This is a genomic window from Flavobacterium limicola, assembly GCF_003634755.1.
Taxonomy (GTDB): Bacteria; Bacteroidota; Bacteroidia; order Flavobacteriales; family Flavobacteriaceae; genus Flavobacterium; species Flavobacterium limicola.
This window is the reverse complement of record NZ_RBXA01000002.1, coordinates 519,045-576,715: the sequence shown is the minus strand read 5'-3', so window position 1 is coordinate 576,715 and position 57,671 is coordinate 519,045. Positions and strand designations below refer to the sequence as shown.

Annotated in this window: 46 protein-coding genes and 1 pseudogene (2 of these 47 cut by a window edge); 31 read left to right on the top strand and 16 right to left on the bottom strand. The window is 33.4% G+C overall.

What is annotated here, in order from left to right; translation table 11 throughout:
• The 9 genes from lon to BC952_RS09895 form a co-directional block, all read left to right on the top strand.
• Window positions 1–1,137: the end of an endopeptidase La gene (gene lon, locus BC952_RS09935; protein WP_121365504.1), read on the top strand. The gene continues 1,314 nt to the left of window position 1, outside the view; 1,137 of the gene's 2,451 nt are visible here — the last part of the coding sequence; its start codon lies off the left edge, out of view; the stop codon is at window positions 1,135–1,137.
• A gap of 169 nt (window positions 1,138–1,306) precedes the next feature.
• Window positions 1,307–2,326 (top strand): type IX secretion system protein PorQ, encoded by a 1,020-nt coding sequence (gene porQ, locus BC952_RS09930; RefSeq protein ID WP_121365503.1) that lies wholly within the window; start codon window positions 1,307–1,309, stop codon window positions 2,324–2,326.
• 37 nt (window positions 2,327–2,363) lie between these two features.
• On the top strand, window positions 2,364–3,059 hold the full coding sequence (cmk, locus tag BC952_RS09925; RefSeq protein ID WP_121365502.1) for a (d)CMP kinase: 696 nt from the start codon (window positions 2,364–2,366) through the stop codon (window positions 3,057–3,059).
• A gap of 74 nt (window positions 3,060–3,133) precedes the next feature.
• Window positions 3,134–4,510 carry a nucleoside permease gene (locus BC952_RS09920; RefSeq protein WP_121365501.1) on the top strand — a complete coding sequence of 459 codons (1,377 nt, stop codon included), beginning with the start codon at window positions 3,134–3,136 and terminating at the stop codon, window positions 4,508–4,510.
• A gap of 359 nt (window positions 4,511–4,869) precedes the next feature.
• Window positions 4,870–6,651 (top strand): 30S ribosomal protein S1, encoded by a 1,782-nt coding sequence (gene rpsA / locus BC952_RS09915; protein WP_121365500.1) that lies wholly within the window; start codon window positions 4,870–4,872, stop codon window positions 6,649–6,651.
• A gap of 300 nt (window positions 6,652–6,951) precedes the next feature.
• The gene (locus BC952_RS09910; protein ID WP_121365499.1) at window positions 6,952–7,506 is read left to right on the top strand and encodes a fasciclin domain-containing protein; all 555 of its coding nucleotides are present in this window, start codon (window positions 6,952–6,954) and stop codon (window positions 7,504–7,506) included.
• Window positions 7,507–7,713: 207 nt separating this feature from the next.
• Entirely contained in the window at window positions 7,714–10,368 is a 2,655-nt protein-coding gene (locus BC952_RS09905; RefSeq protein WP_121365498.1) for a T9SS type B sorting domain-containing protein, read from the top strand.
• 31 nt (window positions 10,369–10,399) lie between these two features.
• Window positions 10,400–11,335: a PorP/SprF family type IX secretion system membrane protein gene (locus tag BC952_RS09900; protein WP_121365497.1), complete on the top strand. Its 936-nt coding sequence runs from the start codon at window positions 10,400–10,402 to the stop codon at window positions 11,333–11,335.
• A gap of 10 nt (window positions 11,336–11,345) precedes the next feature.
• Window positions 11,346–13,475, top strand: a complete 2,130-nt coding sequence (locus BC952_RS09895; RefSeq protein WP_121365496.1) for an OmpA family protein — start codon at window positions 11,346–11,348, stop codon at window positions 13,473–13,475.
• A gap of 59 nt (window positions 13,476–13,534) precedes the next feature.
• Here the strand turns inward: BC952_RS09895 and pheT are convergent, their stop codons facing one another.
• Window positions 13,535–15,955, bottom strand: coding sequence for a phenylalanine--tRNA ligase subunit beta (pheT, locus tag BC952_RS09890; protein WP_121365495.1), 2,421 nt, complete (start codon window positions 15,953–15,955; stop codon window positions 13,535–13,537).
• Window positions 15,956–16,218: 263 nt separating this feature from the next.
• Here pheT and BC952_RS09885 point away from each other — a divergent pair, with 263 nt between their 5' ends.
• The 3 genes from BC952_RS09885 (at window position 16,219) to BC952_RS09875 (ending at window position 19,311) form a co-directional block, all read left to right on the top strand.
• The gene (locus BC952_RS09885; protein WP_121365494.1) at window positions 16,219–17,724 is read left to right on the top strand and encodes an aldehyde dehydrogenase family protein; all 1,506 of its coding nucleotides are present in this window, start codon (window positions 16,219–16,221) and stop codon (window positions 17,722–17,724) included.
• Window positions 17,725–17,787: 63 nt separating this feature from the next.
• A complete protein-coding gene (locus BC952_RS09880; RefSeq protein ID WP_121365493.1) occupies window positions 17,788–18,855 on the top strand; it encodes a 2,3-butanediol dehydrogenase in 1,068 nt (355 codons plus the stop codon).
• 81 nt (window positions 18,856–18,936) lie between these two features.
• Window positions 18,937–19,311 carry a DUF779 domain-containing protein gene (locus BC952_RS09875; protein WP_121365492.1) on the top strand — a complete coding sequence of 125 codons (375 nt, stop codon included), beginning with the start codon at window positions 18,937–18,939 and terminating at the stop codon, window positions 19,309–19,311.
• Between the two features lie 2 nt (window positions 19,312–19,313).
• Here BC952_RS09875 and BC952_RS09870 read toward each other — a convergent pair whose 3' ends face one another.
• The 6 genes from BC952_RS09870 to recG form a co-directional block, all read right to left on the bottom strand.
• Window positions 19,314–20,240, bottom strand: coding sequence for an AraC family transcriptional regulator (locus BC952_RS09870; RefSeq protein ID WP_121365491.1), 927 nt, complete (start codon window positions 20,238–20,240; stop codon window positions 19,314–19,316).
• 73 nt (window positions 20,241–20,313) lie between these two features.
• Window positions 20,314–21,177 carry a bestrophin family protein gene (locus BC952_RS09865; RefSeq protein ID WP_121365490.1) on the bottom strand — a complete coding sequence of 288 codons (864 nt, stop codon included), beginning with the start codon at window positions 21,175–21,177 and terminating at the stop codon, window positions 20,314–20,316.
• 28 nt (window positions 21,178–21,205) lie between these two features.
• On the bottom strand, window positions 21,206–22,519 hold the full coding sequence (locus BC952_RS09860; protein ID WP_121365489.1) for a TolC family protein: 1,314 nt from the start codon (window positions 22,517–22,519) through the stop codon (window positions 21,206–21,208).
• A 75-nt stretch (window positions 22,520–22,594) separates the two neighbouring features.
• Window positions 22,595–25,690 (bottom strand): efflux RND transporter permease subunit, encoded by a 3,096-nt coding sequence (locus BC952_RS09855; RefSeq protein WP_121365488.1) that lies wholly within the window; start codon window positions 25,688–25,690, stop codon window positions 22,595–22,597.
• A 79-nt stretch (window positions 25,691–25,769) separates the two neighbouring features.
• A complete protein-coding gene (locus BC952_RS09850) occupies window positions 25,770–26,828 on the bottom strand; it encodes an efflux RND transporter periplasmic adaptor subunit (protein ID WP_121365487.1) in 1,059 nt (352 codons plus the stop codon).
• 435 nt (window positions 26,829–27,263) lie between these two features.
• Window positions 27,264–29,369 (bottom strand): ATP-dependent DNA helicase RecG, encoded by a 2,106-nt coding sequence (gene recG / locus BC952_RS09845; protein ID WP_121365486.1) that lies wholly within the window; start codon window positions 29,367–29,369, stop codon window positions 27,264–27,266.
• A 347-nt stretch (window positions 29,370–29,716) separates the two neighbouring features.
• Between recG and BC952_RS09840 the strand changes: the two genes are divergently transcribed.
• The 5 genes and pseudogenes from BC952_RS09840 (at window position 29,717) to BC952_RS09820 (ending at window position 34,775) form a co-directional block, all read left to right on the top strand.
• On the top strand, window positions 29,717–30,301 hold the full coding sequence (locus BC952_RS09840) for a hypothetical protein (RefSeq protein WP_121365485.1): 585 nt from the start codon (window positions 29,717–29,719) through the stop codon (window positions 30,299–30,301).
• Window positions 30,302–30,337: 36 nt separating this feature from the next.
• Window positions 30,338–30,883, top strand: a complete 546-nt coding sequence (locus BC952_RS09835; protein WP_121365484.1) for a DUF1697 domain-containing protein — start codon at window positions 30,338–30,340, stop codon at window positions 30,881–30,883.
• A 207-nt stretch (window positions 30,884–31,090) separates the two neighbouring features.
• The gene (locus BC952_RS09830) at window positions 31,091–31,516 is read left to right on the top strand and encodes a hypothetical protein (protein ID WP_121365483.1); all 426 of its coding nucleotides are present in this window, start codon (window positions 31,091–31,093) and stop codon (window positions 31,514–31,516) included.
• 249 nt (window positions 31,517–31,765) lie between these two features.
• Window positions 31,766–33,251, top strand: a pseudogene (locus tag BC952_RS09825) (aminopeptidase P N-terminal domain-containing protein).
• A 303-nt stretch (window positions 33,252–33,554) separates the two neighbouring features.
• Window positions 33,555–34,775: a sensor histidine kinase gene (locus BC952_RS09820; RefSeq protein WP_121365482.1), complete on the top strand. Its 1,221-nt coding sequence runs from the start codon at window positions 33,555–33,557 to the stop codon at window positions 34,773–34,775.
• A 20-nt stretch (window positions 34,776–34,795) separates the two neighbouring features.
• Here BC952_RS09820 and BC952_RS09815 read toward each other — a convergent pair whose 3' ends face one another.
• Window positions 34,796–35,533 carry a Dph6-related ATP pyrophosphatase gene (locus tag BC952_RS09815; RefSeq protein ID WP_121365481.1) on the bottom strand — a complete coding sequence of 246 codons (738 nt, stop codon included), beginning with the start codon at window positions 35,531–35,533 and terminating at the stop codon, window positions 34,796–34,798.
• A gap of 102 nt (window positions 35,534–35,635) precedes the next feature.
• Between BC952_RS09815 and BC952_RS09810 the strand changes: the two genes are divergently transcribed.
• The gene (locus BC952_RS09810) at window positions 35,636–37,699 is read left to right on the top strand and encodes a M1 family metallopeptidase (RefSeq protein WP_121365480.1); all 2,064 of its coding nucleotides are present in this window, start codon (window positions 35,636–35,638) and stop codon (window positions 37,697–37,699) included.
• 36 nt (window positions 37,700–37,735) lie between these two features.
• Here BC952_RS09810 and BC952_RS09805 read toward each other — a convergent pair whose 3' ends face one another.
• Window positions 37,736–38,257: a DUF7935 family protein gene (locus BC952_RS09805; RefSeq protein WP_121365479.1), complete on the bottom strand. Its 522-nt coding sequence runs from the start codon at window positions 38,255–38,257 to the stop codon at window positions 37,736–37,738.
• Window positions 38,258–38,388: 131 nt separating this feature from the next.
• On the opposite strand from BC952_RS09805, the gene BC952_RS09800 reads away from it, so the two are divergent.
• The 4 genes from BC952_RS09800 (at window position 38,389) to BC952_RS09785 (ending at window position 43,386) form a co-directional block, all read left to right on the top strand.
• Window positions 38,389–39,156, top strand: a complete 768-nt coding sequence (locus tag BC952_RS09800) for a sulfite exporter TauE/SafE family protein (RefSeq protein WP_121365478.1) — start codon at window positions 38,389–38,391, stop codon at window positions 39,154–39,156.
• A 339-nt stretch (window positions 39,157–39,495) separates the two neighbouring features.
• Window positions 39,496–41,832 (top strand): ATP-dependent helicase, encoded by a 2,337-nt coding sequence (locus BC952_RS09795; protein WP_121365549.1) that lies wholly within the window; start codon window positions 39,496–39,498, stop codon window positions 41,830–41,832.
• A gap of 84 nt (window positions 41,833–41,916) precedes the next feature.
• The gene (locus BC952_RS09790) at window positions 41,917–42,537 is read left to right on the top strand and encodes an L-threonylcarbamoyladenylate synthase (RefSeq protein ID WP_121365477.1); all 621 of its coding nucleotides are present in this window, start codon (window positions 41,917–41,919) and stop codon (window positions 42,535–42,537) included.
• A 258-nt stretch (window positions 42,538–42,795) separates the two neighbouring features.
• A complete protein-coding gene (locus BC952_RS09785) occupies window positions 42,796–43,386 on the top strand; it encodes a hypothetical protein (RefSeq protein WP_244200131.1) in 591 nt (196 codons plus the stop codon).
• 76 nt (window positions 43,387–43,462) lie between these two features.
• Here the strand turns inward: BC952_RS09785 and BC952_RS09780 are convergent, their stop codons facing one another.
• Together BC952_RS09780 and BC952_RS09775 are read right to left on the bottom strand one after the other, a co-directional pair.
• Entirely contained in the window at window positions 43,463–44,059 is a 597-nt protein-coding gene (locus BC952_RS09780) for an RsmD family RNA methyltransferase (protein ID WP_121365476.1), read from the bottom strand.
• Window positions 44,056–44,862 carry a DUF3822 family protein gene (locus BC952_RS09775; protein WP_121365475.1) on the bottom strand — a complete coding sequence of 269 codons (807 nt, stop codon included), beginning with the start codon at window positions 44,860–44,862 and terminating at the stop codon, window positions 44,056–44,058. The genes BC952_RS09780 and BC952_RS09775 overlap by 4 nt, the downstream gene beginning before the upstream one ends.
• A gap of 168 nt (window positions 44,863–45,030) precedes the next feature.
• On the opposite strand from BC952_RS09775, the gene BC952_RS09770 reads away from it, so the two are divergent.
• The 4 genes from BC952_RS09770 (at window position 45,031) to kdsB (ending at window position 49,229) form a co-directional block, all read left to right on the top strand.
• Window positions 45,031–46,452 carry an ATP-dependent DNA helicase gene (locus BC952_RS09770; protein ID WP_099715613.1) on the top strand — a complete coding sequence of 474 codons (1,422 nt, stop codon included), beginning with the start codon at window positions 45,031–45,033 and terminating at the stop codon, window positions 46,450–46,452.
• 98 nt (window positions 46,453–46,550) lie between these two features.
• Window positions 46,551–47,381 carry a 4,5-DOPA-extradiol-dioxygenase gene (gene ygiD, locus BC952_RS09765; RefSeq protein ID WP_121365474.1) on the top strand — a complete coding sequence of 277 codons (831 nt, stop codon included), beginning with the start codon at window positions 46,551–46,553 and terminating at the stop codon, window positions 47,379–47,381.
• A 71-nt stretch (window positions 47,382–47,452) separates the two neighbouring features.
• Window positions 47,453–48,400 carry a DUF4062 domain-containing protein gene (locus tag BC952_RS09760; protein WP_121365473.1) on the top strand — a complete coding sequence of 316 codons (948 nt, stop codon included), beginning with the start codon at window positions 47,453–47,455 and terminating at the stop codon, window positions 48,398–48,400.
• Between the two features lie 103 nt (window positions 48,401–48,503).
• Window positions 48,504–49,229 (top strand): 3-deoxy-manno-octulosonate cytidylyltransferase, encoded by a 726-nt coding sequence (kdsB, locus tag BC952_RS09755; RefSeq protein WP_121365472.1) that lies wholly within the window; start codon window positions 48,504–48,506, stop codon window positions 49,227–49,229.
• Here kdsB and BC952_RS09750 read toward each other — a convergent pair whose 3' ends face one another.
• Window positions 49,230–49,940, bottom strand: a complete 711-nt coding sequence (locus tag BC952_RS09750) for a potassium channel family protein (RefSeq protein ID WP_121365471.1) — start codon at window positions 49,938–49,940, stop codon at window positions 49,230–49,232.
• 97 nt (window positions 49,941–50,037) lie between these two features.
• Window positions 50,038–50,703 (bottom strand): spermidine synthase, encoded by a 666-nt coding sequence (locus tag BC952_RS09745; protein ID WP_121365470.1) that lies wholly within the window; start codon window positions 50,701–50,703, stop codon window positions 50,038–50,040.
• A 61-nt stretch (window positions 50,704–50,764) separates the two neighbouring features.
• Between BC952_RS09745 and BC952_RS09740 the strand changes: the two genes are divergently transcribed.
• Window positions 50,765–51,319 carry a 1-acyl-sn-glycerol-3-phosphate acyltransferase gene (locus tag BC952_RS09740; RefSeq protein WP_121365469.1) on the top strand — a complete coding sequence of 185 codons (555 nt, stop codon included), beginning with the start codon at window positions 50,765–50,767 and terminating at the stop codon, window positions 51,317–51,319.
• Window positions 51,320–51,420: 101 nt separating this feature from the next.
• Here BC952_RS09740 and BC952_RS09735 read toward each other — a convergent pair whose 3' ends face one another.
• Window positions 51,421–51,897, bottom strand: a complete 477-nt coding sequence (locus tag BC952_RS09735) for a helix-turn-helix domain-containing protein (RefSeq protein WP_121365468.1) — start codon at window positions 51,895–51,897, stop codon at window positions 51,421–51,423.
• A 311-nt stretch (window positions 51,898–52,208) separates the two neighbouring features.
• Here BC952_RS09735 and BC952_RS09730 point away from each other — a divergent pair, with 311 nt between their 5' ends.
• The 4 genes from BC952_RS09730 to BC952_RS09715 all read left to right on the top strand — a co-directional run bounded on the left by BC952_RS09730 (window position 52,209) and on the right by BC952_RS09715 (window position 57,125).
• Window positions 52,209–53,363 (top strand): M14 family metallopeptidase, encoded by a 1,155-nt coding sequence (locus BC952_RS09730; RefSeq protein WP_121365467.1) that lies wholly within the window; start codon window positions 52,209–52,211, stop codon window positions 53,361–53,363.
• Between the two features lie 76 nt (window positions 53,364–53,439).
• Complete coding sequence (locus BC952_RS09725) at window positions 53,440–53,919, top strand: Lrp/AsnC family transcriptional regulator (protein WP_072943262.1); 480 nt, start codon at window positions 53,440–53,442, stop codon at window positions 53,917–53,919.
• 92 nt (window positions 53,920–54,011) lie between these two features.
• Window positions 54,012–56,597, top strand: a complete 2,586-nt coding sequence (locus BC952_RS09720; RefSeq protein WP_121365466.1) for a phosphoenolpyruvate carboxylase — start codon at window positions 54,012–54,014, stop codon at window positions 56,595–56,597.
• A 12-nt stretch (window positions 56,598–56,609) separates the two neighbouring features.
• Window positions 56,610–57,125: a DinB family protein gene (locus BC952_RS09715; protein ID WP_121365465.1), complete on the top strand. Its 516-nt coding sequence runs from the start codon at window positions 56,610–56,612 to the stop codon at window positions 57,123–57,125.
• A gap of 1 nt (window position 57,126) precedes the next feature.
• On the opposite strand, the gene BC952_RS09710 is transcribed toward BC952_RS09715, so the two are convergent.
• Window positions 57,127–57,603: a DNA-deoxyinosine glycosylase gene (locus tag BC952_RS09710; RefSeq protein WP_121365464.1), complete on the bottom strand. Its 477-nt coding sequence runs from the start codon at window positions 57,601–57,603 to the stop codon at window positions 57,127–57,129.
• A 9-nt stretch (window positions 57,604–57,612) separates the two neighbouring features.
• Window positions 57,613–57,671 carry the 3' portion of a DNA helicase RecQ gene (gene recQ / locus BC952_RS09705; RefSeq protein WP_121365462.1) on the bottom strand. It continues 2,053 nt past the right edge of the window, so 59 of the gene's 2,112 nt are visible here — the last part of the coding sequence; its start codon lies off the right edge, out of view; its stop codon occupies window positions 57,613–57,615.

The window sequence follows — 57,671 nt, the reverse complement described above, 5'->3', positions numbered from 1 at the left end:
CGAATTATTCAAAGTTTGAAAAAAGCGGGAACTTCGAATCCAGTTTTTGTTTTGGATGAAATCGATAAATTATCTAACAGTAATCAAGGTGATCCATCTTCGGCATTACTGGAAGTTTTAGATCCGGAACAAAACAATTCGTTTTATGATAATTTCCTTGAAATGGGATATGATTTATCTAAAGTGATGTTCATTGCTACTTCTAATAATATGGCTGCCATCCAACCTGCGTTGAAAGACAGAATGGAAATCATCAAAATGTCAGGTTACACAATTGAAGAAAAGGTAGAAATTGCGCGTCAACATTTGTTTCCAAGACAACTGAAAGAACACGGTTTGACAACTAAAGATTTGACTATTGGAAAGAAACAATTGGAAAAAATCGTTGAAGGATACACGCGTGAATCTGGTGTTCGTGGTCTAGAAGCTAAAATTGCACAAGTAATCCGTAACGCAGCCAAATCAGTTGCAATGGAAGAGGAGTATAATAAAAAAGTAACGGACGAAGATATCATAAAAACACTTGGTGTTCCAAGATTAGAGAGAGACAAATACGAGAATAATGATGTTGCCGGAGTGGTAACTGGTTTGGCTTGGACATCTGTAGGTGGTGACATTCTGTTTATAGAATCGTTGCTTTCTCCTGGAAAAGGAACCATGACTATTACCGGAAATTTAGGTACGGTCATGAAAGAATCTGCTACAATTGCTTTAGAATACATTAAAGCGAATGCAAAACTTTTAGGATTGGATTCCGAGATTCTTTCTAAATATAATATTCACTTGCACGTTCCGGAAGGAGCTACGCCAAAAGATGGTCCAAGTGCAGGAATCGCGATGTTGACGTCATTAGTTTCATTGTTTACACAAAAACGAGTGAAGAAAAACTTAGCTATGACAGGGGAAATCACATTACGTGGAAAAGTCTTGCCAGTTGGTGGAATCAAAGAAAAGATTTTGGCGGCAAAAAGAGCAAATATCAAAGAAATTATTCTGTGTCATGAAAATAAGAGTGATATTGATGAAATAAAACCTGAATATCTTGAAGGACTTTCTTTTCATTATGTAAAAGAAATGAGCGAAGTATTAAAATTTGCTTTGACCGATCAGAAGGTAAAAAACGCTAAGGATTTGTAATAAATTACAACACCTAAATACCAAAAATCCAAATTTCAAAACTTGATTATCAAGAGATGGAATTTGGATTTTTTATTTGCAATTACGAGTTTCAAAGTTGCCATTTATTGTATTTATAATTTTATCTTCGCAGTTGCGTTTTTATTTTACACCAACTGCACTTTAAAGCATGTTAAAAAAACTTCAACTATACTGTTTCCTTATTATTTGTGCTGTTTCTTACAGTCAGATAGGAGGGAAGTATACCTATCAGTTTTTAAATTTGGTTACTTCGCCAAGACAGGCAGCTTTGGGAGGAAAAGTAATCACGATTTATGATGATGACGTCAATCAGGTTCATTTTAATCCAGCAACCATAAATGCTGAAATGGACAATCACCTGGCTTTAAATTATGGCAGTTATTATAAAGAAGTTACTTATGGAACCGCTTCTTATGCGTACACATACGACCGGCATTTGCAAACTTTTCAGGCTGGTGTAAATTATGTCAACTACGGTAATTTTGAAGGTTATGACGAAAATGGTCAGCCCACATCAGAGTTTACAGGAAGCGAAATTGCACTTTCTTTTGGGTACGCTTACAACATTCCTTACACCAACATTCATATTGGAGCCAGTGCAAAACTGATTTCTTCCAGTTTAGAAACCTATCATTCTTTTGGAGGAGCGCTTGACATTGGCGCTTTGTTTATTGATGAAAGAAATGATGTAAATTGGGGTTTGGCGATTAGAAACATTGGAACTCAGTTTTCAACGTATAATGGTACGAATGAGAAACTGCCGCTTGAAATCATAGCTGGAGTTTCACAGGAATTGGAAAATGTACCTATTCGTTGGCATCTTACTCTGGAAAATTTGCAACAATGGAATATTGCTTTTTCAAATCCAGCCAGAGCAGAATCTTCATTTGATGGAGAATCCACCGAAGAAAAAGTATCTTTCGTTAATAATGCTTTGCGACACGTAATTGTGGGTGTTGAACTCTTTCCTAAAAAAGCGTTTAATCTTCGAGTTGGATATAATTTTAGAAGAGCTGAGGAATTACGCCTTGTAGAACAAAGGAATTTCTCAGGGGTTTCATTGGGATTTGGACTTAAATTAAATAAATTGAAATTCAATTATTCGTATTCCAGATATACATTAGCCGGAAATACAAGCCTTTTTGGATTGACAATTAATTTTCAATAATGATTTTAATATAACATAGAACTTTAAATTTAAAATTTTGAATAAAAAAATTACTATCGCAATTGATGGTTTTTCTTCTACAGGAAAAAGTACATTGGCTAAACAACTTGCTAATCATTTAGGATATATTTATGTTGATACAGGAGCGATGTATCGTGCCGTGACGTTTTTTGCTATGCAAAACGGTTACATAAATGTGGATTCTTTTGATAAAGAAGGCTTAATTAATAGTTTGCCAAATATAAAATTGCAATTCAAATTCAATGCTGATTTGGGTTTTGCAGAAATGTATTTAAATGATGTGAATGTTGAAACCGAAATCAGAACGATTGAAGTTTCCAGTTTTGTAAGCAAAGTAGCTGAAGTTTCTGAGGTTCGTGCCAAATTAGTGGAACAACAGAAAGAAATGGGAAAAGATAAAGGAATTGTAATGGATGGCAGAGATATTGGTACTGTTGTTTTTCCGAATGCAGAACTTAAAATATTTATGACCGCCAGTGCAACCACCAGAGCACAAAGACGTTATGATGAATTGGTTGCGAAGGGTGATACTGTAACATTTGAAGAAGTTTTGGCAAATGTGGAAGAGCGCGATTACATTGATACGCACCGTGAAGATTCTCCTTTAGTCATGGCTGAAGATGCTATAGAAATAGATAATTCACATTTGAATCGCGAGGAACAGTTCAAGCTTGTTTTAGAATTGGTAAATGAAATCACTAAAACGATATAATTATTTGCAGATCTCATTTTTAATAGTAGATTTACGCCCTGTTAATTTTTAAAAAATAAATAACAATTCATCTCATGGGAATTAAAAATAGATTGGTAATAATGAGCTTTCTTCAGTTTTTTGTATGGGGAGCTTGGTTGATTACCATTGCGAATTACTGGTTTGGAACAAAAAACTGGGAAGGAACTCAGTTTGGGTTGGTTTTTGGAACAATGGGAATTGCTTCTTTATTTATGCCAACACTGACCGGAATTATCGCTGACAGATGGGTGAATGCTGAAAAATTATACGGTATACTTCATATTTTATATGCTGGGGTTCTATTTTATATGCCACAAGTGACCAATCCTACTTCCTTTATATATGTAATGCTTTTGGCAATGTGCTTTTATATGCCAACAATTGCATTGAGTAATTCTATTTCTTATACGGCGCTTAAGTTAAATAACAAGGATGTAATTAAAAACTTTCCCCCCATTCGCGTTTGGGGAACAGTGGGGTTTATTGTTGCGATGTGGATTACCAATTTGACTGGGAATAAAGCAACGGAGTATCAGTTTTACATTGCCGGTTTAGCAGCAATACTTCTTGGAATTTATTCTTTTACGTTACCAAAATGCAAACCGCAACGCTTATCGAAAGAGAATGCATCTGTAATGGAAACATTAGGATTAGAGTCTTTCAAGTTGTTCGCTGATTATAAAATGGCTTTGTTTTTTGTTTTCTCTATGTTTTTAGGAGGCGCTTTACAGCTTACAAATGCTTACGGAGATGTTTTCTTGGATGAATTTAAGCATTTTCCAAAATATGCAGATTCATTCGTTGTGGAATATTCAACGATTATCATGTCAATTTCTCAAATATCGGAGACTTTATTTATTCTTGCGATTCCTTTTTTTCTGAGACGTTTTGGTATTAAACAAGTGATGTTAATTAGTATGTTGGCTTGGGTATTGCGTTTTGGATTATTTGCGTACGGAAATCCAACAAGCGGATTATGGATGATTATTATGTCTTGCGTGGTCTATGGAATGGCATTTGATTTCTTTAATATCTCAGGATCATTATTTGTGGAAACGAATACAGATCCTAAAAATCGTTCTTCAGCGCAAGGATTGTTTATGATGATGACTAATGGTTTTGGAGCCGTTTTGGGAAGTTTTACTTCCGGATGGGCAATTGATAAATATTTTACAAAATCATTTAGTAACACTACAGATTTGGCTGGTTTTCTGGAAACAGAAACGACGAATCCAAAAATGTTGGAATTTGTTACTGGTCAAGGGAATTCAATTGCAGCCGATGGATTGTTTAGCAAAGTTATTTTAATGAAAGACTGGCATACGATTTGGCTGGCTTTTGCTATTTATGCGTTGATAATTGCAGTTGCATTTGCTGTTTTATTCAAACACAAACACAATCCTTTGGATGTTGAAAATATAAGTCATTAAAAAGTGATAGAAAAATAAAAAAAACCGATAACTGAAAAATAGTTATCGGTTTTTTTTTGTGTTGAAAAACCAATTGAAGTTAAATAGCCCCGATTGAAGCGGCATCCCACGCTTTTGGGCGTGGATACAGCGGAAAGCGGGAGTAGAGTTCCTAAAAACCCCAAAATGTTCTGCTCCTAATAATCAACGGATTATCGAAACATAAATATTTTGTTATTTAATATAAATGTGTTACTTTTGCAGTCCTTTTGGTGAATAAGAGTTTCCTTTAGGGTTCAACTAATTATACAAACAACTTCTGCTGTTTTCTACCACATTAAGAAACTCGAGAGAATACAGAATACAAATTTTTAATCAGCATGTCTGAACAAGTAAAATCACAAGAAGAGTTTTTAGCAAATTTTAACTGGCACAACTTTGAAGAAGGTATTGATGCAGTTGATCAAAAAAACTTACAAGAATTCGAAGAACTAGTTTCAAAAACATTTATCGCTACGGATCAAGAAGAAGTGGTAGACGGAACAGTTGTTAGAATTACAGATAGAGACGTTATCGTTGATATCAACGCAAAATCGGAAGGTGTTATTTCATTGAACGAATTCCGTTACAACCCAAACTTAAAAGTAGGTGATACTGTTGAAGTATTAATTGACATCCGTGAGGACAAAACTGGTCAATTAGTTTTATCTCACAGAAAAGCACGTACTATCAAATCATGGGATAGAGTTATTTCGGCTAACGAAACAGGAGAAATCGTTAATGGTTTTGTGAAATGCAGAACTAAAGGTGGTATGATCGTTGACGTTTTCGGAATTGAAGCTTTCTTACCAGGATCTCAAATTGATGTTAAACCAATTAGAGACTACGATGTATATGTAAACAAAATGATGGAATTCAAAGTGGTAAAAATTAACCACGAATTCAAAAATGTTGTTGTTTCTCATAAAGCGCTTATTGAAGCGGATATCGAAATCCAGAAAAAAGAAATCATCGGTCAATTACAAAAAGGACAAGTGTTAGAAGGTGTTGTTAAAAACATTACTTCTTATGGTGTCTTTATTGACTTAGGTGGAGTTGATGGATTGATTCACATTACTGACCTTTCTTGGTCAAGAATCAACCACCCATCTGAAGTTCTTGAATTAGATCAAAAATTAAATGTTGTAATCCTTGATTTCGATGACGAAAAAACAAGAATACAATTAGGATTGAAACAATTAAACGCTCACCCTTGGGATGCTCTAGATGCTAAATTAGCAATTGGAGACAAAGTAAAAGGTAAAGTAGTTGTAATCGCTGATTACGGTGCTTTCATCGAAGTTGCTGAAGGTGTTGAAGGTTTGATCCACGTTTCTGAAATGTCTTGGTCTACTCATTTACGTTCTGCTCAAGATTTCGTAAAAGTAGGTGATGTTGTTGAAGCTGTTATCTTAACATTAGATAGAGATGACCGTAAAATGTCATTAGGTATCAAACAATTGTCTCAAGATCCTTGGACTGATATCACTGCTAAATACCCAGTAGGTTCTAAACATACAGGTATCGTTAGAAACTTTACAAACTTTGGAATTTTCGTAGAATTGGAAGAAGGAATTGATGGATTAATTTACATCTCTGACTTATCTTGGACTAAGAAAATTAAACACCCATCTGAATTTGTAAACGTTGGTGAAAAACTTGACGTAGTAGTATTAGAATTAGATGTTGAAGGACGTAAATTATCTTTAGGTCACAAACAAACTACTGCTAATCCTTGGGATCAGTATGAAGATTCTTTCGCAGTTGGAACTATCCACAATGGTGAAATTTCTGAGATTGTTGACAAAGGAGCTACTGTAGAATTCGGAGATGATATCGTTGCTTTCATTCCTACTCGTCACCTTGAAAAAGAAGACGGAAAGAAATTGAAAAAAGGAGAATCAGCTGATTTCAAAGTAATCGAATTCAATAAAGAATTCAAAAGAGTTGTTGCATCTCACACTGCTATCTTCCGTGAAGAAGAAGAGAAAAATGTGAAAACAGCTACTGAAAATACTTCATCTTCAGCATCTACAAATAATGCTTCGGCAGCAACTTTAGGTGACAATAATGATGTATTAGCAGCATTGAAAGCTAAAATGGAAAAATCAGAGAAAAAATAATTTCTTGAAATTTTTTGAATATAAAAAGCCCCGCAATTTGCGGGGCTTTTTTTTGTTTAAAAATGAACAATCTCTTTTTATTTCATTTTTTTGGAGCAGAACTTCCAGCTTGTAAAAACTGATCCTCCCGCTGTACGGAGTATCTTTTTGATGCTGAACTACTTTTATAATAACAAATTTACATTAAATTAAATATGTATAAAATTGATTTATAGATATTTGTAAAATAATTTTATTTTTTTAAAACCAAAAGCAAACTAACTGCGTAAATGCATTTATATAACTTTAATAATAGATTTTATGAAAACTAAAAAATTTTTATCGATTGCATTATTTGCATTAGTATTTGGAGCAACTTCTTTCGCTCAAAAAAGTGTAATGGTTGGTGGAGCTGCGATGTATCCAACTAAAAATATTGTTGAAAATGCAGTAAATTCTAAAGACCATACTACACTAGTTGCAGCAGTGAAAGCGGCCGGTTTAGTTGAAACATTACAGAGTAAAGGACCATTCACCGTTTTTGCCCCAACAAATGCCGCGTTTGATAAATTACCTAAAGGAACAGTGGAAACATTATTGATGCCAGAAAACATGAAGATGTTACAAACTATTCTTACCTATCATGTTGTTGCAGGAAAAATGAACGCTTCGGATATCGCCAAAGCTATTAAAATGGGCAATGGAAAAGCGACTCTAAAAACAGTTAGTGGCGGAACTTTGACAGCTTGGATGAAAGGAAAAGATTTATATATTACGGATGAAAATGGTGGAAAATCTAAAGTTACAATTGCTGATGTGAACCAATCAAACGGAGTTATTCATGTTTTAGATGCTGTTGTATTACCAAAAAAATAATTTTTTATAGAGGTTGAAATTTCTTGATCTTAAGGGCCCTGTAATTATTTGCAGGGCTCTTTTGTATTACGTAAAATCCTGATTCTAATTTTGGAATCGGGATTTTATGTAATATGCTTATTATTCAAAAATTTAAGTGATTTCAATTTAAAAAAAAAACATGTAAAATTGTATGAAAATGTTTATTTTTGGTGAAATGAAACATTTATGATTATAAAACTACCTTTTATTAGAGTTAAAGACTTTTATTGTTTTTTTTCTTTTCTTCTTTTTATTTTTTGTACCAATGATGCCTATGCACAATGTTCCGGAATTGCTGGAAATGATGACAATAGCTTAACTATTTGCGATATTACAAACGTATCTAGTACAACTATAGATTTGAATTTGCAATTAGGTTCACATATTACTGGCGGAACTTGGAAAGATGATGATAGATCAGGAGGATTAAATAGAACGACAGGAATTCTTAATGCGCAGTTAATTAAGAAAAGTGGTGTCTATAAATACACGTATACTGTTTCGGATGGATTAGGATGTACAGATACGGCAGTTATAACCATAACAATTGGTGGATATACAGGAGTGCCGGGTGCCAATGCTTCAATTTGTAATACCAAACGAGCTTATAATTTATTTGAGGCTTTTAATGGTGATTTTCTAGCTCCTCAACTGGGTGGTACTTGGGTTGGAAATACAAGTAATGTAGGGTTAAACAATAATATACTAGATGCTTCAAACTTAAATCCGGGTAGTACTTACGAATATACATATTCAATACCCGCTATTGGTTCTTGTGCAGCACCTCCAGAGGTTAAAATTTTTTTGACAATTTATCGTTCGCCACAACCTGGAACTCCTTATGATTTGAATTTGTGTTCCAATGAACTAAGTGCTTACACCAATTTAAATTTAAACGATCAATTAATAGGGGAGGACATTAACGGGATTTGGACTGAAACGACAACAGATGAAATCGACAATAACGATGATACTGATTCCACTATTAACGTCCAAAATATTTATAATACCAAAGGACCTGGGACATATCGTTTTACTTATACCGTATTCACGGATAATAATGTTTGTGAAGATCAGTCATCAAGTGTGGATATTACCATTGAAAAACAACTCGATTATACAGGAGCAACTTTAATAGTCAATGCACCCATTTGTGAAAATGAAATTGCAGTAACGGCTTTTTCAGCCACTTTGAAAGATGTTGTGAATATTCCAGATGGAAGCTATAGCGTTACGTATACTATATCAGGTATTGGATCGCCAATAACAACTATTCAAAATTTTTCAAATAATGTTTTGACTTTTCCAATTGCTTCTACTAATTTTTCTGTTCCCGGAAATTACACTATCACGGTTACAAATATTGTCAGTGGCACATCACTTAATATTTGTAATAATATAATTCCTTTAATTTCGGGAGTGATTAAAATTAATCCAATTCCTAAAATCAATAACGCTACACTTACTATTGCTCCAGTTTGTCAAACTTCTGACGCCTTAGTAGAATTTTTTGGGACTTCCAACCTTACTAATGGAAATTATACTATTGTTTATAATTTATCTGGAAGTAATGTTGCCACTGCACAATCGACTGTTATTAATGTTAACGGTGGACTCACTTCATTTTTTATACCAGCAGGTTTAATTCCAAATATTGGTACTACAACAATTGCAATTACAAATATCACAAACCTTACTACCGGCTGTACCAGTATGGCAACCTTGTCTAAAGATTTTGTAGTAAAAGCATTGCCTGATGTCACTAAATTAGTTGTTACTATTGAAGATGTTTGCCAAAATAAACCTGTCACTGTGGAACTTTCAGGATTAGGGAATTTAACATCTATTTTTTTAAGCTATACTCTTTCAGGGGCTAATAACAGTGCTTCGCAAATGGTAACCTTAGCAGTGAATTCAGGGAAAGCTAGTTTTGTAATGCCTGTAACAAATTTTCCTAACACAGGCAGTACTTCATTTACGATTACTGACCTTACTAATGTAAATAATGGTTGCTCAGCAATAATAAATCCAAATTCTAAGAGCTTTTTAATAAATGTAATACCAAACAATCCAACAGTTACGAATCAGGAATTTTGTAAAGTTGATAACGCTACTGTTGCCAACTTAGTTCCAAATGGTTCGCAATACCGATGGTATAATTCATTGACAAGTACGACTGCTCTAAATAATAGCGCACTGTTGGTATCAGGTAATTATTATGTAAAAGAAATAAATTCTATTACAGGATGTGAATCCGGGCTAGAAATGGTAGCAATTGTAATAAATGAATTGCCAACACCAATTTTAAATCAAGATGGTGAAAAATTTTGTGGATTAGATAATCCTACAATTCAAAATTTATCAGATAATGTTGCTACTACCGGTACTTTAGTTTGGTTTGATGCCGCAGTAAGCGGAAATCAATTGTCTGCCAATACATTGCTTCAAGATAACCGTATCTATTACGGATTTGATTCTACGACCGCTAATAATTGTTTGTCAACAAATCCATTACAAGTTACTGTATCCCTTACAAATTGTGATGCTACGGCTGATTTCTTTATACCTGATGGATTTTCACCAAATGGGGATGGCGTAAATGAAACATTTAGCATTCCGGACATTGATTTTTTATATCCGAATTATACATTGGAAATTTTCAATCGATATGGAAATTTGATGTACACCGTAAATAAAAACAAACCGGATTGGGACGGGACAGCATCGGATTCTAGTACTGACATCAATGGAAAAGCACCAAATGGAGTTTATTTTTATGTTATCAATTTTAATAAAGGTAACACTTCACCTAAACAAGGACGACTTTATTTAAATCGTTAATGGTTCTTTACAAGTTAAAAACAAATTTTAAATGAAAAAAACACTACTATTTTTAAGTTTTTTCTTAATTATAATTAAAGCATCAGCACAACAGGATCCACAATACACACAATATATGTACAATATGAGTGTGCTAAATCCGGCGTATGCAACAGGAGTTGAATCCACTTTAAATCTTGGAGCTTTATATAGAACGCAATGGGTAGGAGCTGTTGGTGCCCCAAAAACATTGACTCTTTTTGCCCATATGCCAGTAAATAAAAAAGTTGAAATTGGTTTCTCATTAATTTCGGATGATATTGGAGACGGTGCTAAAAAAGAGAATAACTTTTTTGCAGATTTTGCTTATTTGTTAGAATTCAATAATAATCATAAATTATCTCTAGGATTAAAAGCGGGTTTCACGTCCTTAACAACTAATTTTAATGGGTTTGTTTTTGAAAGTGGTAATGCATCAACGGATTTAGCATTTTCTGAAAATATTAATGATGTCATGCCAAATATTGGTATCGGAGCATTTTACTTCACGGAAGAGTATTATGTAGGTTTATCAGCACCTAATTTGCTTGCTACAAAACACATTGAGGAACGTTCAGGAATTAACTCTTTTGGCTCAGAAAATATTCATGTATTTCTAACTGGAGGTTATGTTTTTGATATCTCGCATTCATTCAAATTTAAACCATCTTTTATGTCAAAATATGTTAAAGGCGCACCAATTTCATTAGACCTTTCTGCTAACGTTCTATACAATGACCAATTTGAATTTGGAGCTGCATATCGATTTGGAGATTCAGTAAGTGGTATGATGAATGTAAAAGCAACGCCTAACATCAGAGTTGGATATGCCTATGATTACAATACGTCTAATCTGGGGCAATTCAATTCAGGAACACATGAAATTTTTGTATTGTTTAATTTGGATTTATCTAGTAAAGGATATGATAAATCGCCAAGATTTTTCTAACATATAAAATATGAAAAAAATAGTACTGATTTTAATCGTATTTTCAATACAATTAATAAACGCCCAAGAACAAGATTTAAAAAGAGCCAATCGTTTTTTTGATAGAACTTTTTATAATGAAGCTATTCCATTATATGAATCCATTATTCGAGAAAACAGTTCAGTAACGGTTGTTAAGAACCTGGCAGATAGTTATTATTACACAAATGATTTTGCAAATGCACAGCGCTATTACAAACTATTGATAAATAATTATAGTAAAGATCTAGAAGAAGGCTATTATTTTAAATATTCCCAAACTTTAAAAGCTACTGGAAATTATAAAGCTGCAAATTCAGTAATGAGAAATTATTTTTCTTCATTAACGGATCAAAAATTTTTAATTGACTTTGAAAAAGGTCTAGTTAACCTAGAAAATGTTTCTGCTATTGGTGATCGATTCGAAATAAAAAATTTAGTGATAAATACGCCAAATTCTGAATTTGGAGCAGTGTCAGAGAAAGGTGATTTAGTGTTTTCGGGAGTAAAAAAGAAAGCAGGTTTATTTGATAAAATGTATAAATGGAATGGTGAAACGTATTTGAATTTAGTTTCAATTCCTTTGAAAAATATAAATTCCAGTGATTCAATTGTAAATTATTTTTCTAAAGAAATAAATACTTCCATGCACGAATCTAACGCTGTCTTCACCAAAGATGGAAAGACAATCTATTTCACTAGAAATAATTATAAGAAAGGAAGAAGAGGAAAGAATAAAGACAAAATTTCAAACCTTCAAATTTTTAAGGCTCAATATATTAATGATAAATGGACAAATATAGTTTCGTTATCATTCAACAGTGAAAATTATTCTACAGAACATCCAGCATTGAGTACTGATGAGAAAACTTTATACTTTGCATCCGACATGCCAGGATCACTAGGATCTTTTGACATTTTTTCAGTATCAATAAGTGGTGATGTATATGGTAAACCTCAAAATTTAGGAAATCTAATTAATACTTCCAAAAAAGAACAATTTCCTTTTATTTCAAAAGACAATAAATTATATTTTTCGTCCAATGGACATGAAGGTTATGGATCGTTGGATGTTTTTGTTTCGCAGTTGCAAAATAACGTATTCTTAAAAGCAGAAAACGTAGGTTTGCCTCTGAATTCTGGATATGATGATTTTGCTTTTTACATAGATTCAGAGTATAATGAAGGTTATTTTTCATCCAATCGATTAGGAGGAAAGGGTAGTGATGATATTTATTCTTTAAAAGAGGTAAAGAAATTACTAATAGAGGATTGTAAGCAATTTATTTCCGGTATCATTTCAGATGTAGATACAAAATTACCATTAGAGAATACTGTAGTTGTTTTACAAAATTCTGATGCAATAGAATTGCAAAGAATTGTAACCTCTGCAGACGGTGCATTTAATTTTACAGTTTCTTGTGAAACAGAATTTAAAGTAAATGCATCCAAAGAAAATTATACCAACAGTTTCAAGATAGTTGCTCGTAGCAAAGAAAGAAATAAGAGGAATGATGCCTCAATGGAATTAAAATCCATGGAAGAAATTAAAAGAGCAGCGCAATTGATTCTTGATGAACAGAATAGAACAGAATTAGCTGCCATAGCCTTGCAGAAAAAAGAAGCAGTTTTAGCGCAGGAGCAAAGCAAAAAAGATCTTGTAATAGCTGCCAAAAAAGATAAAGATTTAGCCGAAGCTAAGAAGAAAGAAAAAATAGAAGCAATTGTAGCAAATGAAAAAGATGTAGTAAAAGAAAAAAACAGATTAATTATTAAAACAGATCCGATCTATTTTGACTATAATTTGTGGTATATCAGGAAGGATTCAAAGCCTATTTTAAACAGAGTTGTTGAATTAATGAAAAAATATCCTGAAATGGTTGTTGAAATTGGTTCGCATACAGATAGCAGAGGTAATAATACGTTCAATATGAATTTGTCTTCCAGAAGAGCGCAAGCAACAAGAACTTACTTTCTGGAACAAGGTGTCCCTTCCAAACGAATTCTTGCTAAAGGATATGGGGAAACTGTCCAAAACATAAAATGTATTCCTGAGGATTCTTGCACTGAAGAGCAACATGAGTTAAACAGGCGTAGCGAATTTGTAATTAAAAGCATGTAAAAACAAAATCCCGATTCTAATTTTAGAATCGGGATTTTATATAATATAAAAAATAGAAATTATCTTAAACTTGCTCCAAGTTCAGTTTCAAAATTCTTTTGCAGTTTGCTCATAATTTTGTCAATTTGAACATCCGTCAACGTTTTTGAGTTGTCTTGTATAGTGAAACTCAATGCATAAGATTTTTTACCTTCGGGAAGATTCTGTCCTTCGTATACATCAAATAAATCGATATCTTTTAGTAATGATTTCTCGGTTTGACGGGCAATATTATAAATGCTTTCGTACGTAACATTTTGATCTACTAACAAGGCTAAATCTCTACGAACTTCAGGGTATTTCGGAATTTCAGCGTATTTAATTTTCGTAGAAATTTTCTTTAAAATTACATCCCAATTAAAATCAGCATAAAATACTTCTTGCTTTATCCCAAAATGTTTTAAAATAGATTTTTTTACTACTCCTAATTCAACAATCGTTTCATTACCAATTTCAATAGCTATTCCTTCAGAAAAAATATCAGAAGTTTCCGGAGTATTTTGTATTTTTTCTAAACCTAATCTTGAAAGTATTCCAGATACATATCCTTTGAACAGAAAGAAATCAGACGTTTTTTGTACGCTAGTCCAGTTTTCTAGATTTCTATTACCAGTAAGGAATAAACTCAAATGTTTTTTTTCCTCATAACCGGCAAGATAGTTATGATACGTTTTTCCAAATTCAAATAATTTTAAATCGGAATTTTTACGATTGATGTTATACGATACAGCTTCCAATCCTGAAAATAACAAAGATTGACGCATCGTGGATAAATCTGCACTCAACGGATTAAGTATAGTCACATTATGTGATGGATTCAATTGCTCTGAAAGCGCTACATAGGAAGCCGTAGTCAGTGAATTTGCCATCATTTCATGAAAGCCCTGAGAGTTCAATTGAGTGGCAATCGTATTTTGAATTTTGTAATCTTCATTTCTTGGCGCATTAAAAACAGTAGCATTAAGTTTTTTAGAAAAATTAATATTGTTGTATCCGTATACTCTCAATATTTCCTCGATTACATCAATTTCTCTTTGAACATCCACACGGTAAGAAGGAATAGTCAATCCCAATCCCGCATCTGAAACACTATTAACTTTAATATCTAATGATACTAATATTTTCTTGATAGTATCTTTTGGTATTTCTTGGCCAATAATTTTTGCTACGTTACAAAAGTTTAAAAAAACAGAAAAATCTTCTATTTTCTTTGGATACATATTCATAACATCAGATGTAATTTCTCCACCTGCCACTTCTTGAATCAATAAAGCAGCACGCTTCAATGCATATTCTGTAATAGTTGGGTCAATTCCTCTCTCAAATCGGAAAGAGGCATCAGTATTTAATTGATGTCTTTTAGCTGTTTTACGAATGCTCACTGGATTAAAATAAGCACTTTCTAAAAATATAGAATTAGTACTTTCAGAAACTCCTGATTTTTTTCCGCCAAAAACACCTGCAATACATAAAGGACCTTTTTCATCACAAATCATTAAATCTTCTTCGTGTAAGGTTCTTTCAATATCGTCCAGAGTAACAAATTTAGTTCCTGCAGGAAGAGTTTGCACTACTATTTTTCCGTTAATTTTTGAAGCATCAAAAGCGTGGAGTGGCTGACCTAATTCATGCAAAACATAATTGGTAACATCAATAATATTGTTTTTTGGATTTAATCCAATGGCTTTCAATCTGTTTTGTAGCCAAGCAGGAGATGGTTTTACTTCTATTCCAGAAATAGTTACACCGCAATATCGGGGAGCAAGTTTTGGTTCTTTTAAATCGATATCAATTTTCAAAGTTCTTTTGTCAACTCTGAAATTGCTTACGGATGGCGTAATCAATTCAACACTAACGCCGCTTTGTAACATTCCTGCTCTCAAATCACGGGCAGTTCCCAAATGACTCATCGCATCAGCACGATTAGGTGTTAATCCAATTTCGAATACTTCATCATTCTCTATTTTGAAAACGGTTGCAGCAGGAGTACCCGGTGCTAAAGAATCGTCTAAAATCATAATTCCGTCATGGCTTTCACCAAGACCTAATTCATCTTCTGCACAAATCATTCCGTGACTTTCCTGTCCGCGAATTTTTCCTTTTTTTATTGAAAAGGCGACTCCTTCTTTGTCATATAATGTAGTTCCAATAGTAGCTACCGGAACTTTTTGTCCTGCAGCAACATTATTGGCTCCACATACAATTTGGACAGGAACGCCAGTACCTAAATCTACTGTAGTTATTTTTAATCTGTCGGCATCTGGATGTTGAATGCAAGTAAGTACATGTCCTACAACGATGCCTTCTAATCCGCCTTTCACCGATTGGTATTTTTCAACAATTTCAACTTCCAGACCTAAATCAGTTAGCAATGCTGCTGTTTCTTCTGATTTCCAGTCTATTTTAATGAATTGTTTTAACCAGTTGTAAGATATTTTCATCTGTTAATTTTAATGAGATTGCAAATATAAGGATTGCAGGTTGGAGTAAGAAACAATTTTTTTGGTTTTTTATCACTGATTTGGGATATTGAGTGTTCATACAAATATTAAATTAATAATGTTAAATATAAAAAAGTGTGAATTAAATAATAAAATTAGGTTAAAAAAACAGAAATGAAAATTTAATGCTATTAGTTGGATGAATTGTGCTATTCTGATGAGAAATAGGGAGCTAAATTTGATAAAATAAAAAAGATAACGATATGGATAACGTAGTGCAAAGACCTGAATTTAAGGCAAAATATGATAATTATATTGGAGGGAAATTCGTTGCACCAGTCAAAGGTGAATATTTTGATGTAGTTTCTCCAATTGATGGAAAAGTATTTACACAAGCGGCACATTCAAGTAAAGAAGATTTAGATATTGCTGTTGATAAAGCATATGAAGCTTTTCAAACTTGGGGGAAAACATCTGTTACGGAGCGTAGTAATTTATTAAATAAAATTGCTCAGGTCATTGAAGATAATTTAGAATATCTTGCAACTGTTGAGACTATTGATAACGGAAAAGCCATTAGAGAGACTTTAGCAGCAGATATGCCTTTAGTGGTTGATCACTTCAGGTATTTTGCAGGAGTAATTCGTGCAGAGGAAAGTTCTATCACTGAATTGGATTCTCAAACGGTTTCCATTGCTTTGAGTGAGCCATTAGGGGTTATTGCTCAAATTATTCCTTGGAATTTTCCAATCTTGATGGCTGTTTGGAAACTCGCTCCGGCATTAGCAGCTGGAAATACCGTAGTTTTAAAACCGGCAGAGAGTACCCCAATCTCTATTTTAGTATTGATGGAATTGATTGGCGATATTCTTCCTCCTGGAGTCATAAATATTGTCAATGGTTTTGGAGCAGAGCTTGGAAGAGCTTTGGTAACCAATAAAAAAGTTTCAAAAGCCGCTTTTACAGGTTCAACGCCAACCGGTCGTTTAGTGATGCAATATGCTACCGAAAATATTATTCCGGTAACCTTAGAATTAGGTGGGAAATCTCCGAATATTTTTATGAAATCTGTTGGTGATGCTGACGATGATTTCTTCGATAAAGCGATTGAAGGAGCGGTAATGTTTGCTTTAAACCAAGGTGAAATTTGTACGTGTCCTTCACGATTATTGGTTCATGAGGACATTTATGATAAATTTATTGCCCGAGTAATTGAAAGAACGGAAGCAATTAAAATGGGAAATCCATTGGATAGAACCACGATGATGGGAGCGCAAACTTCATTGGTGCAAAAGGAAAAGATTCTATCCTACATAAAATTAGGAAAAGAAGAAGGTGCCGAAGTTCTAACTGGCGGTGAAGAGAATCATTTAGAGGGAAATTTAGCTGGAGGTTATTATATCAAACCAACCCTTTTCAAAGGGCATAACAAAATGCGTATTTTCCAGGAAGAAATTTTCGGACCAGTTTTGGCTGTAACTACTTTTAAAACAACAGAAGAAGCGATAGCTATTGCAAACGATACGATGTATGGTTTGGGAGCTGGACTTTGGACACGGGATGCACACGAGATTTATCAGGTTCCAAGAGCGATTCAGTCAGGTCGTGTTTGGATTAATCAATACCATTCTTATCCTGCAGGAGCACCGTTTGGAGGGTACAAACAATCCGGAATTGGTCGTGAAAATCATAAAATGATGTTGGGTCATTACCGTCAAACCAAAAACATGTTGATTTCTTACGATAAAAAGAAATTAGGTTTCTTTTAGAAATAAATTAAAAATCAAAAAAGGTAAGTTGTACAGCTTACCTTTTTTTATAAACAAAATATTATGCCATCAAAAACAATGAAGGCTGCCCGTTGGCATGCTGCAAAAGATATTAGAGTAGAGGAAACTGAAATCCCTACAACAGGTTCAAAACAAGTTAAAATTGAAGTACAGTTTGCAGGAATTTGTGGTTCAGATCTTCACGAATATACACACGGTCCCATGCTGATTCCAGTTGAGAAACCGTATCCCTTAAACGGTCATCAAGGCACAACTACTTTAGGACATGAATTTTCCGGAATTATTTGTGAAATTGGGGAAGAGGTGAAGCATCTAAAAATAGGAGATCGAGTAGTGGTGGAGCCTATTTTCAAAAATCCGGACAGTCCGTTTATAGCTAACGGTGAATACAATTTGTCTGAACCGCTTGGTTTTATCGGGTTGACTTCTAATGGCGGTTTTGCAAAATATACGGTTGTCGAAGATTATATGGTGCATAAAATACCGGATTCAATGAGTTTTGAGCAAGGTGCTTTGGTAGAACCTGCAGCAGTTGCCGTTTATGCTGTTTTGCAAAGTGGTTTGAAAATGGGACAATCCTGTTTGATTTATGGTGCTGGGCCTATCGGACTTTTGTGTGTTCAGGCTGCTATTGCTGCCGGAGCAGCAGAAATTATTGTTGTTGATATCGCTGATAAACGTTTGGAAAAAGCCAAAGAAATTGGCGCAACAACTATCATCAACGGTAAAAGTGAAAATATTCCGCAACAAATTAAAGACTTGATTGCTGGTGGTGTTGATATTTTTCTTGATGCTGCAGGTGTTCAAGCCTCATTTGATGGAGGAATTGCCAGTTTAAAAAATGGAGGAACTGCTGTTTTAGTTGCTTTGTTTGGAAAAACGGTAACACACGATGCTTTTGATCAGGTTGTTCGCGAAATCACAATCAAAGGAATTATTGCCTACAGAAATATATTTCCTCAAGTGATAAAATTGATTGATCTTGGACGTATGCCGGTTGAAAAATTAGTAACGAAAAGAATTACATTAGACGAAATTGTTACGGAAGGATTTGAAGTATTGGTTTCGAATCCATCTCAAGTTAAAATTTTGATTGATATTAACGGATAGCATAAATCCCCAAATTAATTTTTATAAAAGTATACAGCCATAATTTTAACTAGTTATGGTTGTATTTTTAAAGAAAAAACTATGATAAAAAGAATTGATGCCACAGAAAAAGCAGTAGAATTAATCAAAATTTTACAGGAAAAGCATGGAGATTTGATGTTTTACCAAGCTGGAGGTTGTTGCGAAGGAACGCAACCGCAATGTTTTGAAAAAGGAGGTTTCTACCAAAGATTGGGTGATGTTTGTATTGGTACAATAGAAAATACGGAATTCTGGGTAGACAAGGATTTATTCGAATACTGGAAACATGCTCATTTTACTTTGGATGTTATTGATGCGTTTGGGGTTGGAGGATTTTCATTGGAAACACCTTTGAAAAAAACATTCCGAATCGAATATCGAATTTTCACACCTGAAGAAGAACTTTTGCTTGAACCTGTAACGTATATTGAATAAATCTAATTGATTACGTACAATAATTGGTATTGTTTTGGAGTAATTCCTTCATGTTTTTTAAATAAACGAATAAAGTAATTGCAATCTTCAAATCCAGATAAGTAACAAACTTCATTAATTTGTATCGAAGGATTTTTGAGTAATTGTTTGGCACATCTCATTTTTTCACCAATTACAAATTCGATAGGACTCATTCCTAATTCTCTTTTGAAGAAACGATAAAAGGAAGTAGTGCTCATACATGCTTTTTCGCTCAAATGTTTCATACTGAAATTTTCCTTTAAATTCGACCGAATGAATTCGACTACTTGTGTAATAGGATTTTTTGGATCCGTAAATAAACCGTCATTAATTGCTTTGGCAGTTTGTGTTTGAATAATACGAATTAATAGCTCTTGTAAAGTTAAATCAGCCAAAGCATCTTTTGTAATCGACGTACTCATACATTCTTTGATTAACTTATTGATCGTCGTAGCTAATTCGATATTATTATAAAAAAAATAATTGTGGTAGTTCAATTGCCAGAATTGGTCGTTTCCCTCTTTTGGATAACGTTCATTCAAAAAATGTAAAGTATCGGTTATCTTACTTTGGTCTATCGCCAATGCCAAACATTGTGTTGGATTATTTTTTGAAGCCTCCGGAAAATCAATTTTCATTTCCACATTCGAAGGGATCACAACAGTTTCTCCAGGTAAGTAAACGAATCCGGGGTCATCAAAAAGGTGCATTACTTTTTTACCACGTAACATACTGGTCACCACAAAATCATTAAATTTTAAAGGAACTAATGTGGAAGATTCATAAGTCTCAAATAGATTAAGCTCGCAGTGGTTTAGGGAATAAACAGTTCTGTTTTCAACTAATGTTTTCAACGATTTCTCGTCAGATAAATGAGGTGGATTTATAAAAGCTCGGTTACTGTTCATAGTTTTAAACTTAAAGAAAGGTAAAGTTTAAATTTAATGAAAATAATTGTAACCCAAACATTGTTTAACAAAATTAAATCAATTCCTCTACATGTTTTTTGATGTTTATTGCAATTTTATGGGTAGGTAAATCGTTTTCATCAGTGCCAAAAGGATCTTCAATTTCCTCTGCAATCAACTCTAAACTAGCCAAAACATAAAAAATAAATACGACTACAGGAACAACATAATAGCCTAAACTAAAGGAGTATCCAAACGGTAAAGTCATCACATAAAAGAAAATAAATTTTTTCAAAAAAGCACTGTATGAATAGGGAATAGGGGTGTTTTTTATTCTTTCACAAGCTCCGCAAATATCGGTAAAGGATTTTACTTCCTCGTTTAAAATAATCAGTTGATCACCTGTTATTTTTTTGGAATTGTATAAATCATTAATTTTTTGAAATAATATTTTTGCAACCTGATTCGGTCTGTGTTTGTGATGATCAATCTCTAAATCAACATCATCAAACAATTGTTTACTGGTTTCATCATCTTTCAAATGTTTATTTAAGATGGAAGCGTAGCTGGGAATTAATTTTCTGAAATAAGCTAAATCTTTTTCATCTGTTAAAATCACAGAAAGTTTAATGGCAAAATTACGGCTGTTATTTACTAATGCACCCCACATTTTTCGTCCTTCCCACCAACGATCGTATGCAGTATTAGTTCTGAAAACCAGCAATAATGAAATCACAAAACCAAGCATTCCGTGCATGATTGTAATATTCTTTACATAACTGTTCTCCGCTAATTTCCAATATTCAACTTCTAAATAACCTATAATTCCGGAATAAAGCCCTATCGCCAACATTATTGGCAGTAATGTTCTAAAAGTGTCCGCTTTGTGAAAGCGAAATATGAAAGTGAACCAGTCTTTTGTATTGTATGAAACCATTTAAGATGCTTTTTTTAACAAAAGTAAATTAAAAAATAAGATTTCCCGCCAATTCACGTAATGCGATTTCAGATAATTTTCCTTGAAATTGAGCATTACTATATCGTACTTTGGCGTTCACATAATTCAATTGTGCAGTTCTGAATTCTAAAGTAGTTATCGTTCCAATGCGGAATTTATCTAAAGTTATGTTCAAATTTTGTTTGGCAATTGATTCATTTTTTTCTTCCAAAGCAATCAATTCTAAATTCGTCAAATAGGTTTGATAAGAAGTTGCCAACTGTGAGTTTAAAGCTAAATTTTGCTGATCAATATTTAATTTGGAATTTTCAATTTGAATCTTGGCGATTTTCTCATTTCGGTTTTGTGCAAAACCATCAAAGATATTAAGTGAAGCGCTAAAACCATAGTTCAAACCTCTGGATTGCGATTCTGCCACGAAACCAAGACTTGATTGACTTTCTGAAAAATTATAGGAAGTATTCACACGAACAGTAGGATAACGTGCCGCTTTAATTTGCTTTAATTCCAATTCAGCCACTCTTTTATTGATAATTTGTGCTTCTAATTGTGGATTTTGTTTTTCGGCTAAGGCTTTTAGTTCTGGCAGTAATAATAAGGAATCTACTTCAAGCTGATCAATTACTTTGAAATCTGTAGAAACATCTCTGGCCATCAATTGATTTAATAAAATTTTACTGTTGGCATACAATTCCTTTTGTCTTAACAACGCAACTTGATCCGTATTCAAATCCACTTGTGCATTCAGAACTTCTAATTTTGAAGCTTTTCCAATGGTAAATCTGTTTTGTGCCAATGTCAATCGCTGGTTAGAAATAACGATGGTTGTATCCAAAGCGGATAATTGTTGTTGCTGTTGAACCAAATCGTAATACGCAGCATTCACGTCGCTGATTCTTGTGATTACGGTTAATTTAAGTTGTGCTTCGCCTAGTTTTTGTAACTCTTTCAATTGATCCATTCTAGCAAACATTCGCATTCCATCAAAAATAGTCCAGTCTAATCCTACGCCATACGTTAAACTATTGTTTTTAGCATTATCTAATTCGGTTTCAGTACCATCCTGACGTGTTTGTGAACTATTCTGAATACTGTTATTATCAACTACATTAGCGGTCACAGTAGGCAACATTCCAGCGTTTCCAATAGCAACATTTGTTTTTTGAATGGTCAAATTATTGGTAGCAATCTTTATTTCGTAATTGTTTTCCAAAGCTATTTTTACAGCGCTTTCTAACGTCAGCACTTCCTGCGCACTAGCTGTTGCAGCGCAGAACAAGATTAGTATAAAGCTTTGAAAAAGTATTTTAGTATGTGTCATAATTATATTTTTTTGACTCGGATTAAAGAATCTCTTTAAATCTTTGTAATCCAAATCATCAACGTTCCATTAAAATTAGTTGAAATCTTTTTCATATTCTTCAATATGATCAAATTCAGGATAGTGTTTTCTCGCTTTGGACCACATCAAATACATCGCTGGAATAACGAATAATGTTAATACCAATGAGAAAATTGTTCCACCTACAATTACAACTCCCATCCCAATTCTGCTCGTTGAAGCCGCTCCAAGAGACATTGCAATTGGCAATGCTCCAAGTGAAATAGCCAAACTCGTCATTAAAATTGGTCGTAATCGTGCTTCAGAAGCTTCTAATATGGCTTCTAATTTTGGTTTGCCTTGTTCCCGCAGCTGATTCGCAAACTCGACAATCAAAATTCCGTTTTTTGTTACCAAACCAATAAGCATTACAGTTCCAATTTGGCTGAAAATATTCCACGTCTGGTCAAACAACCACAAGGAGAATAAAGCTCCTGCAACGGCCATGGGTACGGTTAGAATAATAATGAAAGGATCGATGAAACTTTCAAATTGCGCCGCCAAAATTAAAAATATTAACAGTAAAGCCAATCCAAATGCAAAAGCAGTATTCGAACTACTTTCGACAAAATCCCTGGATTCTCCACCTAAATCAGTAGTAAAGGTGTCGTCAAGAACTTTGGCTTTTATTTCGTTCATCGCATCAATTCCATCGCTGATACTTTTGCCCGGAGCAAGTCCAGCAGAAACAGTGGCCGCCATATACCTGTTGTTGTGGTATAATTGTGGGGGATTACTTTTTTCTTCGATGGTAACCACGTTATCCATTTGAATTAATTGTCCCATATTATTTTTGACAAACATTGAGGTTAAATCCAGTGGTTTTGAACGGTCTTTTTGGTCAAATTGCCCAATAACCTGATACTGTTTTCCATTTCTCATGAAATAACCAAAACGTTGTCCGCTTAATGAAAGCTGTAACGTTTGTGCAATATCAATCACTGAAATTCCTAGACTTTCCGCTTTTTCTCTGTCAATGGTGACATTAACTTCTGGTTTGTTGAATTTTAAATTCACATCGCTGACCGCAAAAGTTGGGTTTTTAGCAACTTCATCCATGAAAACAGGAATTTTTTCTTCCAGTTTTTTAAAGTTTGGTGCTTGAATAATGTATTGAATCGGCAAACCACCACGTCGGTTTACGGCGATAGTTGGTTGCTCAATTACAGATGTTTTTGCATCCGGATATTGCTTCGTCCATTTGGTCAGTTTCTCTGCAATTTCTTTTTGGGAATCGGTTCTTTCATTTGGTTGTACCAATGAAACTCGAATAAAACCACTATTTACTGACGAAGATCCGAAACCTGGAGACGTAATTACCAAGGCAACCTTTTTGCCCGGAATTGAGTCATCAACTAATTTTGATACTTCTTGCATGAAGCGATCCGTGTACTCATAAGAAGACCCTTCGGGAGTTGACATTCTAAGTACAAAACCACTTCGGTCATCATACGGTGCTGTTTCCTTTTGCAAAAGGTTGAAGAACAAGTAAATTAGTCCAAAACAAGCAATTAGAATAGGGAAACTCAACCATTTTTTCTTCATAAAACGGCTTAATGCACTTGCATATCCGCTATTAAGTTGTTGAAAGTAAGGTTCTGTTCTAATGTAGAATTTTGATTTTTTTTGTTCGCCACCTTTCATTAAATAGGCATTCAACATTGGCGTCAATGTCAACGATACAAATGCCGAAATCAGTACCGCAGCACCAATGACGACGCCAAATTCCCTAAACAGTCGCCCGACAAATCCTTCGAGGAAAATGACAGGAAGAAAAACTGCTGCTAAAGTGATAGAAATCGAAATTACAGCAAAGAATATTTCGTTAGATCCTTTGATTGCTGCCTCGATAGGCGTCATGCCTTCTTCCACTTTTTTGAAAATATTCTCGGTGACCACAATTCCATCATCAACCACAAGTCCAGTTGCCAGAACGATTGCTAATAATGTCAATACGTTTATAGAGAAACCAAAAAGCCACATGATAAAAAAAGTAGCGATTAACGAAACAGGAATATCAATCAATGGTCTAAAAGCAATCGCCCAATCCCTAAAGAATAAATAGATAATCAAGATTACCAGAACAATAGAAATTCCTAATGTTTCTGCTACTTCAATAACTGATTTTTTTACAAAAATAGTATTATCAATGGCGATATTCAGTTTGATATCTTTCGGTAAATCTTTTTTTAATTTTTCGAATTCCTTATAAAAAGCGGTAGAAATATCTAAATAATTAGCTCCTGGAAGTGGCACAATGGCTACACCAACTAATGGCGTTCCAGATTGCGTCATTTTGGTTTCGGTATTTTCTGGTCCAAGGCTTGCTAATCCTACATCGCTGAAACGTACTACTTTTTCACCTTCAGTTCGGATAATAATATTGTTAAATTCTTCAGCAGTAGAAAGGTTTCCAACTGTTTTTACCGTCAATTCAGTATTGTCACCAGTTAGTTTTCCCGAAGGTAACTCTACATTTTGTTTGTTCAATGCATCTCTCACTTCCGATACAGTACAGCCGTAAGAAGCCAGCTTTACAGGATCAATCCACAAACGCATCGCGTATCTTTTTTGTCCCCAGATTTGAACACCACTTACGCCAGGAATAGTCTCTAGACGCTGCGAAATTACATTTTCGGCATAATCACTTAGCTCTAACGCATTACGTGTATCACTTTGTACGGTCATAGAAATGATGGCATCACCATTTGCATCAGCTTTGGAAACTACCGGCGGAGAATCGATATCCTGAGGTAGGTTTCGTACGGCTTGCGATACTTTATCACGGACATCATTAGCAGCATCTTCCAAGTTTTTATCTAAATTAAACTCAATAGTAATATTGCTGCTTCCTTGCGCACTGGAAGAAGTTACATTTCTAATTCCGTCAATGGAATTGATTGCTTTTTCCAGCGGTTCCGTAATTTGGGATTCAATGATGTCAGCATTTGCACCGGCATAATTTGTACGAATGGAAACTTGTGCAGGATCAATCGATGGAAATTCTCGAACTCCCAGAAAGGTGTAGCCGATTAATCCAAATAACACTATGGCTAAATTGATTACTATAGTAAATACAGGTCTTCTAATACTTGTCGTGGATAAACTCATTTTTTTTGAATTATGAGTTATAAATTATGAATCATGAGTACTGTGTAAACTCATAATTCATAATTTATAACTTTTAAAATTATTTTATTAGAACTTTTACAGGAGTTTCGTTTTTTAAAGACATAACACCGCTAGTGATTACAGTATCGCCGGGTTTCAAACCAGAAAGCACCAGAATAGAAGCATCTGTTCGTGTGGCGGTTTCTATCATTACTTCTTTGGCTTGACCATTACTGGAGATAAAAACTTTTTTACCGTTTTGAACTGGAATTACAGCTTCTGTTGGGACTACGATAGCGTCTTTTATAATGTCTAAAGGTAATTCGACATCTGCAAATGTTCCCGGTAATAATTTTCCGCTTTTATTTTCGGCAATCGCGCGAACTTGTAATGTTCTGGTAGCAACTGCCACTTCAGGTTCGATTGCGTATACTTTGGCGGTATATTTTTCATCAGAACCAGCGACTTTAAACGTTAAGGTTGTATTTGTTTTTACCTGACTGGCGTATTTTTCAGGAATCGAAAAAGTAATTTTTAATTTTCCGGTGTTCACTAATTTTGCCACTAAAATAGCTGGTGTGATATAGGTTCCCGGTGAAATAGAACGCAATCCTATTCTTCCTGAGAAAGGTGCTCTAACAGATGTTTTTGCGATTTGTGCTTTTATCAACTGACTTTGGGCTTGTGCCGATTTTAAATCAGCTCTGGCCAAATCATATTCTTCTTGACTGATGGCTTCTTTTTGCAGTAATAATTTGGCTCTTCTTTCATTTTCTGAAGCCAATCCTTCTCTTGTTGAAGTTTGTCTCAATTGAGCTCTTAACTCTAAATCATTGACTTTAAAAAGCACTTGTCCTTTGCTGACATTACTACCTTCCTGAAAATAAATACCTTCTACAATTCCCGAAACTTCACTGCGGATTTCTACTTGTTCATTCGCTTCAATAGAACCGGAAAGAGACAAGTTATTATCAAAAGTTTGATATTCAACTACGATTCCGTTTACGCTCATCGATTTGCCTTTTCCTTTTGGGTCTTTTGAATCTTCATTTTTACTTTTGTTTTCTGAGATTCTGTAACCGATAAATCCAATGATTCCAATTGTTAGCACGGCATAAACTAGGTATTTAATTTTCATGGGTTTAATATAAAGTAGGATTAGTTTTCAATAATTTTAGTTAAAACAAATTTAGGTTTTAGAAACGGGAATTGTGATATTCTTAATTTTTATTTAACGTTTGTACATACAAATATTAACAATTGAAAAAATAATTGCCGTATAAATTCATAAAAATCTATATGATTTAGCAAATAGGACTCCAAAAAAAACAAATGGTTTAATCAAGAATTGAAAAAATAATATTTTTTTAGGAAATAAGTTAAACAGCATCTTTTTGAAACATATAAGACATGTAAGTCTTATAAATTTAATTACTATTAAATGAAAAATAGTTAAAACAAATAAATTACTGATTTATAGTAATTTAATTAAAGTATTGAATTTTCAATGACCAGTATCTTGAATAAACTTATATGTCTTATATGGTAAAAAAATTTCCTGCCAGATATTGATCTAACTAATATAATTCCAAATGTTTTTCTTTTTGGTCATTTCGATAAAAACAGCTCTCAAAGCAGCATGTTCTGGTTTTTGCATCCCTGCATCATCTTTTAGAAGTTTTAATACATAATTTCGGGCTAATGCCAATGTATCTCTGTCTCGAACCAAATCGGCAATTTGTAGATTAAGTACGCCGCTTTGTTGCGTTCCCATTAAATCTCCCGGACCACGAAGCTTCAAGTCGACTTCGGCAATCTCGAAACCATCGTTCGTTTGTACCATCGTTTCCATTCGGGTTTTACTGTCGGAACTCAATTTATGGCTCGTCATCAGGATGCAATAACTTTGCTCAGCACCACGACCCACTCGACCGCGAAGCTGATGCAGTTGCGATAACCCAAAACGTTCCGCACTTTCAATAATCATCACACTGGCGTTAGGAACATTCACGCCAACTTCAATTACGGTTGTAGCGACCATAATATTGGTTTTTCCTTCCGAAAAGCGTTTCATTTCGGCATCTTTGTCCGCCGGTTTCATTTTTCCGTGAAGTATCGAAATGGAATACTGCGGCAACGGAAAATCTCTGGAAACACTTTCGTAGCCATCCATTAAATCTTTAAAATCCATTTTTTCCGATTCTTGGATTAACGGATACACAATATAGATTTGGCGACCCAAAGCGATTTCGTCCCGAAGGAATTTCCAAACTTTCAAACGGTTGCTGTCAAAACGGTGTACGGTCTGAATCGGTTTTCGTCCCGGAGGCAGTTCATCAATCACTGAAATATCTAAATCGCCATACAAACTCATCGCCAAAGTTCGAGGAATAGGCGTGGCGGTCATCACTAAAACGTGTGGCGGAATAACATTTTTCTTCCACAATTTAGAGCGTTGTTCTACGCCAAAACGATGTTGTTCATCAATTACAGCGAGTCCTAAATTCTTGAATTTTACTTTGTCTTCGAGTAAAGCATGCGTTCCGATGAGGATGTGTAATGTTCCGTTTTCCAGTTCTTCATGGATAATTCTGCGCTGTGCTATTTTGGTGGAACCGGTTAGGATTCTGATATTTATATTTAAGGTTTCGGCTAATTCAGATAAACCGATAAAATGCTGGTTTGCCAAGATTTCCGTAGGCGCCATCAAACACGCTTGGAAACCATTATCAAGTGCCAAAAGCATGCTCATAAAAGCTACAATAGTTTTCCCGGAACCCACATCACCTTGCAGTAATCGGTTCATTTGGGCGTTGCTGCCCATGTCGGTTCGGATTTCTTTGATGACTCTTTTTTGGGCATTGGTCAGTTGAAAAGGCAAATGATGCTGATAAAAATCATTGAAATTTTCGCCTACCGTTGCAAACGGATGTCCTTTTATTTTATGTTTCCGAATAAGATTCTTCGTGATTAATTGCAATTGAATAAAGAACAATTCTTCGAAGATTAATCGGAATTTGGCTTTCGCCAAAACTTCGGTGCTTTTTGGAAAATGGATGTTGAATAAAGCCGCTTTTTTAGGAATCAGTTTCAATTCGTTGATTAAATAATCTGGCAAAGTTTCCGTAAACAACGCTTGCGTTTCCAGGAACAATTGTTGCATCAGTTTATTAATCACCCGGTTTGAAATCCCACGATTTGTCAAGGTTTCTGTCGAAGGATACACGGGTTGCATGGCTGAACGCAGACTTTTTTCATGCTCGCTCAGCAATTCAATTTCCGGATGCGCCATATTGAAAGTACTTCCAAAAGACGTGCATTTCCCAAAAATCACACACATTTCATTCAGTTTTAAACTCTCCCGAATCCATTTGTGACCTTGAAACCAAACGAGTTCCATTTGGCCCGTATCATCTACAAAAGTCGCGACCAATCGTTTTTGGTTTCTGCCAAATTCCACAGTTTTGATGTTGATGATTTTACCGATAATCTGAACCTCGGCAATGTTGTTTTGCAGTTCGTTAATCTTGTAATACCGCGTTCGATCAATATATCTGTTTGGAAAAAAATTAACCAAATCCACATACTTATAAATCCCCAATTCCTTACGCAGCAATTCGCCCCGATTGGGACCAACGCCTTTCAGGTATTCGATGGGAGTGAGTAGGAGGTTTTGCATTTAGATTTTTTTGGGCACAGATAAAACGGATTTGCAAAAGCAAAAACGCAGATTAAAACGGATTTTTAATTTGATGGAGCGAAGATAGTTTTTTGTTTGGAAATTTGGAAATGGGAATGTTTGGAAATGGAGTAAGAAAATTTGTATATTTGAAAAATAAAAACACTTCAGATATTGACAACTCATCTTGCATTGTTTAGCCTTATAATATAAATATGTTTTGATTTTAAATAACTTACATTTAGTGTTATTGAAGTAATTAAGATTTGAAAAAATTAGAACCTTAACATTATCGATATCCTCTGCAGAAAGTATCTATATTTAATTTGAGCGTTAAAAAAAAGAAAATGGAAGAATACAGTAATATTTTAGTTGTTTTTTTTAGTGGGTTAGTCCCAATTTTGCTAACATTATATTTAAATGAACGAGTGAAAGGAAGTGTTAAAAATTCCTTTGATGAAAAACTTGAACAACTTAAAAAAGAACATTCAAAAGAACTAGCTCAATTTCAAATGGAACTTAATAATTTGAAATCAAAAGAAAATTATAAGTTTACTAAACTCCACGAAAAAAGATTTGAAGTTTTAGAAAAAACTTATTACTACATTAATGAAACTTCGCAATTATTAAAATTGTACGTTTTTCCCCTTAAAGGAACATTAGCAGGTAAGACAAAAGAAATGTTAAGTGAAGATTTTGTCAAGTCAATTGACCAATTTGAAATGCACTTTAAATATAATAGCATCTATTTTGATGAAACAATCGAAAAACTTTTAAAAGATTTTTTTAATCAATCAGTTCTGATTTTCGCCACATATGGAAAAATTGAATCAGTTGATGATAATTTGCATTCAATTAAAGAATTTAATAAAAATTTAGCACCAATAAAAAAACAGATTGAAATTAAGTTTCGTGAATTATTAGGGGAATAATTCTTAGTATAAAAAAAATTATAAAAATAAAAGTATATGACTCACCTTTGCTTACTCCGTGGTATCAATGTTTCCGGTCACAGTATGATAAAAATGGAGGCGCTAAAAACGACTTTGGAAGCCATTGGCTTTCATAATGTTCAAACCTATATTCAATCTGGGAATGTTTTCGTAGATACCGAAGAAGAAAATCCTGCGGCTGTTGGTTTCAAAATAAAGCAGGAAATTTTCAAGGCTTTTGGTCATGAAGTGCCTGTTGTGGTTATTGGTTCTGCAGATTTAGAAGCGTGTTTCAAGAACAATCCTTTTTTGAAGGAAAAAGATATGGATACTAAGAAGTTATATGTTGCCTTTATTTCGACCACATTGCAAAGTACCAGTATGAATGATTTGAGAATTAGTCAATTCAAACCGGATGAAGCCAGTATTGATGGCAACAGAATTTTTATAAAATATGCTGTTGGCGCCGGAAAAACACGTTTCGATCAAAAATACATTGAGAAAAAACTGAATGTTATTGCAACAATCCGCAATTGGAATACGGTTACGCAATTGCTTAAAATGTACGAGGAAAGAGAATAAGACTTAAGTCTAGTTCAACCGCTAATTCACTAATTTTTAAATGGTACTATCCATTTGAAATTTCCGAATTTGCGTTGTTTTTAGAGTCAAAGCAAGGATGTTTCAGAATCTATTTGTAACTTTTTTTACTTTAGAAAAAAATAATTATAATTTGACGCAACCTTTTGCAAGAAATTGCGTCTAATCCATAGCAACAAAATTTTCCGCATGAAAACACCAATCATTATCTTTATTTTTCTTACTGTCCTTAATTCCTGTTCAAAGGATGATGGTGTAACAACAGATAGCACTGGTTATCACGGAAAATGGAATTTGGTTGCGATGTCGGGTTCTATTCCTAATTCTGAAACTACAGGCGCAGCAATGGAATGGCAGGAATTTTATTTTTTCAATACTAACGGAACATTTACAAAATCTAGAGAAAGTAATTCGGTTAAAACTTCCATTTCTGGAACCTACACGACTACAATTCAATCAGACGGAACATCTTTTGAACTAACTTATCCCAATGACAGCGAAATTATAGGTAGCTGTTTTGGAAATAAAAAAGAAATATTGCTTTTGAATGCGAATAATTCCTTGTCCAGTACATGGAGTTATTGCGATGGTCCCGGATTAGAATATAAAAAGTAAATTATAAGTGCTTATTAAACATTTTCATAAGGTTTAGTTTTGGTTAATTTTAGGATTGTGAAGCACTTTTGCTAAAGAGTACTCGGGAGTTGCAAAACTTTTGATGCTCTTTTTCTATTTTAAGTTCAGAAGTCAATTAGTCATTTTATTAAAAATAGTAGATGCTACACAAAAATATATAAATTTACAAACCAATTAATTGTTGTAAAATGTCGTTTTTATTATTCAAAACTCTAATATTTCAGCGCTATGTCCTTAAAACTTTCTTTTGCTTTTACTGTACTTTTTGTTTGTGTTTCAATTGCTCAAAACGGTATTCCAAACGATTATTTATCCGCTCAATTTCATAAAGAAAAAAGAGAAGCTTTACGTGCAAAAATGCCGAATAATAGTGTTGCAGTTTTTTTTAGTAATCCAATTCGGAACCGAGCCAATGATGTAGATTTCATCTACCATCAAGATCCCGATTTTTATTATTTGACAGGATATAAAGAGCCGAATTCAGTTCTGGTAATTTTTTCAAAAAATCAAACCAATAAAGAGGGAAAGTCATTCAATGAATTATTATACGTTCAGGAAAAAAATCCAAGAGCGGAGCAATGGACTGGAGTTCGCTTGGGAACTGAAGGTGCTAAAAAAAGAGTTGGGTTTTGAAAATGCTTTGAATGGAGTAGTATTTTTAAATTCTGGGATTGATTATGCCGGTTTTGACACTGTTTTCTTTAAGGAATTTGAAGAAGATACTCGAAATTCAAAAAATGAGAAAGCAGATTTATATAAGTTAATTGGAGCGTTTAAATCCCAGATTGGCTTTAATGAAAAAGTGAAATCTCAAATGGATTCGAATGTGCAAAATGAAATTAATACCAAAAAAAGTGTTTCTCAAAAAAAAGCTACTATAAACACCAAGTCTATTTTGACGTTTATGGCGGGTTTACGTGAGAAAAAATCCAAAGAAGAGTTGGTTTTGCTAACAAAAGCCGTTCGGATTTCGGCGATGGGACAACGCGAAATTATGAAAGCGATTCATCCGGGAATGTCTGAGACAGAAATTCAGGGAATTCACGAATTTGTATATAAAAAATATGGCAGCGAGTTTGAAGGGTATCCATCAATCGTGGGAGCTGGTAATAACGGCTGTGTGTTACATTATATAGAAAATAGCAAAATGAAAGTTGAAAACGATTTGGTTTTAATGGATTTAGGCGCGGAATATCATGGCTATACTGCTGATGTAACTCGAACAATTCCTGCTAGCGGAAAATTTTCTACTGAGCAAAAGCTAATCTATGATTTGGTTTATGAAGCTCAAGAAGCGGGAATTGCTGCTGCAAAAGTGGGGAATAGTTTCAAATCTCCTGATGCTGTGGCTCGTAAAATAATTAGCGGCGGTTTAATGAAATTAGGAATCGTTAAAACAGAACAAGAATCCAGAAAATATTTTCCACACGGGACCTCGCATCATATTGGGTTAGATGTTCATGATCCAGGTTTGTACAATGCTTTTGAACCAGATATGGTCGTTACTGTAGAGCCTGGAATTTACATTCCTATTGATAGTGATTGTGATAAAAAATGGTGGGGTATAGCGGTACGAATTGAAGATGATATTTTAATTACAACAAATGGACCCGTAAATTTATCTGCGGAAGCACCAAGAAAATCAAATGAAATTGAAGCTCTTATGAATGAAAAAAGTGTTTTGGATACATTCTTGCTACCAAGTTTAGATTAATGATTTTATTTTAAATAAGTTAAACTTAGTTACTATTTTTTAAATTTTTTCTGCAATTCCAAACAGGACTATTTTAAAATAAATAAAAGGAGTTTTTTATATTTTCAGAATGGAAAATTAAATGGAGGACAGCTGATTGTATAGTATTAAAATTTACATAAAATCGGAGTTTTTTTAAAGTATAAAGTTGGAAAAGAGGTACTTTTGCATACCGAAAACAAGAAATATCAGTACTTTTTAAGAAAGGATAAAACGCAATGTTGAATCCAGTATTGAGTAATAAGCATAAAAAATACCACAAGAATGATTGTACCAGAAAAGTATATCAAAGAAGAAGAAAGAATTAAATTATTGGAATCCTACTCTATTTTAGATACGCTTCCAGAAGCAGATTATGATAATTTGACTTTGATTGCATCTCAAATATGTGGAACCCCAATTGCTCTAATCACATTTCTAGATGAAGAACGACAATGGTTTAAATCCCACACAGGATTAGATATTTCAGAAACCCCAAGAGATTATTCTTTTTGCGCCTATGCAATCAATGATCCAAAAAATATTTTTGTCATCCCAGATGCAAGAAATGACATTCGTTTTCATGATAACCCAATAGTTGTAGGTCAACCGAATGTTATTTTTTATGCGGGTGTACCGTTGACAAATGAGGATGGATTGCCATTAGGAACTATATGTGTAATTGATCACAAGCCAAAGGTTTTGACTCCAGCCCAAATACGTTCTTTAAAAGCACTTTCTGAACAGACAATGAAATTATTGGAATTAAGATTGAATAAATTGCAACTAGAAAAAGCAATGAAAGCATTGGAACAAAAGAATCAAGAGCTGGAGCGATTTGCTTATATCGCTGCGCACGATTTAAAATCTCCTTTGGCAAATATATCTGGGTTGACTGACTTTTTTATTGATAATTACAATGAATCTATTGATGAAGATGGAAAAGAAGTCATTAATCTAATTAAAAGTTCTTCGTCTAAGTTAAGAGAAATGATTGACAGCCTCTTATCATACACCAAATCTAATGCTACTGAAAAAGACAATAATTCTGAAATTCAACTTTCGATATTAGAAAAAGAACTTTCTAATCTTTTTGTATTCAATAATAACTGTTCTATTTCTTTTAAATCTAATGTAAGTTCTCTTTACACTAATAAAACGGCATTGGAGCAAATATTGATAAATTTGGTTACTAATGCCATAAAGTATAACGATAAAGAAAACATACAGATTGAAATTGAAATAATTGAACAAAATGATTTTTACAAAATAGTTGTCGGTGATAATGGACCTGGAATTTTAAAAGAAGATCAGAAAGCTATTTTTGAAATTTTTGAAGTTGGTTCAAAAGTAGATCGATACGGAGTAAAAGGAAATGGAATAGGTTTAGCAACGGTAAAAAAAATTGTGGAGGATTTAGGAGGATCAATTGCAATTGAGTCTGAGATGGGAAAAGGATCAAAATTTAAGTTCACACTGGCTCGCGCAAAAGAACTAGTGGTCTAAGTTTTTTCTTTTTAGAGAAACTATTTCGATACCAAATCACAATACCAAAATCCGAAATCAAAGGCATCTGAAGAACTTGTATCGCAGGCGGTATCTGATGAATCTTCTTTTTCTGGTTTTTCATATTTTCGGTACACGATTTCGCCGATTTCAAAAGCAATTGGTTTTGAAAAAATGGGACCGTCAAAAGTGAAGGTATGAAATTCACCGTTCTCGCCACAAACATCTACATTTTCAGGTAAATCATTGATGAAATTTTGGTCAATCACACGACCTACAAAGCTTTTATCCAAGAATCGTTCGTTGACACAAACCACAATCGTTTTAAAACCTAAAGCTAGGAATTCTTGAATGATTTCGTGAGTTGGGATTTTCCAAAGCGGAAAAATCCCTTCAAAACCCATTTCGGCTAATTTATCTTCACGGTATTTACGTAAATCTTCCAGAAAAATATCACCAAAAATAGAATGGGTTACACCTTTGTTTTTTAGTTTGGCCAATGTTTCTCGCATAACGTTTTCATAGGCTTCCATGGTTGGCATTTCAGGAATTTGCATGATTTCAAGTGGTAATCCAATGCTTTCGGCTTGTTGTTGCAATAATTCAACTCTTACACCATGCATAGAAATACGCTGATGTTGTTGGTTTACACTGGTTAATAAACAGTTAATTTCGAATTCAGAATTTTGTAATGTTTTATATAAGGCAAGCGCAGAATCTTTGCCGCTGCTCCAGTTAAATAACGCTTTCTTTTTCAATGTAATTTTCTTGTAATTTCTGGAGGTAAACTTACAAAATTAGTCGGATTAGTTTGGAAAACCTTTGTAACTTTGGAAATCGCTGCATTAAATACCCTAATAATGAAATACCTTTTCTTTTTTATTTCGACGTTCACATTTGCCCAACAAACCCAATTTGTTGATTTTAAATCGGTTTTGGGAAAAATTGTAGTAAATCCAAGTGAAAAAACAGTTTCTGGAGATGTTGATTATGTTTTTGAGATTTTGAAATCCATTGACACGATTAAAATTGATACACAGAATATGGAGTTTTCAGATTTGAAATTGAACGGGAAATCCATTAAATTTCTCAATACGCAAAAACAATTACAAATTATTTTTCCGTTCAAAAAAGGAAAAAACAACCTGACTTTTCAGTATTTGGCTAAGCCAAAACAAACAATGTATTTCGTTGGCTCAGCAGCAAATGATAATTTACAAATTTGGACGCAGGGACAAGGAAAATATACCAGTCATTGGTTTCCGAGTTTTGATGATGTGAATGAAAAAGTGGTATTCAATTTGAATGTTGTATATAATAAAAACTATCAGGTAATTTCAAATGGAATTTTGAAATTTAAATCAGGACTTGATGGACTTTCGGTTTGGCAATACCAAATGCAAAAGCCAATGAGTTCCTATTTATTGATGCTTGCCATCGGAAAATTTGAAAAAAACAGTCAAAAATCTAAGTCCGGAATTCCTTTAGAAATGTATTTGGAACCAAAAGACGGTGGCAAATTTGAACCAACCTATAGAGATTCAAAACGGATGTTTGATTTTTTAGAAAAGGAAATAGGAGTAAAGTTTCCTTGGGAAATATACAAACAAGCGCCAGTTAGGGATTTCTTGTACGCCGGAATGGAAAATACATCAGCAACACTTTTCAACACGCGTTATGTAGTCGATTCTACCGGTTTTGAGGACAGAAGTTACACTAATGTAAATGCACATGAATTAGCGCATCAATGGTTTGGGAATTTAGTCACTGCCGAAAGCGGAAAACACCATTGGTTGCAGGAAGGTTTCGCGACCTATTATGCGTTGCTAGCAGAAAAGGAAATTTATGGAGAAGATTATTTTTATTCCAAATTATATGAGTCTGCATCTCAATTAAAATTCGCTTCCCGAACGGATACGATTCCAGTTTTAAATGCCAAAGCCAGTTCGTTGACTTTTTATCAAAAAGGCGCTTGGGCACTTTTTGTTTTACATGAAGAAATAGGAGATAAGGCGTTTAAAAAAGCGGTAAAAAACTATTTGAAAAAACAGGCATTTCAGAATGTGAATACAGCAGATTTCTTTGATGAAATCAAAAAAGTATCAGATTATGATTTGGATAATTTTAGTAAAGTATGGCTTGAAACTACGGTTTTCAATACGCAACAAGCCAATGGTTTATTGCTAAAAAATAAAGCAATTCAGACGCTGTTTGAAGTTGATAAATTGAAAAATAAACCGTTATCAGAGAAAAGAGATTTTCTGGAAAAAACAATGCTATCTGACGTTTATTTTTCTGTAAAAGAAGCGATCCTAAATCAATTGAAAAATGAAAAATGGGAGGATAAAAAGAGTCTTTTTATTTTAGCTTTAGCAACTAAAAATGTGCAATTACGTCAAACAGTTGCTGCAGCATTGAATGAAATTCCGGAGAGTTTCAGAACGCAATATGAAACTTTATTTGAGGACAAATCTTATCAAACACAAGAACTGGTGCTCTATAATTTATGGAACAATTTTCCAGAGCAGCGCATTCAATACCTTGAAAAATCAAAATATTGGATGGGTTTCAATGATTACAATTTGAGGACTTTGTGGCTGTCTTTAGCACTTTCAACACCAAATTATACGGTTGATAAACAAGCTTTGGAAACCGAATTAATGCAATATTCATCAATTGATTATGAAGCGAATACTAGGCAAAATGCTTTGGAGAAATTGCTTGCTTTCAAAATAATAAATGATATTGTTTTGAAAAACCTTGTAAATGCTACCACGCATCACATGTGGCAATTCACTAAATTTGGTAGAGATAATATTAGAAAACTACTTAAAAATCCGGAAATGAGAGTTTCTTTCGAAAAAATTGTCCCGGATTTAAATGAAGCTGAACAATTTCAATTGAACCGATTATTGAAAGAATAAGTTTTGAATCAAAAGGGATTTAACAAACTTATATGTTTACCACATTTGGCTCACTTCATTTTTGATGTAAGCTAAAGCCGCATTGCTAGGAGATTGCTTTTCCATTAAATCACTTAAAAGTACCTCACGCAATTTATCGGCATTGTCAACACGATCACTCATATTCGCTTTTCGAATCATTTGAATAGTACTGTTTTTTGCCGTGACAATGATTGTCCAGCATTCGTCTGACATATATATTTGCTGCGTTAAATTATGCTCAAATTCCTGTTCGATTTGTGCAATTATCAAATTTTCGTAATCGTTTTTATCATTAGAAATAGGAGCAATCCGAATCAATAATTTAGTGGGATTGATACGTTCCATAAATAAAACCATTCGTTCGTAGGCCTGTAAACGCAGTGGTAAAGCGTCTTTTTGAGCTTCTTTTTGCAACAACCAGCGTCTGGTATTTTGTTGGTCTTTAAAATAAGAATTGAACAAATAATAAGCTACTCCTCCGGTAATTAATGAAGGTATAGTATAAGCCAGAATTTCTATGATTTTTGCTGAATCCATTTTGATATGAAAATTTAAAAAGCAAAAATATACTTTTTTGAGTACAAATCAATTTCTATTTAATAGCAATAAATGAAACCGAATAGTATTTTTGCTCCTCGTAACAGCATTACTTAAAATTGAATATCATAATGGAGACTTATGTTCTGGTTTTACTTTGTTTAGCGGCCTTTGCTGCAGGATTTATTGACGCAATTGTGGGTGGTGGCGGATTGATTCAAACACCTATGGGATTGATTTTGTTACCCAATCTTCCTGTTTCAACCGTAATTGGAACCTTAAAAGTTCCTGCTTTTAGTGGTACTTCCTTTGCAGCATATCAATATCTGAAAAAGGTAGATATGAACTGGAAACTATTGTCAATTATGATGCTTTTGGCCTTTCCTTCGGCATTTTTGGGTTCTACTTTATTGACGTATGTGAGTAATGATTTCATGAAACCGTTATTACTGGTTGTTCTTTCTTTTTTAGTGATTTATACGTACGCCAAGAAAAATTTTGGACAACACATTGAAAAAAATCATTCCCCAAGAACTCAAATTTGGAATGCTATTGGAATCAGTTTTATAGTTGGGTTGTACGATGGATTTATCGGACCGGGAACCGGAAGTTTTTTGGTAGTGGCTTTTATTGCTATTATGGGTTTCGATTTTTTGCACGCTTCTGCAAATGCTAAAATGGTGAATCTGGCGACAAACTTTGGTTCTATTTGTTTGTTCATTTTAAAAGGAAAAATCATTTGGGCAATAGCATTGCCAATGGCTGCCAGTAATGCTTTGGGTGGTTGGATAGGTGCAAAACTAGCCATTAACAAAGGAAACAGCTTCATTCGGATTTTCTTTTTGGTTGTGGTTGTGGGGACTTTAATCCGTTTTGCGTATGATGTGTTTTTTAAATGAGTACAGTTGTCAAACATATAAGTCAGATAAGTTTTTAGTTTAAATTAAAGCAATTAAAATCACTATTCCATTTAGGCAAAACATAACTTCACAAAGAGCGATTTAGCTTATATTAGCACTAATATCAATTATTTGAAAAATAAGTTTCTTTAATTTATATGACTTATATGTTTAGAATTAAATTCTGTGTATTATAAAATATATTTCTAAAAAAGGGCATAAACTTACTGCTATTTCTTATCTGGTTCAACAAATAAAGAATGGTTTTTTAGCTTCATTTAAAATTACGCTTTTCCATCTTTAATGCTTATTTTTGCATACAATCCTATAAAAATTTCCATGCACAAATATATCGATCAACTTAATGAAGCCCAACGCGAACCCGTTCTCCAAAAAGACGGACCCATGATAATTATTGCGGGTGCAGGTTCCGGTAAAACGCGGGTGTTGACTATTAGAATTGCTTATTTGATGAGTCAGGGTATCGATGCGTTCAGTATCTTATCGCTTACATTTACCAACAAGGCGGCCCGAGAAATGAAAAAGCGTATCTCTGACATCGTGGGTGCGGGTGAAGCAAAAAATCTTTGGATGGGAACATTCCACTCGGTTTTTGCTCGAATTTTACGCTCGGAAGCGGAACATCTTGGTTATCCTTCCAACTTTACCATATATGATTCTCAGGATTCGTTGCGTGCCATTTCCGGGATTATCAAAGAAATGCAATTGGATCGCGATGTGTACAAACCCAAACAGGTTTTAGGAAGAATTTCAAATTTTAAGAATAGTTTGATTACCGTAAAAGCGTATTTCAATAATCCAGATCTTCAAGAAGCAGATGCGATGTCTAAAAAGCCTCGAATGGGTGAAATTTATCAAAATTATGTGGACCGCTGTTTCAAAGCAGGTGCTATGGACTTTGACGATTTATTATTAAAAACCAACGAATTACTGACTCGTTTTCCAGAAGTTCTGGCCAAATATCAAAACCGTTTTCGTTATATATTAGTAGATGAGTACCAAGATACGAATCACTCTCAGTATTTAATCGTTCGGGCTTTATCTGATAAATTTCAAAATATCTGTGTGGTAGGTGATGATGCGCAAAGTATTTATGCGTTTCGTGGTGCTAACATTAATAATATTTTGAACTTCCAGAAAGATTATGAAGGCGTGAAAACCTTTAGATTGGAACAAAACTATCGCTCCACAAAAAATATTGTGGAAGCGGCAAACACGATTATTGATAAAAATAAAGTTAAACTGGACAAAATAGTTTGGACTGCAAATGATTTTGGTCCAAAGATAAAAGTACATCGCAGTTTAACAGATAATGAAGAAGGCCGTTTTGTAGCCAGTACCATTTGGGAACAAAAAATGCAAAATCAGTTGCCTAATGGCGCTTTTGCTATTTTGTACCGTACCAATGCACAATCGCGTGCGATGGAAGATGCGCTGAGGAAAAGAGACATTCCGTACCGAATTTATGGCGGACTTTCATTTTACCAAAGAAAAGAAGTGAAGGATGTTTTGTGCTATTTGCGATTGGTTATCAATCCAAAAGATGAAGAAGCTTTGGTTCGGGTAATCAATTATCCAGCACGTGGAATTGGGAATACAACGATCGAAAAACTGACTATTGCAGCCAATCACTACAAGCGCTCGATTTTTGAAGTCATGCAAAACATAGAACGAATCGACTTGAAACTGAATTCGGGAACCAAACAAAAACTGTTGGATTTTGTTACGATGATTCAAAGTTTCCAGGCTATAAATGAAAACCAGGATGCGTTCTATCTTGCTGATCATGTTGCCAAAAAAACAGGATTGATTCAGGAATTAAAAAAAGATGCTACTCCGGAAGGAATGGCTAAAATTCAGAATATTGAGGAATTATTAAACGGAATCAAAGATTTCACCGATGGCCAAAAAGAAGTAGATGGAGCTCGTGGTGCCTTATCTGAATTTATGGAAGATGTGGCTTTAGCAACCGATTTGGATAAAGACACTAGTGATGAAGATCGCGTGGCGTTGATGACCATTCACTTGGCAAAAGGATTAGAGTTTCCTCATGTTTTTGTGGTAGGAATGGAAGAAGATTTGTTTCCGAGTGCCATGAGTATGAGTACGAGAAGTGAACTCGAGGAAGAACGTCGTTTGTTTTATGTAGCTTTGACCCGAGCAGAACACCAAGCGTATTTGACGTATGCACAATCACGATACCGTTGGGGGAAATTGACCGACAGTGAACCTTCCCGTTTTATTGAGGAAATCGACAGTCAATATCTAGAATATATGACACCTCCTGAAAATAATTACAGGTACAAACCGATGATTGACAGTGATATTTTTGGAGATGTGGATAAGTCCAAATTGCGTCTGGCAAAACCAGCGAATGGAATTCCTCCGACCAAATATAGTTCAGATAATGAACCAAAAGCAGAGATAAATATTCGTAAATTGAAGCCTGTCAGCAATAATGCTGCTTCAGGAAGTGCTAATTTATTTGATAATAAACTCGTTGCCGGGAATATAGTAATGCATGAACGTTTTGGTAAAGGCGAAGTTTTAAACCTTGAAGGAGTAGGAGCAGATAAAAAAGCCGAAATCAAATTTGAAGTTGGCGGAATCAAAAAATTACTGTTGCGTTTTGCTAAACTGGATATTATAGGATAAAAATTTGTATCAAGTTTAAGGTTTAAATTTGTCAGTTAAAAGAACTTTAAGCCTTAAACATTTTAAACTTTAAACTAAAGTAAAATGGCTCAATTTATAAAAATATACGAAGACAAACCCAATGAAGCTGCAATTGCTAAAGTGGTTAAGGTTCTAAAAGAAGGTGGTTTGGTGATATATCCAACGGATACCGTTTACGGTTTGGGTTGTGATATTACCAATACGAAAGCGTTGGAACGAATTGCAAAGATAAAAGGAGTGAAGCTCGACAAAGCTAATTTTTCCTTCGTTTGCCATGATTTAAGTAATATCTCTGATTATGTGAGACAAATTGACACAGCTACTTTTAAAATTTTAAAAAGAGCGCTACCAGGACCATATACTTTTATTTTACCGGGAAATAATAACTTACCTAAGGAATTCAAAAAGAAAACAACCGTTGGAATCAGGGTTCCTGATAATGCTATTGCTTTAGAAATTGTAAAGTTGCTTGGGAATCCTATTGTTTCTACCTCAATTCATGATGATGATGATGTGATAGAATACACCACTGATCCGGAACTTATTTTTGAGAAATGGCAAAACTTGGTTGATTTGGTTATTGATGGAGGTTACGGTGATAATATAGGATCTACTATTATTGATTTATCGGGTGACGAACCAATTGTAGTTAGAGAAGGAAAAGGAAGTTTAGATATTTTGTAAAATTTAAATTTTTGGCAAAATATTTGCTGAATTAATATTAATTTTTATATTTACCTAAAATTAAAATACTTACTGATTATTAATGATATACACATGCTATTCTTAATTATATTTAATTGGTTGTTAAAGAAAAATTAAGGATACATAAAGGGCAGGTCAATTGACCTGCTTTTTTATGTAAAAAAAGTAATGATTATAAAAGATAAAATTCTGACAAATTAGAATTTAATTATTATGTTTGCCTCCAATATAAATCGAATGATATATCGACAACCTAATAATAATTATACATTGCAATTATCAGTATTTAAAAACGGTAAAGCAGCTATTTTAGCTGTTTTTATTTTAATAACAATTTCACATTCAAACGCACAAGAAAAACCAACCGTAGCAAAAAGTCAATTTAAGATAAATGTGTTGCTTCCGGGATTTGTTTACGAGCATGGTTTAAGTAATAAAAACACGCTTTACTCAGAATTGAGTTCAGGTTACGGATATACATCAAATGGTTTTGGTAATAACTGGACCTTCTATCCTTATATTAATGAACAGTTTCGTCATTACTATAATTTAGAGAAAAGAGCTGAAAAGGGAAAAGTTACTTCCCATAATTCAGGAGGATTTGTTGCTATGTCCGCTATTTATAATTTCAGATCAATTTCTACGAATGATAACTTTTTATCCGAAAATGCATCGATTACTGTGGCACCGGTTTGGGGTTTTCAACGAACATACAAAGGGAATTTTAATCTTGATTTGAATTTAGGTGTTGGTTATAATTTTGACAAAAACGACAGTGATTTAGTACCGGTTTTAAACTTTACTTTGGGTTGGGTAATTGGTAAATAGTTCCTTTAAATGGTTACTAAAAACAGAAAAGCTCTTGTAATTACAAGAGCTTTTCTGTTTTTATATTCTATCAAGATTATTCTTCTTCACCATCATTTTGTTCTGATTCATTTTCAGAATCCTCTTTATCATCAGAGCCAATTTCGAAGAAACTAAAAATAGAACCTCCGTAACTTTTCTGGAATGAAAAGTGTATCATGTGATCCAGTTTGGTATATTTTGAATGTTCGATTACCATCATTCCATCTTCATTAAGCAATTCTTTTTCGAAAACTAATAAGATAATTTTCTCAAAAGTTTTTTGGTCCAAAGCATACGGTGGATCTGCAAAAATAATATCGTAGGACGTTTTACATCTTTCTAAATACGTAAAAACATCACTTTTTGTAGCGGCAATATTAAAATCATATTCGGCAGCAACTTGCTTGATGAATTTCACACAGCCAAAATCACCATCAACAGAAGTGATTGGCGTACTTCCGCGAGAAGCAAATTCGTAACTGATATTTCCTGTTCCTGCGAATAAATCTAATATTTTAAGTCCTTCAAAACTGAAATGGTTGTTCAAAACATTGAATAATGCTTCTTTAGACATATCGGTGGTGGGACGAACGGGTAATCCTTTTGGTGGAAAAATGCGTCTTCCTTTGTATTTTCCTGAAATGATTCTCATGAGTTGAAAAGTATAAAATGATTTCTGTTTTCGGCCTCAGAAAAATAATTGTTCCATCGTAAATCTTCCACATCTATGAGGGAAACGTTGCGAATGTATTTGTAAGCGATTTTGAAATAATCACTTTCGGTATCAATATTTCCGATTAGTTCCAATGGAAAGTTTTCGGGATTTAAGTTCAATTGTTCAGCCGTAAATAAGATGTAATACAAGAAATCTTCCGGCGTGTTATAATCGAAAGAATTGAAAAGTAATAATTTTTGGTTCTGAACCACGATAATTTCAAAATGACCTGTATTAATATGTACAAACATTTTTTTCTCATCCTTATTTTTGGAGGCAACCAAAAGTTTTGACACCAAAATACTATTCGCATGTTTGTAATCGAAAGCACCAAATTGGTCAATGAAAAAATTATTGATATTCACATACGGAATATACACCACATTCATTTGATAGTTTGGAATTTCATCAAAAGCGAAAAAATCGGTTTCAAAAACTTTAGTGTTGTATTGCAAATAACTGCCTAAAAAGTTCTCGTCAAATAACGGTTCCGGAACAAACGTTGAAAGATTATTATTGTGAATCACCAAAATTTCATCATAGGAATCCTTTAATTCTGGATGATTGTTGAAAGCATCAGCAAACAAATCTTCAATTTTTGTAGCCTTGTGAAAGGTATCAAAATGCACTTCGTTGAATGAAATTACAGTATTATTTAGCGTGTCAAAACAACAAAAAGAAAGTCCTGTCAAGGAAACTTGAATGGAAAGTTTTTTATATTTTTTTTCGGCTATGTTCATAATAAGATTGCTTTTTCTCAACAACGCAAACTTACAAATTTAAAAATCAATTTCATTATGAATATCAATCACAGTGGCAAAAAAACAATAACAGTATTTGAAAATTGAAATTGCTATTGACCTTGAAATTGAAAAAACATTCTTTACTTTGCAGTCAAATAACACGAAATGAATTCCTCCCTGTTTTATAGTCTTTTGCAAAAAAAATTCCCTTTTCAACCCACTTATAAACAGGATATTTTTTTTCAAAAAATCGCTATTTTTTTAACTGAAACCGATAATAAAACCATTTTTGTTTTAAAAGGATACGCAGGAACTGGAAAAACAACCGTTATTTCTACGATTGTAAATAGTTTATTAGACATTAATAAAAAATATGTTTTGCTGGCGCCAACGGGACGCGCGGCTAAAGTAATTGCCAATTATTCGAATAAACCCGCTTTTACTATTCATAAAAAAATATATTTTCCAAAGAAATCTTCTGGTGGCGGCGTTTCATTTACGTTGCAACAAAACAAACATAAGAACACGATTTTTATCGTCGATGAAGCTTCGATGATTTCGGATACTAATTCGGATTCTAAGTTATATGAAAACGGTTCTTTATTAGACGATTTGATTTCGTATGTGTATTCAGGAACCAATTGTAAGATGATTTTGCTGGGTGATACCGCTCAGTTGCCGCCGGTGAATTTAGATATCAGTCCCGCACTGGACATTCGCACTTTGGGAATGAATTATGATAAGGAAGTGGAACATATCGAGTTGGACGAAGTCATGCGTCAGGAAGAAAATTCCGGTATTTTGCATAACGCAACGGAACTTCGGGAATTATTGAAGGATTCTTTTATAGATGAATTCAAATTTGATGTCAAGAAATTCAAAGATATTGTTCGGCTGACCGATGGGTATGATATTCAGGACGCCATCAATTCCGCCTACAGTAATTATAGTATAGAAGACACCGCTTTTATTGTTCGTTCCAATAAAAGAGCGAATCAATATAATGAGCAAATCAGAACCAAAATCCTCGATAAAGAAAGTGAATTATCAACTGGCGATTTTCTGATGGTGGTAAAGAACAATTATTTTTGGTTGAAAGATTCGGATGAAGCGGGTTTTATTGCCAATGGTGATATTATCGAAATACTGGAAATTTTCAATATCAAAGAATTGTATGGATTTAAGTTTGCCAAAGTAAAAATTCGAATGATTGATTACCCCAATCAGATTCCATTTGAAACGGTATTATTAATGGACACCATAAAAAGCGAATCGCCATCGTTGACCTATGAAGAATCAAATAGATTGTATCAGGAAGTGTTGAAAGATTATGAAGGCGAAACGAAGTACAAACAATTCCAAAAAGTTAAAGCCAACGAATATTTCAATGGTTTGCAAGTGAAATTCTCGTATGCAATTACCTGCCACAAATCACAAGGCGGTCAGTGGAATACGGTTTTTATAGAACAGCCGTATTTGCCGGACGGCATCAATAGAGATTATATTCGCTGGTTGTACACCGCTATGACCCGAGCAAAAAATAAATTATATTTGATAGGGTTTAAGGATGAGAATTTTGTAGAGTAAGTTTGATAAACATATAAGACATAGAAGCTAAAATCAAAGAAAAATTTAAATGACCTTATATAACTTATATTGTTCAATAATTTTAAAATAGTTTGGTCATGAATACTTTAAACGATTTACATAAAATTTCAGGTTCTTTTTTGAATACCGAAAAAATGCCAGTACTGTTTTTAGGACACGGAAGCCCAATGAACGCCATTGAAGAAAATCAGTTTGTGACTGGTTTTCGAAATTTGGCAAAAACGTTACCGCAACCCAATGCTATTTTATGTATTTCAGCGCATTGGTTTACGAACGGAACAAAGGTTACCGCAATGGAAATGCCTAGAACGATTCACGACTTCGGCGGTTTTCCGCAAGCATTGTTCGATGTGCAATATCCTGCAAAAGGAAGTCCAGAATTAGCATTAGAAACCAAACAATTGTTGACTCCGGTAGAAGTAGAGCTGGACGAACATTGGGGTTTGGATCACGGAGCTTGGAGTGTTATTAAACATTTATATCCCGAGGCGAATTTTCCCGTGATTCAGTTGAGTATTGATTATACAAAATCTGGACAATATCATTTTGATTTGGCTCAAAAACTAAGTGCTTTGCGTACCAGAGGAATCTTGATTGTAGGCAGCGGAAACATTGTTCATAATTTGGGATTGGTCGATTATCGCAATTTCGAAAAAGATAATTACGGTTATGATTGGGCAATTGAAGCAAGATCAACAATTAATGATTATTTATTGGACGGGAATTTTCAACCATTGATTGATTTTGAAAAACAAAGCAAAGCGTTTCAATTAGCGATTCCTACGCCGGAACATTATTTGCCTTTGATTTATACTTTAGGATTAAAAGGAAAATCCGAAGAACTCAGTTTGTTCAATGATAAGTTATTGGCGGGTTCTTTGAGTATGACTTCGGTGAAGATTATGTGAATTTTGTGAGAATAAAGGTTATATTTGATTTTAGAAACTACTATTATTAAAAAACAAAATTACAATTAAACATGGCGAAACCAAGAATTTTCATAAGTTCGACTTTTTATGATTTAAAATATATTAGAACAGAAATTGATCAATTTTTAGAAAGCTTAGGTTATCAGCCTATAAGAAATGAAGAAGGAGATATTCCATACGGTAAAGATGATGCATTGGAGGAATATTGTTATAAAGAAATTCAAAATATAGATATATTAATATCTATAATAGGAGGACGATTCGGCACAGAATCTAAAAGTAAAGATTTGTCAATTTCAAATTTAGAATTGAAAATAGCTCTTCAAGAAAACAAACAAGTTTATATTTTTATTGAAAAAAATGTACTTTCTGAATTTGAAACTTTTTTGCTTAACAAAGAGCAACCTATAAAATATAAACATGTAGATGATGTTAGGATTTATCAATTTATAGAAGAAATAAAGGCTTTACCAAATAATAACAATATTAAAGGCTTTGAAACAAATTCGGATATAATATTTTATTTGAAAGAGCAATTTGCAGGTTTATTTCAAAGGTTTTTACAAAATCAGTCTAGAATAAAAGAAATAAGTTTAATAAACAAGTTAGACTCAACTTCTAAAACATTAAATCAATTAGTAAATTTTTTAAGTCAAGAAAATAAAGAGAGTGCCGAAGAAGTTAATCGAATTTTAATGATAAATCATCCTTTAGTTGAGGAAATTAAAGAATATCTAAGAATCGATTATCTATTTTATATACAGGAATTGTTAGATGTAGAAAATCTATTAAAGGCTAGGTCTTTTAATGGAATTAATTCTGATGAAAAATATTGGAATTTTGAACATATTAGAAGGAATAAAAAACAAAAAATTTCAATTTCAAGAGAGATTTTTGATGAAGATTTTAAGTTGAAATTTTATAAGAAAACAGAATGGAAAAAGAGTTTTGTGAAATTTATTGAGGAGGAAGATGAAGATGATGATTTACCTTTTTAAGGTTAATTAAAAATGAAACTAAGAATTTATTTGTTACAATTCTCTTTATACATCCAAATCAATAAAAATTAAAAATACTTTACGATTTAATTGATAAATAAAAATGAAAATAATAGCAGTCATTCCCGCACGTTACGCTTCGACACGATTTCCCGCAAAACTAATGCAGGATTTGGGAGGTAAAGCGGTCATTTTAAGAACCTATGAAGCAGCCATAAACACGCAATTGTTTGATGATGTCTTTGTGGTAACAGATTCAGATTTAATTTATGACGAAATTGTTTCTCACGGTGGAAAAGCCATCAAGAGTATCAAAGAACACGAATCAGGAAGTGATCGAATTGCGGAAGCAGTCGAAAATTTAGACGTTGATATTGTAATCAATGTACAAGGAGACGAACCATTTATCGATGCGGAACCTTTGGCAAAAGTGATTGAAGTTTTTAAAAATGATTTGGATAAAAAAGTAGATTTAGCTTCTTTGATGCGTGAAATCACTAATGAAGCCGACATCAATAATCCGAATAATGTAAAAGTGGTCGTGGATCAAAATGGATTTGCTTTGTACTTTTCACGTTCGGTAATTCCATATCCAAGAGAGAAAAATGTAGGTGTTCGTTATTTTCAACACATCGGGATTTATGCTTTTAGAAAACAGGCATTGTTGGATTTTTACCATTTACCAATGAAATCTTTGGAAGCATCCGAAAAACTGGAGCAATTGCGTTATTTAGAATTTGGAAAACGAATCAAAATGATCGAAACTTCTCATATCGGAATTGGAATAGACACTCCGGAAGATTTAGAGAAGGCCAGAAAGATGTTGTAATTATTCCAGATTTTCATGATCGAAATAGCCTTTCGTTTTTACTTTGGTGGAGAAGAAATTCAAGAAAAGCACAATGAAAAACAGAAACAATAACGCTTGTGTAGTTACTAGAAATTTCCCTATTGGTGTAATTGGATGGTAGTCGCCATAGCCGATGGAAGAGGAAGTTACAATGCTGAAATAAATCGAATCAAACCAATGGAAAAACGGTTTGTTCATGTAATTTCCAACAGAATAAAAGACAGCATACGCAAATGCAATCTCTAAATAGTTAAAGAAAAGCAGCAACATGGATCTCTTGTATGAGCGTGGTTTTGAAAATAAATCAGATGCAAATATAAGTGTTGGAATGTAAAAAACAGTTTCCAAAAACACATACACAAGAATCCAAATAAGCCATTCTTGGTTTTGCCATTGATTTATTAATATTACTATTGGAAAAATCACTTTTAATAAAACATAAAAGTCTAACGCTAAATCTTGATATTCAACACCTTTCTTGCTAGCCCAATATTTAATGTAAATTCCAGGGAAAAGCAATTGGGAAGATGCTAGTATTAATCGGACTATTTTTTCAATTCCATTGTCTTCCTGATGATCGTTATTCCAAATGGACTGAATATTCTGTATCCGTTTTTGAATAGGATTAAATTTAGGTTGAGCGCCTTTTGACGTTTTTCCAAGAAGCAGTTTTTTTAAAATTTTTTTCATTCCAGCAAAGTGTTAAATAGCGCCATGTAAGTGTACAAAATAATTGTGTTGCTTTGCCAGAATTCTATTGTAAATTTTTATAAAAGACTTGTACTATTTAAGTTAGTTTTTCAATTAAAATCAACTCGTTGTGAACTTCTAATCTGGGAATGGTTTTTATTCGAAATTCACTTCTGAAGAACTCGGATACGTATTTTTTATTTCTTATATTTTGACTTTCATTCAGTAACATGGTATTGAAAAGAATAAAACCATGACTTTTTAAAAGAAAACAAATTCTATTGATGAAAAAAGTTTCAAATAAGAAATTTGGCATTGTGGTATCTTGAAAAATATCAATAATAATTAAATCGTATTTGGTTTTGGTTTTTAGAACAAATTCGAAAGCATCATCAATTACAATTTCAAGATTTTTTACTTCGTCTAACTTGAAATAGGTGTTTGCTATTTTAATTATTTCGGGATCGATTTCAACTCCGGTAATTTTTCCATTGTATTTTATTTCGTCCACTAATGTTTTGATAACGCTTCCGCCGGCAACTCCCAGAACAAGAATATGTTTCATGGGAACTATTTTTTCAAAACCTATGTTTTTTAATCCTAATCTCAAAATGCGTTGCAAACTACCATACGAATAATTGGCGTTTTCAGAATCTAAAACTAATTCGCCATTTGCCCAAGTCACCTCAATCGATTTACTCAACGAAGATTTTGTTTCATAAATTTTTATTGGAATGAGATAACTGAATATTTTTTTAATCATTGGTGGCGGTTTTACCCAAAAATAAGATTTAAATTATTTATTTTGTACGAAATAAGAAAGAATGAAGAAACAATTTTACAAATGGATATTTTTCAGGCTCATGGGTTGGAAAATAGTTGGAGGAATTGACGCAAATATTAAAAAATGTGTCATGATGGTGATGCCGCATACAAGTGCGCATGATTTTTATTTGGGCATTTTTACCAGAGGAATAACCGGTTTAGAAATGAACTGGGTTGGTAAAAAAGAATTGTTTCGTTTTCCTTTCGGATTTTATTTTAGATATATGGGCGGCGAACCACTGGATCGTTCTGGAGGTTTGAATAAAGTGGATTCTATCGCTGCTATTTTTCAAAGGAGAGAAATTTTTCGTTTGGCGGTTGCCCCTGAAGGAACCCGTGAAAAAGTAACCGAATTAAAAACAGGATTTTATTATATTGCTTTAAAAGCAAATGTGCCCATAATTCCTGTTACATTTGATTTTGGAAGAAAAGAAGTGAACTTAGGAAATCCAGTTTTACCTTCTGGCGATATCGAAAGTGATATGGTTATTTTGAAGAAACATTATATAGGTGTAAAAGGTAAAATCCCTGAAAAAGGATATTCATTTGAATAAATAATATTGTAAAATAAATTCAGTTTCTTTTGAAATAATTGAAATAGGAAAATAATGCATGCGAACCCCATTTCGAAATTCCGGAATGTGGTTGTTTATTTTTAATCGGGAACATAACTTTTAAAAGTTCCATTTTTATAAAAAATTACGATTTTATCTATTTCAGCAGAATCGTATTCTTTAGCGCTATTTTGATTTTCTATTTTTTTTGTTTCCAATGCAGGAATCGGATTTGGAATTTTTATTTCCGAAAATAAATTTTCAGGAATTATTTTAGCAGAAGTTGGAGTAGGAATATTATGTTTTACAACTTGCTCAACGTTGTTTACTGTTTTATCGAACTGCTTCGAGTTTTTAGGAAAAGTTCCTTTTCCGTTCAATATCCAATACAAATCTACATCAGGAAAAACTTCTAATATTTTAAGAATAAAATCCAAGCTGGGTTTGTTTCTTCCTGAAAGTAGGTGAGACAAACTGGAGCGCTGTACCCCAATTTTATCCGCAAAAGAAGAAGCATTCAAGCTGTAGTAATCCAGTATGATTTCTAATCTTTTTATAAAATCCTCGATGTTTACCATTGTAAATTATTGATATAAATTATCTATTTACAAATGTAATCAAAACCTACCAGAATAGCAAAATTACAAGTGTAAATAGTATTTATTATACTAATTATTATAAAGTATAGAATAATGTAATTTGCTTTAAATATATGATAATTAATATTTTGACAGCTATTTAATTATTAAGTGACATTTGTCAACTACAAGTACTAAAAAGACTAACTTAAAAAATAAAAATGTGTTTACAGTATTGAAATATTACTAATTTTATTTGTTTACAAATGTAAATATAAAGATGTTTACTTTTGTAAATCAAATAAAACAGCATGGATTTAGAACAATTATTCAGTCAATATAAAGAAGAAACTATTCAGGGTCGTTACATCACTTTAGTTTCTATTGAACCGTTATTGCAAAAATTAAACACCAATAATCAACTTCAAATTATTGGGAAATCAGTTCTAGGAAAGTCGATTTATTCATATGAAATTGGAGAAGGTAAAACTAAAATTTTCCTTTGGTCACAAATGCATGGTAATGAAAGTACGACTACAAAGGCACTATTTGATTTTTTGAATGTGTTGCAAAGCGGTTCGCAATTGGCACAACAATTATTAAATACTTTTACTTTTTGCAGTATTCCAATGTTGAATCCCGATGGCGCAACATTATATACCAGAGAAAATGCTAATAAAGTTGATTTAAATCGCGATTCGCAAGCACTTACGCAGCCAGAAAGTAAGGTTTTAAGAGAAGTTTTTGAATCTTTTAAACCGGATTATTGCTTTAATCTTCATGATCAGCGTACTATTTTTGGCGTAAGCGATACGGGTAAGCCGGCTACATTGTCATTTTTGGCGCCTTCTTATAATGAAGAAAGAGAAGTAAACGAATCTAGATTAAAGGCTATTAATTTGATTGCGAGTATAAATGAAGAGCTTCAGAAGTATTTACCGAATCAAATTGGACGTTTTGACGATTCTTTCAATATAAACTGTATTGGTGACACGTTTCAATATTTGGGAGTTCCAACATTATTATTCGAAGCGGGTCATTTTGCAAACGATTATCAAAGAGAGGAAACGCGTAAATATGTTTTTATGGCGCTAATTTCAAGCTTTACTATACTTAGCGAAAACGATATAGTTAGCAACGGAATTAACAAATATTTGAATATTCCTCAAAATAAAGTCGTTTTTTATGATTTAATGTATAAAAACATCAAAATAAATTATGATGGTATCGAAATAATCACCAATTTTGCAGCACAATACAAAGAAGAGTTAATTGAAAATCAGATTTGTTTTAATGCTTATGTTTCACAGATAGGCGATTTAGAAAATTATTTTGGTCATTTTGAATACGATGCTGAAGGAGCACTTTATAAAGATGATTTTGATTCAATTCCTAAATTAAACCAAAAAGCTGATTTTTATTTAGATAATAACATAAAATTTGTTAACGGAATGATAAAAATATAATATTTTTGTCTTTTTATTGTTTTTATGTATATTTTTATACTTTGTTAAAGCAATTAATAATATTAATTTAAGAGTTATGAGTAAATTTCGTTTAGATGAAGTAGATCACCAGATTTTAGATATGTTGATAGACAATACAAGAGTTCCATTTACGGATATTGCAAAAAAATTATTGATTTCTGCAGGAACTGTCCATGTCAGAGTTAAAAAAATGGAAGATGCCGGTATCATAATGGGATCGTCATTAGTGCTTGATTATGACAAATTAGGATATTCTTTTATCGCTTATGTTGGTGTTTTTCTAAACAATACGTCTCAAACAAAATTTGTTTTGGAACGAATCAATGAAATTCCTTTTGTAACGGTAGCTTCTGTTACTACTGGGAAATTTAATATTTTTTGTAAAATTAGAGCAAAAGATACTAAACATGCTAAAGATGTTATCTTTATGATTGACGATATTGATGGAGTTTACAGAACTGAAACGATGATTTCACTTGAGGAAAGCATAAATGATAAGAAGCGGTTGATGCATACTATTTTCAAAAATATGTAATTAATCTTGAATGTGCTATATATAAATATAACCTCAAGTTAATTCTTGGGGTTTTTTTATGAGAAATTAACTAAACCAACTACAACTAGACTATGTACACATTACCTAAAATTGAACGTTTCAACCAGGATGTTCTCTCTAAATACAACATTTACAATAGTGTATTTATTACATTGCCTTTTCAATCTATAGATAACACGGGAGCTCTACTGCCTTTGTTTACAGATATTTGCGATACAGGATTCAAAAAACAAGAAACTCCAAAAGAGATTGTGGATTTTTTTGCTGGAAGGTATTTGCACAATGCTTCGGAAGCAGAGAAAATTGATATCATGTTTCGTTTTATCCAATATATCGAACGTCAGATTGTTTTGTTTGATGCTATTGAAGATGCTGCTTTTCCGGTTGTTAATAATATGGAGGGAAGAGGATCGTTGAGAGATATTAAGGAAAAATCAGATGCAAAAGATAAAGAAGACGAATTGGTTGATTTTCTGGAAGATTTCAATGTTAGAACGGTTTTGACTGCACATCCGACACAGTTTTACCCTGGTGCTGTACTTGGAATTATCAATGATTTAACAGAAGCGATTCGAAAAAATAATCTACTCGACATTAAGCAATTACTGGCTCAATTAGGTAAAACTCCTTTTATTCAAAACGAAAAACCTAATCCTTTCGATGAAGCAGTAAGTCTGATTTGGTATCTTGAAAATGTATTTTATCATACTTCCGGTGAGATGGTGCACTATCTTCAAAAAAATATTTTTAACGGAAACTCTATAAAAAACCCTTTGATTAAACTTGGTTTTTGGCCCGGTGGTGATCGTGATGGGAATCCATTTGTAACAACCGAAATAACTTTGAAAGTAGCGGAACGCTTGCGAACTTCGATTTTGAAATGTTATTACATCGAAATGAGGGATTTAAAAAGAAAACTAACTTTCTCTGGTGTAGATACTTTGGTTACTGAACTGGAACAAAAACTTTATAGGTCTGTGTTTTATTCCAAAGGAGAAATTTTCATTACTCTTGACGAATTTAAATCGCAATTGAGTAAAATAAAACAGATAATTATCGACCAACATCAATCGTTATATTTAGATGAATTGGATGCGCTTTTGATAAAAGTAAATTTATTTGGGTTTCATTTTGCATCTTTAGATATTCGTCAGAATAGTAAAATTCATGATGCTGTCTTTAATGACGTTGTTGAATTTTATCTGAAAGCTGATCCTGATGTTTTTCCGAAAAATTATTTTGAATTAAAAGAAGAAGATAAGCTAAAGGTCTTATCGAATGTAAGCGGAAATCTTAATGCGGCTGTTTTTCCGAATGAGATGACTCGTTTGACAATCGAATCCATTCAAGCGATTAAAACAATTCAGGAAAATAATGGTGAATTTGGTGCAAACCGATACATAATAAGTAATAATGAAAGTGCACTTAATGTGATGGAAACTTTCGCATTATTCCGTTTGAGTAATTGGGAAAATCCCACAGTTGATATTATTCCGCTTTTTGAATCGGTTGATGATTTGCAAAATGCGCATGAAATCATGGAGAAATTATATACAAATCCTGCTTATGCAAAGCATTTGTTGGGTAGAAATAATAAGCAAACCATTATGCTTGGTTTTTCTGACGGAACAAAAGATGGAGGCTATTTAATGGCGAATTGGAGTATTTATAAGGCAAAAGAAGAACTTACTGCGATTTCCAGAAAATATGGTGTAAAAGCAATTTTCTTTGACGGTCGCGGTGGACCTCCAGCCCGTGGTGGTGGAAAAACACATAAATTCTATGCTTCATTGGGTCCAAATATTGAAAACAATGAAATTCAGGTTACAGTACAAGGACAAACGATTAGTTCTAATTTTGGAACTTTAGATTCCTGTCGTTATAACTTGGAGAATTTATTAAGTGCTGGTGTGACCAATCAGGTTTTTAGTAAAGGACAAAATGAATTGACCTTGGACGAAAAAAATATATTGGATCAATTGGCAGGATTTGGTTATGAAAAGTATTTGAGTTTCAAAAACCATCCAAAATTTATTCCTTATTTAGAACAAATGAGTACGTTGAAATATTACGCTAAAACGAATATTGGAAGCCGACCATCCAAAAGAAGTAAATCAGAACATTTAGATTTTGCTGATTTACGTGCGATTCCTTTTGTGGGTTCTTGGAGCCAATTGAAGCAAAATGTACCAGGATTTTTTGGTGTAGGTACGGCGCTAAAACATTTTGAGGATACAAATCAATGGAGTAAAGTCCAGGACTTATATGATAATTCATTGTTCTTTAAAACCTTGTTAGAAAACAGTATGATGTCATTGGCCAAGTCGTTTTTCCCATTAACAGCTTACATGAAAAAAGACCCACAATTTGGTGCTTTTTGGCAAATTATTTATGACGAATTTTTAGAAACAAAACGATTGCTTTTGAAAATTGCTGGTCATAAAGAACTGATGGAAAATTATCCTGATGGTAAAGCATCAATACAAATAAGAGAGCGTATTGTATTGCCATTGTTGACAATACAGCAATATGCTTTATTGCGAATAAATGAATTAAACAAAGAGTCTCAACCAGATGAAGCGTTAATAAAAGTGTACGAAAAAATAGTGACTCGTTCTCTTTTTGGAAATACAAATGCTAGTAGAAACTCTGCTTAAACGATAAAAAAAATGATGTCAACACAATTGCCAACAAATGAATATGCTCCTTTTTATGCTCCTTATGTAAACGCTTTGGGAGACGTAAATTTGATAGAAGAATTAGAAATTTCATTGCATGATTTTATCCGTTTTGTTCAAAATATCCCAATGGATAAATTTAATTATAGATATGCAGAAGGGAAGTGGGATATCAAAGAAATTATTCAGCATGTAATCGATACCGAGCGTATTTTTGCGTATCGCGCCTTGCGTATTTCCCGAAATGACCAAACGTCTTTGCCAGGTTTTGATGAAAATGATTATGTAAATAATACTCAAGCTACCAATAGAAGTATTCAAGATTTGCTAACTGAATTTTCAGCCGTGCGACATTCGAATTTGTTTCTTTTCAAAAGTTTATCTGAAGAACAATTAAAGAGAATTGGAACTGCTTCGAATGCAGCTATATCCGTTCGTGCCATCGGTTTTATTATGATTGGGCATCAAAAACATCATCAAAAGGTTTTTCAGGAAAGGTATTTATAATTTATTGAAAACCGGCTGACCAGATTTTTAGCTTGTTTTCAAATGACATAGTATTTGCAGGACTTGTAGAAGGCATCACATAATACGTGATGCCTTTTATTTGTCCAAATTTCTTCAGAAAGTATTTATGACTTTCTTTTCCATTAAAAATGATTGTAGTAATTTCTGGAAATTCTCTAAACAAGCTTTCAAAATCATTTTCCTTTTGATTTTTGATATGGATGTCCAAGCTTCCTTTTCTTTCGCAATTTTCTAAAACATCCCAAAGTCCAATTTTATTCGTTTGGAGTAATAGTATTTTTTCTTCGAAGATTTCAGATATTGGTAAATTATCCAGCAGCGTGTACATTATTTTCCAGAAATGATTTCTTTTGTGTGCATAATATTCCTGCTTTTCCAATGAAGCAATTCCGGGCATTGTACCTAAAATTAAAATTTTTGTTTGCGAATTTACAAAAGGAGGAAATGAATTAATCATATTAAGGTTTTAAATTACTGCATTTTCTTTTTCTAATATTGCCAATGCCAATCGGATTTTTCCGTAAT

Excerpts from the sequence above, each read along its gene's own strand:
- BC952_RS09870 (WP_121365491.1), bottom strand. The coding sequence starts at position 20,240 with ATGAACAGTAACCGAGCTTTTATAAATCCACCTCATTTATCTGACGAG.
- BC952_RS09835 (WP_121365484.1), top strand. The coding sequence starts at position 30,338 with ATGACTCACCTTTGCTTACTCCGTGGTATCAATGTTTCCGGTCACAGT.
- BC952_RS09795 (WP_121365549.1), top strand. The coding sequence starts at position 39,496 with ATGCACAAATATATCGATCAACTTAATGAAGCCCAACGCGAACCCGTT.
- BC952_RS09775 (WP_121365475.1), bottom strand. The coding sequence starts at position 44,862 with ATGAACATAGCCGAAAAAAAATATAAAAAACTTTCCATTCAAGTTTCC.
- rpsA (WP_121365500.1), top strand. The coding sequence starts at position 4,870 with ATGTCTGAACAAGTAAAATCACAAGAAGAGTTTTTAGCAAATTTTAAC.
- BC952_RS09830 (WP_121365483.1), top strand. The coding sequence starts at position 31,091 with ATGAAAACACCAATCATTATCTTTATTTTTCTTACTGTCCTTAATTCC.
- BC952_RS09880 (WP_121365493.1), top strand. The coding sequence starts at position 17,788 with ATGCCATCAAAAACAATGAAGGCTGCCCGTTGGCATGCTGCAAAAGAT.
- kdsB (WP_121365472.1), top strand. The coding sequence starts at position 48,504 with ATGAAAATAATAGCAGTCATTCCCGCACGTTACGCTTCGACACGATTT.
- BC952_RS09885 (WP_121365494.1), top strand. The coding sequence starts at position 16,219 with ATGGATAACGTAGTGCAAAGACCTGAATTTAAGGCAAAATATGATAAT.
- BC952_RS09780 (WP_121365476.1), bottom strand. The coding sequence starts at position 44,059 with ATGAGAATCATTTCAGGAAAATACAAAGGAAGACGCATTTTTCCACCA.
- BC952_RS09710 (WP_121365464.1), bottom strand. The coding sequence starts at position 57,603 with ATGATTAATTCATTTCCTCCTTTTGTAAATTCGCAAACAAAAATTTTA.
- BC952_RS09855 (WP_121365488.1), bottom strand. The coding sequence starts at position 25,690 with ATGAGTTTATCCACGACAAGTATTAGAAGACCTGTATTTACTATAGTA.
- BC952_RS09805 (WP_121365479.1), bottom strand. The coding sequence starts at position 38,257 with ATGGATTCAGCAAAAATCATAGAAATTCTGGCTTATACTATACCTTCA.
- BC952_RS09850 (WP_121365487.1), bottom strand. The coding sequence starts at position 26,828 with ATGAAAATTAAATACCTAGTTTATGCCGTGCTAACAATTGGAATCATT.
- BC952_RS09905 (WP_121365498.1), top strand. The coding sequence starts at position 7,714 with ATGATTATAAAACTACCTTTTATTAGAGTTAAAGACTTTTATTGTTTT.
- BC952_RS09750 (WP_121365471.1), bottom strand. The coding sequence starts at position 49,940 with ATGAAAAAAATTTTAAAAAAACTGCTTCTTGGAAAAACGTCAAAAGGC.
- BC952_RS09720 (WP_121365466.1), top strand. The coding sequence starts at position 54,012 with ATGTACACATTACCTAAAATTGAACGTTTCAACCAGGATGTTCTCTCT.
- BC952_RS09790 (WP_121365477.1), top strand. The coding sequence starts at position 41,917 with ATGGCTCAATTTATAAAAATATACGAAGACAAACCCAATGAAGCTGCA.
- BC952_RS09840 (WP_121365485.1), top strand. The coding sequence starts at position 29,717 with ATGGAAGAATACAGTAATATTTTAGTTGTTTTTTTTAGTGGGTTAGTC.
- BC952_RS09735 (WP_121365468.1), bottom strand. The coding sequence starts at position 51,897 with ATGGTAAACATCGAGGATTTTATAAAAAGATTAGAAATCATACTGGAT.
- BC952_RS09760 (WP_121365473.1), top strand. The coding sequence starts at position 47,453 with ATGGCGAAACCAAGAATTTTCATAAGTTCGACTTTTTATGATTTAAAA.
- BC952_RS09875 (WP_121365492.1), top strand. The coding sequence starts at position 18,937 with ATGATAAAAAGAATTGATGCCACAGAAAAAGCAGTAGAATTAATCAAA.
- BC952_RS09730 (WP_121365467.1), top strand. The coding sequence starts at position 52,209 with ATGGATTTAGAACAATTATTCAGTCAATATAAAGAAGAAACTATTCAG.
- BC952_RS09785 (WP_244200131.1), top strand. The coding sequence starts at position 42,796 with ATGATATATCGACAACCTAATAATAATTATACATTGCAATTATCAGTA.
- recG (WP_121365486.1), bottom strand. The coding sequence starts at position 29,369 with ATGCAAAACCTCCTACTCACTCCCATCGAATACCTGAAAGGCGTTGGT.
- BC952_RS09920 (WP_121365501.1), top strand. The coding sequence starts at position 3,134 with ATGGGAATTAAAAATAGATTGGTAATAATGAGCTTTCTTCAGTTTTTT.
- pheT (WP_121365495.1), bottom strand. The coding sequence starts at position 15,955 with ATGAAAATATCTTACAACTGGTTAAAACAATTCATTAAAATAGACTGG.
- BC952_RS09895 (WP_121365496.1), top strand. The coding sequence starts at position 11,346 with ATGAAAAAAATAGTACTGATTTTAATCGTATTTTCAATACAATTAATA.
- BC952_RS09770 (WP_099715613.1), top strand. The coding sequence starts at position 45,031 with ATGAATTCCTCCCTGTTTTATAGTCTTTTGCAAAAAAAATTCCCTTTT.
- porQ (WP_121365503.1), top strand. The coding sequence starts at position 1,307 with ATGTTAAAAAAACTTCAACTATACTGTTTCCTTATTATTTGTGCTGTT.
- BC952_RS09745 (WP_121365470.1), bottom strand. The coding sequence starts at position 50,703 with ATGATTAAAAAAATATTCAGTTATCTCATTCCAATAAAAATTTATGAA.
- BC952_RS09900 (WP_121365497.1), top strand. The coding sequence starts at position 10,400 with ATGAAAAAAACACTACTATTTTTAAGTTTTTTCTTAATTATAATTAAA.
- BC952_RS09820 (WP_121365482.1), top strand. The coding sequence starts at position 33,555 with ATGATTGTACCAGAAAAGTATATCAAAGAAGAAGAAAGAATTAAATTA.
- BC952_RS09740 (WP_121365469.1), top strand. The coding sequence starts at position 50,765 with ATGAAGAAACAATTTTACAAATGGATATTTTTCAGGCTCATGGGTTGG.
- BC952_RS09715 (WP_121365465.1), top strand. The coding sequence starts at position 56,610 with ATGATGTCAACACAATTGCCAACAAATGAATATGCTCCTTTTTATGCT.
- ygiD (WP_121365474.1), top strand. The coding sequence starts at position 46,551 with ATGAATACTTTAAACGATTTACATAAAATTTCAGGTTCTTTTTTGAAT.
- BC952_RS09725 (WP_072943262.1), top strand. The coding sequence starts at position 53,440 with ATGAGTAAATTTCGTTTAGATGAAGTAGATCACCAGATTTTAGATATG.
- BC952_RS09810 (WP_121365480.1), top strand. The coding sequence starts at position 35,636 with ATGAAATACCTTTTCTTTTTTATTTCGACGTTCACATTTGCCCAACAA.
- BC952_RS09910 (WP_121365499.1), top strand. The coding sequence starts at position 6,952 with ATGAAAACTAAAAAATTTTTATCGATTGCATTATTTGCATTAGTATTT.
- BC952_RS09865 (WP_121365490.1), bottom strand. The coding sequence starts at position 21,177 with ATGGTTTCATACAATACAAAAGACTGGTTCACTTTCATATTTCGCTTT.
- BC952_RS09800 (WP_121365478.1), top strand. The coding sequence starts at position 38,389 with ATGGAGACTTATGTTCTGGTTTTACTTTGTTTAGCGGCCTTTGCTGCA.
- BC952_RS09860 (WP_121365489.1), bottom strand. The coding sequence starts at position 22,519 with ATGACACATACTAAAATACTTTTTCAAAGCTTTATACTAATCTTGTTC.